This window comes from Niveispirillum fermenti (assembly GCF_048066175.1).
Taxonomy (GTDB): Bacteria; Pseudomonadota; Alphaproteobacteria; order Azospirillales; family Azospirillaceae; genus Niveispirillum; species Niveispirillum fermenti.
Map to the genome: position 1 here is coordinate 1 of NZ_JBLTXA010000033.1, position 44,497 is coordinate 44,497.

Genomic DNA, 44,497 nt, shown 5'->3' on the forward strand with positions numbered 1-44,497 from the left:
TCCGCTGGATCGTCCGCAGGCTGAGGCCCACTGCCTTGGCCATGGCCCGGCCCGTCCAGTGCGTGACCGCCCCCGGTGGTTCCGTACAGGTCAGCGCCACGATCCGCTGGACCTCCGCTGCCGAGACCGGCGCGCGGCCCGGCTTGCGGCTGGGTTCGCGCAGCAGGACATCCACGCCCTTCTCCGCAAACCGGCATTGCCAGCGCCAGACCGACGGGCGGCTGAGCCCAGTCTGCCGGGCAACCTCCTGAACCGGAAGCCGCTCGCCCGATAACAACACGATCCGAGCCCGCTGAACATGCTTCAGGGGCCGGTTGCGATCCCCGATGATCGCGCTCAACCGCGCACGATCCTCAGGGCTGATGATGACGCTCACTGTCTGGGACATAAACCCAGATTTTCACATCGACGACCCTTTGTGAATCCTTTGTCAGCATCAGTGCACTAGCCGCTTCCGGCATGGATGTCCCGCAAGATCACATCCGACATGTCGCACCCCTGGGATGGGAGCATATCGGCCTGACAGGCGACTATGTGTGGGGCGTTGACCCTCTGCCAAAGGAAGGGCTCCGACCGCTCAGGCGACCAACATCAATGCTGGTCGCGTAGTTCCCGATCCGTTCGCGCGAAGCGGACAATATGATCACTTTCGTGTCCGGACCCCATAATAATGCGACCGGCTGATCGACAGCAGTGCGCATTGCCGGACAACCGACAAGCCGGGATGGGATCGATCCACCATCTCACGCCTCCGACCGGCGCTCATCGACCGGAGGCCTTGCGCAAAAAGCTTGTCCCGGACCCGATCCGGGATCCCGCTCCACCACCAACTGCCCGATCTTGGCGTGCAGCCGGTCGATCTCGGCGGCATCAACGACTGGACTGGCCTCGGCTTTGCCGGAAAACGACGCGGCCATACCGTCGATAGCTTGTTTGCGCCAAGCGTTGATCATTGTCTGGTGAACACCGTGCTTCGACACAAGCTGCGCCATCGTCAACTCGCCCCGGATCGCCTCAAGTGCCACCTTCGCTGAATATCGCTTCCTCTGTCCCGCCATGTCGGTCGTCCTTCAATAAGGCCGAACCAAGCTTAGCAAACTGTCCGGTCACGGGGGACCAGCTCTCAATGGCGTGACCCCTTTACCGCCTAATTTATCCTCCCGTGACGGCCGGGGACGGACTCGACTGGCCTCGCTCATAGCCGGCGAGATAGAAAGTAACCGCAGCGACGACATTCAGTACTCCCATCACATAGATGGAAGGCAGGTAGCTGCCGTTCATGTCGTAATAGACACCGGCCGCGACCGGCGCGATTGCGCTGCCGACCGTCTGGACCAGCAGGGCAATGGCGGTCAGCATGGGAAACACGGCGTGATCCCAGTAGTGGCTGATTACAGCCATTGCGCCGACCTGCCCAGCACCGAAACCAATGCCCGCCGCAATCGCGAATGCAACGAGGGTGGCGTGGCCCGACACGTTGGCGAGAACCACGAAGCCCAGGGCAAAAATACAGAGCCCCAGTGCCACCGCGCGGCGCAGGGTGATCCTGGGCGCGATGAAGCCGAAGCCGAGGTTCCCGACTACCATGCCGATCTGCATCAGCGACATGGAGGAGGCGGATTCGAAAACCGAGAATCCCTTGCTTTGCAGATGCACCTGCGCATGGGCCGCGAGGAAAACCGAACCGGCGGTTGTTGCGACCATGACCAGTGTGACAACCCAGAACAGGGGCATGGCGAGTGCCTGCTTCAGCGTCTTGCCCGGATAGACGACCTTGCTGCCGCTTTCAACATCCATTTCGCCGGGGAACATGGGCTTATCGACATCCTGCCTGCGGGGCGGGTCGCGCACGAAAATCGCAGTCAGGACGATGTCCAGCGCGCCCATGACCAGGAAGACCCACCAGCCGAAACGCCAATCACCCGTCCGCTCAATTCCCTGTGAAATGAGCCCGATATACCCGAACGCCAGCAGGCCAACGATCGCATAGAGAAGGGAAATGGCCAGCGTGCGTCGATTGGGGAACCATGCCGCGACCGAGGTCTGGCAAGGGATGACGCCGCTGAACGCGCAGGTAATCCCCATCATCACACTGAAGGCAATCAAGGCCCCCGCAGGGCTGGTCACAAAATGGAGCAGGCTCGCCGACCCGACCGTCATGGCCGCGAAGCCGAACACCATCGTCTTCTTGATCCCGATGATCTCGGTCAGCTTGGCCGCCAACGGCATGAGCAAGGCTGTCGCGATCATGTTGACGACAATCAACAGGCCGAGATCAGCGGAGCTCCAATGCAGGCTTTTTGCCATTGCGGTGTTGACAACACTGCCGCCGAAGATGGGCAGCGACATGGCCGTGCTCATCAGCACGCCATAAACGATAAGAACGCCCCAATTGCGATCCTGCATCCCTAAACTCCACAGAAGCTGCATCGTCTGCAGACCGAGCATTCAGTATGCAGTGTGCAGTATTGGGTTGTTTGGTTTTTATTTTTGAGCAGCGAAAGCTGCTGTCAGCTTGGTCTTTATTTCGGCCTGCCATTCGGTCCGCAGGCGGAACGACGGGTCGGCCCGCACCAGCGCCTCGGTATCGGCGCGAATCTCGTCGACAGGCTTGTCGAAATTCAGGAAGGTCAGGTGCGGCTGGGTAATGTACCAGGGCGTATCACAATAGACTTCCTGGCGGTTTCCTTCCGGATCGCGGAAATAACATGACCAGGAATTCCCGTGAGTCACGGTCTCGATATCCTCCAGACTCAGCGCCTTGGCCTTGCGATAGATCTCGACGATCTGGTCGAGGCTGTCGGCCTTATAGGAAATCTGGTTCAGAAGGTGTTTCGAAACGACCCCCGGTTCGCGGCCGCCGATCAGCACGATCTGGTGGTGATCATCCGGGCTGCCGGTCATGAAGACAATCTGAAGATTATCCTCCACCGAGTAGTCAGATACGACAAGTCCAAACATGTCCTTGTAGAAACGCACCATTCCGTCCAGATCATAGACGTGAATGCCGAGGTGTTTGAACTGAACTGCCATCTTCCGGGCCCTCGATATTGCTGGGCAAGGGCCGGAGGCCCCTGCCCAGCATGTCAATACTCAGTTCAACGGCCCGGCGGCGGGCCGCCCGGACCACCGGGAGCGCCCGGCGGCGGCATCAAGGGACGCACAGTCTCCTCGACCTTGTCGCGCGACTGGTACATGTTGAACAACTTCTCGGCGATCTGGTCGGGATCGACCTCGGTGCCGCGCTTGATCATGCCCGCGACATAGATGGCGCCGACATAGACACCCTTCGGCTTCAGGGCGCCGTGAAGGTTGGTCACGTAGTTGCGCAGGCCGGAATGGGCGATGCCTACATTCGACAGGGGCGGGATCGGCGCCAGGGCGGAGCCACCGGCGATGAACAGCAGGGCGCCGTTACCAGCGGCGATCATGTCGGGCACGACCAGATTTGCCGTCTTGATGGCGCCGCCCACGACCAGTTCGAACGCTGGCTTGGTGTTCTCATAGGTAACGTCCAGCGCACCGCGATAGTTCTGCGGCCCGTAGGCGGGGCTGTATTCGACAACGTCGATGGAGCCAAACGCAGCCTTGATGACACCCAGGGCAGACTTGGACTGCGCCTCATCGGTGATGTCGGCCGTTGCCGTCACCACCGACGTCACGCCGGCTTCGGCCAACTGGGCCTTCAGCTTATCGAGATTTTCCTGACTGCGGGCAACAAGGCCGACATTGAAGCCTTCCTTGCCAAACTTGGTCGCAATGGCGAGACCCATGGTCCCACCCGCACCCATAATGGCGATGGTTTTAGCCATTTATAAGGTTCTCCCTGAAATGTGGCCGGCGTATCAGAACAAGGGCTTCGGGAACGGCGGATTTTCCGGGATCGGCGACATCACGTCCCAATGCTCGGCCAGTTTGCCGTTCTCGATGCGGAAAATATCGATGATCGTAGCCCCGAGGCTTTTGGGATCGAACTTGAAATGATGGAAGACAACAACGCGGTCACCTTCGGCGATCATCTGCTTGATCTCGGTGGAGACGTTGTCCAGGCCCCTCTTGAAGGCGGTGCGCATGGCTTCCTTGCCCGGCGGGACCATCTGGTTGTGCTGGATATAAGTGTCCGAGAGCAGCTCAAGGCCTTCATCGACCTTGTGTTCGATGAACACGGTCTGGAAGAACTTGCGAACGAGAGCCTTGTTGGCCTCGATATCGTGCTGAGACATGATTTTCCTTTCTGCAATCATGTGTAAGTAACGGTGAGTTACTCTGGATAGTCTCGTGGCTGCAGCGTGTAGCCCGCTTGGCCGTCGAAGGGATCGCCCAGAATGTCCACATTGGCCCGGTTGGAGATCTCCCCCAGACGTTCGCGGATCTTTTCGGGTGTCCAATCGCCTCCCGTCACGCCCTTGCTTCGCCAGAGCCCGACTTCGTAGACATTGGTGCCGTTCATGCCGAGGCATCGGCCGTTGAACGGAACGGCTTCATGGACCAGAAACGCCAGAGCCGGGGCGACATGGTCGGGCGAATGCGCCTGCAGGACCTGCTGGTCCGGCTTCGTTTTGTCATCGCTGAAGGTCAGCCAGGCGACGGTGGCCGCACTCGGCAGTATCGAGTTCACCTTGATCCCAAGCGCGTCGGCCTCTATGGCAAGATTGCGGGTGAACCCGAAGATCGCCGCTTTCGACGCGCCGTACACCGTGGAGTATTTGGCACCGATCACAGAGCCGGAAACAGTGTTGACGATCCGGCCCTTGCCAGCCGCGGCCATATGTGGCCAGACGGCGCGGCACATCCAGATGGTTCCCATCACGTGGGAGGAAACCATCTTTTCGATGTCTGTCGTTGTCAGTTTTTCGAACAACGTATATTCGAGCACGCCGGCATTGTTGACCAGCCCGTCTACACGGCCAAAAGCATCCAGGGCGGTCTGTACGACCGCCAGGGCACCTTCGCGGGTGGCGACGGTGTTGGTATCGGCCACGGCGATGCCCCCGGCCGCGCGAATTTCCGCAGCGACGGCTTCCGCGCGGGAGGCGGTGACGCTGCGGCCGTCCGGTCCGACGCCCAGATCGTTGACGACCACACTGGCGCCACGCGCGGCCAGACAATGGGCATAGGATCGACCGAGGCCGGGATTGCTCCCGGCGCCGGTGACAATGATGACCTGCCCGTCAAACCGGATCGCTGAATCGTTCATGGCGCTTACGCCACCTCTGCCTTGACGGGGTTCCGGAGCACCCCGATTTCCTCGATCTCCACCTCGATCGTGTCGCCATCCTTCATGAACAGCGGCGGGTTGCGCTTCGACCCCACGCCGCCGGGAGTGCCTGTGACGATCACGTCACCCGGCTCCAACTGGCTGAACATCGAGCAATAGGCGATCAGCTTGGGGATGGAATAGATCATGTCATGGCTGGTCGCGCGCTGGACCTCCATGCCATTCAGGCGCGTCACTAGGTTCAGCTTGGCATTGTCCGCGATCTCGCCGCGCGTGGCCATCCAGGGGCCGAAGGGGCCGCTGCCGACAAAATTCTTGCCGGGCGTCCACTGGCCGTCCTTCTTCTGATGCTCTCGCATGGAGCCATCGTTGTAGGGGGCGTAGCCTGCGATATACTCCCAGGCCCGGTCCTCGCTGATACGGCGGCCAGTCTTGCCGATGATGACGGCAATCTCGCCCTCCCAATCGACCCTGGTGGATTCCGGCGGAGCCAGGAAGGGCTGGAGATGGCCGACCTGGGAGTTGGCGAAACGGGCAAAGACGATTGGGGCCTCCGGCACGACCTTGCTTGTCTCCATCATATGGGTGCCGTAATTGATGCCGATGCAGAATATCTTGTCGGGGTTCGGGATAACGGGGAGATACTCGATCTCACCAAGGCCGTAATCCGCCGTCTTGCCAGCAATTGCCTTTTCCATTTCGGGCAGCGCACCGGCTGCCAAAACCGCCTTGAGATCCGGGTATTTGTTCCCTGTTGCACGCTTGAGGTCTACCACCCCGCTACCGACGACGGCACCGTAGGTTTCTTCGCCAGCGATCTTGAAGCTCAGCAGTTTCATTCTGTTTCCACACCTTGTTACGCTCCGGCAAGAGAGCAGCAGCCGATCCGGCGCGGCATCCTTCTGCGCAGAGCAATGTCATAAGTGATTAATAGCCCGAACTAGGCGGCTTATGGGGGGCGCTGTTCGGAGTGTCCGCGCAGTGACCCAGCTCGAATAACTCCGCGAGATTCATCCGTTATTGCGTACCCGGTACCGTCTAATTCACAGCCATCCGCATAGCCGGACCGGCTCGTTCGCGTTCACTTAGCGAACATCAAGGGACGTCACGATGACATCTGCCGGGATTGCGGACCTAGATACCCCTACCGAAAGGCGGGAATCTTCCTGGTTCGCGCTGGACATATCCAAAATCTACAGGAGACTTGTTCGTGGCGACGGCAACAAAAGCAGACCAGCAACCAAGCGCAGCGCCGCGGGTGCATAATCCCGGCGCAGGCCTTTCGCCGGAAGCGTTCATCGACAAGATCATCGCCTTGCGCCCCATGATCCGTGCGCAGCAGGAAGCTGCTGACGCCAATGGCGGCTACGTCAAGGAAGTGCACGAAGCCCTGCTCGATTTCGGCGGCTACTTCGCGCTCAATCCCAAGCGTTACAACGGCCACGAATTTGACGTGGCTACGTTCCTGCGGGCATCGATTGAAATGTCGCGTAGCGACCCCGGCTCAGGCTGGTGCTACACTTTCGCGACAGGTCATGTCCCGATGATTGCCGGCCACTATTCGCAAGAAGCGCAGGATGAGATTTTCACCCGCAATGGCGGGCTTGCTCTTGCCCCGTTGCGTGCGCCGACCGGCGGCACGATCCGTAAGGTGGACGGCGGATATATCTGTAAAGGGGCGTGGGACTGGGGTTCCGGCATGTCTTATGCCACCCACGTCATGCCGACCGCACGGCTTGTCACCACACGCATTGCCGAAGACAGCGCCGAGGGACCGCCGACTTTCCTCGTGCCCTTGATTCCGATTGAGGACATCACGGTGCTCTGGGACAGCTGGGGCAAGGGTAACAGCTTGGGCCTTAACGCCTCGGGTTCGCACACGTTCATCGTTGACGATGTGTTCGTGCCCGACCACATGTGCTCACCATTCCACACTTTCCAGCGTGCCGGTGAATCGCCGGAGGGTACCTATGGCACCCGCCTTCACGGCAATCCCCTCTACCTTGGCCTGACGACGTCCTACTTCACATCCACGATCGCGAGCGTGATGGTCGGGTGCGCCTGGGCTGCGCTTGACGAGTTCGAGCACGTCCTTCGCAACAAGCGGACTATCAATCCGCCGTTCAATTATCGCATGCATTCGGCTGACTATCAGCAGCCGTTCGGCGATGCGCTGATGTATGCCAAGGCTGCTGATGCCTGCATCATGGAATATGCTCGTCAGTATCAGAAGATGCTCAACGACTGGGAGAACGGCATTCCCCTGACCGCCGAGGCGGATTTTGCCGCCGGCGCCATGTGCACGAATGCCGCGCGTCTGGCGACCAAGGCGGTGGAAATTTCGTTCTACGCTGGCGGTTCTTCCAGCGCCATGAAAGGGGGGCGGTTGAATCGTTATTTCCGCGACATGGCTACCTACCGGACCCATCCGATTGCCCAGTACCACACGGCGGCAATCGGCTTTGCACAGGGGTATCTCGGCCTCCCAGTTCCTCAGCTTGAAGCGGTTGGCGGGAAGAGAGCGTAACAGGTTCGCATTGGGTTCGTTGCGCGATTCAAGGGCTTCCGCAAGAAGCCCTTGAATCGCAAATACTTTGAACTTTCAGGCCGTAATGATCGGGCTTGGTCCCCTGTTGCCGACGGCAGCGAAGCCCCCCTACCTTGGCGAAGGAATATCCTGCTGATCGGCATGTAAAGCCCGTGAGCATCCGGCGATGATGGCGACGTTCGGAGTGTGATCGGTTCAAACGGGGTCATTCGAACCGATCACACGACAAACCAAGAGCTAAGGGACTGTCCAGCACCCCTCTAGTTGTAAAGAGTTGCGGCACTCCGCTACCGTCGTACCAGTGTGCCGCAACTGACTTCAATACGAGACCTACGCACCGTTATGCACGATAGCCCCGCCAACGGAGATATCGGCTTGCCGCCCGTGTCGGCTTTATGCGGCCGAGATCAGATTTCCTTAAAGGAGACCATGCTGGGCGGAGCTTCGCATCCATCCATCACTTCCTCCAGGAAATGAAGGAACGCCGGAATTTCACCGAGTATATCCACATCCTCCCTGGCTTGATGGATGAACAGGTGCAGGAATGACCGGCCGTCCTCGCTCACCGATACCGAGTACGACGATCCAGGCCGAAGGCGTTGCTTCGCCAGTGGCAAGAATACCTTTATGTTCTCCAGGTTTCTCTGCGCGAACTCCGCTTTCACTCGATATTCTGCCTTAGAAACGAACATTTTGAATTTCTCTCCGTTCAAGAGGGGGGAAATCAAGAAACCTCAAGCATGCAGGCGCATGGATGGCACCTTGTGCAAAGGCCGGAGGCCTGCGCTCCTGCCGTGTATCGTAGCGGCGACGCCCCCAGGATATTGATCCATCACGTTTCGGAAGGTGTCGGATGCCGGGAACCCATGCCGAGACGTCCATGAGCGTGCCCCGATGGGTCATCGGCGGTCATGAGGCGGCGTCCACTAACTTCCGCAGTGCATCGGAAGGGTTGCGGTCTATGGCCCGAAGCCGGGTGCAGACCGTATCAAGGCCCAATGTGCGTGCATAATGCATGGGTCCGCCCGTATGGCGTGGCCAGTTATAGCCGTAAAGCCAGACCACATCGATATCGGACTCCCGCGCTGCGATCCCTTCCGCCAGGATCTTGGCCGCCTCGTCGATCATGGGGAGCAACATCCGGTCCAGGATGGCCTCGTCAGACCATTCGCGCGGCGCAATGCCCTTGTCAGCGGCAAAGCCGGCGATGATGTCTATCGCCTCCTGTGAGACCACCGGTTTGCGCTGCTCATCATAATCGTAGAACCCGGCGCCGGTTTTCTGGCCCCGCCGCCCTGCCTCGCACAGGCGCTCACGCACGGTTGACCCCGTCGAGGTCTCCCGTGTCCAGCCAAGATCCAACCCGGCAAGGTCTCCCATCCGGAAAGGCCCCATGCGGAATCCGAAGTTTTCGACCACCCGATCGACACGATCCGGCGTGACCCCTTTAAGAATGATCGCCTCGGCTTCGCGTCGGCGGATGGCGAGCATGCGGTTGCCGATAAAGCCATATGCGTTGCCGGCCACGACCGGCTTCTTGCCGATCCGCAAACCCACGTTGATGGCGGTTGCCAGCGCGTCGGGTGCTGTGATGCCTGTCCGCACGACCTCAAGCAACTTCATGATGTGCGCCGGCGAGAAGAAATGCATGCCTAACACATCCTGTGGCCGCGATGTGCTTGATGCGATCTGCAGCACGTCGAGATAAGAGGTGTTGCTGGCGAGAATGGTCCCTTCCTTCGTAGTCCGGTCCAGGCGAGAGAAAATGTCCCGCTTGACCGCCATCGTCTCATAGGCAGCCTCGATCACCAGGTCGGCGCGTCCGAGAGCGTCGATTTCATTGGCGGTGACGAGATGCCTCAGCGCCCTTGCAGCCTCCTCGTCGGACATGCGCTGCGTGGCCACATTTCTTTCGATGATGCTCGTGATTTCATCTACGGCGCGCTTAAGGGCCGCCGGATCACGCTCGACCAGTGTGACCGGGAAATCAGCGCACAGCAGGGCGGTTGCAATCCCCCTTCCCATGGTTCCCCCACCGATCACGCCGGTGGAAGCAATGGGGCGGGCCTGGACCTTCTCCAGCCCGGGGATTGTGACGGCATCTGCTTCTGCGCGGGCAATATATGCCTCGACCTCGTTGGACCGGTTCATGTTCAACAATCGGCTCGTTTTGTCGGGGAAAGCGGAAACCACTATGGCCAGTCCGTGGCACACCGTCCAGAACAGGGCAGGTCACATGCCGGACAGGTTGAATTCTGCCTCTGCCATCGAACCACGCTGGCATTAGCCTCCGGGTCCGGTCCCCGAGGAAGATATTTCCGGGCAATTGGACAAGAGCGACGATCCGATGGCTGAAGCCTTTATCTGTGACGCAATAAGGACACCGATCGGCCGGTTTGGCGGTAGCCTGGCCTCGATCCGCCCCGATGATCTGGCCGCCACCGTGCTGAAGACACTTGCCCGGAGAAACGGGAGTGTCGACTGGGAAGCCGTTGACGATGTGATCTTCGGCTGCGCCAATCAGGCCGGCGAGGACAACCGCAATGTCGCGCGCATGGCCAGCCTGCTGGCCGGCCTGCCGATCGGCATCAGCGGCACCACCGTAAACCGCCTTTGCGGTTCCGGGCTGGACGCCGTCGCCATCGCCGCGCGCGCCATCCGGTCCGGTGAGGCCGATCTGATGATTGCGGGCGGGGTGGAGAGCATGAGCCGCGCGCCCTTCGTTTTGCCAAAGGCCGAGAGCGCCTTCTCCCGCAACGCCGCCATCTATGACACGACGATCGGCTGGCGTTTTGTGAACCCGGCCATGAAGGCCGCCTATGGCGTCGATTCCATGCCGGAAACCGCTGAGAATGTGGCGCGAGAATTCGCGGTCTCGCGCCAGGACCAGGATGCCTTTGCCGCGCGCAGTCAGACCAAGGCCGCCGCCGCACAGGCGAACGGACGGCTGGGCCGGGAAATTGTCGGGGTCAGCATCCCCCAGCGCAAAGGCGACCCTATCATCGTCGATCAAGACGAGCATCCCCGCGCAACCTCCGCCGAAGCCCTGGCCAAGGTGAAACCCGTCGTCTGTGCGGACGGGACGGTCACCGCCGGCAATGCCAGCGGCGTCAATGACGGGGCCGCCGCCCTGATCGTTGCGTCAGAGGCGGCCATCCGCCGGTATGGATTGACGCCGCGCGCCCGTGTGGTGGGTGCTGCCAGCGCCGGTGTGCGGCCGGCTGTCATGGGGATCGGCCCCGTGGACGCGACGCGCAAGCTGCTCGCCAGAACGGGTCTGACGGTCGGCGCGCTTGACGTGATCGAACTGAACGAGGCTTTCGCCAGCCAGGCGCTGGCCGTGCTGCGGCAGTTGGGCATCGCGGATGAGGACCCGCGGGTGAACCCGAATGGCGGGGCCATCGCGCTGGGCCACCCGCTGGGCATGTCGGGCGCGCGTCTCGCCCTGACCTCAACCGAAGAACTGGTGCTGACCGGCGGGAAATACGCCCTGGCAACCATGTGCATCGGCGTGGGCCAGGGTATTGCCATGGTCCTGGAACGGGCCTGACGGACAATATCGCGTGTCAGGCCGGTGCGTGAAACGCGCCCTGAAAGCTACCGGGCGTCTTTAAGTCGGCCCATGTGATCGACGGTTCAGATGCAGCCATCTGAACCGGTCACAGTCTGGCTGTTGGAGGTTACCCATGAGTGTCGCGCGTCCCCTTGATATCGCCTATGTACGGCTGGCAGCGCCAGATCTGGCCGTGCAGGCCCGTTTCCTTACGGATTTTGGTCTTGTCGATCTGGGGTTGCACGGGGACGTGCAGCTCTTCGCGTCAGCCAACGAGGCGCCCTTTTGCTATATCGTGGAACAGGGGGAAGCAAAATTCCTCGGTTTCGGCCTGTGGGTTGAAAGCACAGAGGCGCTTGAAGCCCTGGCCGCCAGAGAGGGCCGGCGAGTTCAGTCGTTGGGCCTGCCGGGCGGGGGCAGCTACGTGCGGATGACCGATCCCGACGGTTTTGAAATCGACGCTGTCGCAGGCCAGAGTTTCAGGAGTGACGGGACCTCGGAATGCCCCGTCGATTGGAACGAGAACGGGTTGCGCCGGCGCGTCGACAGTTTCCGCCGGACGGAAAAAGGCCCTAGCCATGTGTTGCGCCTTGGCCATCTGGGCATGGCGGTTACCGATTTCCGCCGGTCGGAGGGCTGGTACAAGGATCGTTTCGGTCTTCTGACATCGGAGGAGTTTGAAACGGCACCGGGCAAACCGCTGGGCGCCTTCATGCGTCTCAATCGTGGCGAAACGCCCACGGACCATCACACCGTCGTGCTGATTGAGTCCCCCACGCCGCGGTTGCGCCATGTCGCCTTTGAGGTTGCCGGGCTCGATGACCTGATGGCCGGGCGCGAACATCTGGGGCAATGCGGCTACAGGCCCCACTGGGGTGTCGGCCGCCATATTTTCGGCAGTCAGATCTTCGATTACTGGCTCGACCCTTATGGCCGCGAGCATGAGCACTGGACCGACGGCGACCAGCTGACCGCCGCCATCTCCCCCAAACTCGTCCCCCTCTCCGACGTCATGGGCGTCCAGTGGGGCGCTGAGCGCCCAAGCCGGGACTAGGCGGTAAACTCTGTGGTGTAGGAGGTCCGCGCGCGTGGCCCGACAATCCCGCCATCAGGCGGCCGGCATCGGCCGCCTGATTAGGCCATTACCTCTCCGATGGCCGGCGCTTCCCCATCATGTCGCGGGACGCTATCGTCAGCGGGCCATGGCCCGCACCGCGTCAGTCGATAACCGGGGGCTGGCCCTCCCAGGCGCGCAGGAGCAGGCCGCGGAGGCGAGTTTCTTCCAGCGGGGCCGGATTCCAGTACTGGTTCCTGAAGGTCAGCTCCACGATACGATCAATGCCGTGCCGGGGCATGCCCAGGTCCTTCAGGGCGGTCGGCGCCCCCAGTGATCGCGCCAGTTCGTACAGGGCCAGCGGTGCATTGTCCGTGCCCATCGCGCGCCCGATCCGCATCAGCGCATCGCTCACGTACGGGGCGTTATAGGCCAGGGCGTGGGGTAGAATGATCGTGTGGGTCTGGGAATGGGGCAGATCGAATGCACCGCCCAGCGCATGACAGAGCTTGTGATGAATGGCCATGCCGACCGCACCCAACGTCGTGCCGCACAGCCAGGCGCCGTACAGCGCGTTCGACCGTGCTTCCTTATTGGCAGGATCGTTGATGAGCTGCGGCAGGCCGCTGGCCAGGGCGCGGATGCCTTCCTCGGCGATCAGCGAGATGATGGGATTGGCCTGCTTGGAATACAGCCCTTCCACGGCGTGGGCGATGGCATTGATGCCGGAGGTGGCCGACAGGGCAGGGGGCAGGCTGAGCGTCAGGTCGACATCATAGATGATGACCTCCGGCTGAATCCGGGGTGAAGACTGTGTTGTCTTCACGCCATTTTCGGTCTCCCCGAGAATCGGTGTGGCCTCCGAACCGGCATAGGTCGTGGGAATGGCAATCTGGTGCAGGTCGGTCCGCAGGGCGATGGCCTTGGCCAGCCCGATGGTGGAGCCCCCCCCCAGAGCGATCAGGCAGTCGGTCTGCCGCCTTGCCACGTCTTCCATCGCGCGGAGCGTGGTATCCACCGGGGTGTGCATGCGCGCACCGTGGAAGATGCTGCACTCGAACGCTGTCAGATATTCCGCCAGCTTCCGGCCGTCGCTTTCCTGCTCCGGCGTCGTAAGAATCATCGGCCTTTTCGCGCCGATCCTGGTCACTTCCTCCGCCACGGCGGTTTTGAGCAGGTCCGACCCGAATTGAACCCGGACGGGGTTAGCAGTATAGACGAAGGGCGTCACCGCGCTGCTCCATGATGCTGTTGCCACCTGCTGACCGGCCGATGGCCGGCGCCAGCCTGTGATGATTGGCGATTGTCATGTCTCACGGAGCAAGGGTGGTGTATCATGTGTCCGCCCTGCGTCGTCGCGGCACGATATGGCGGACAGTTTGGACCGCCTTCAGGCGAAGTGAACCCTGATACCTTCGTTCAGACGGGTTCCTCGGCGGGAAGGACAATCGCCGCATGGCAATCTTGAGTTTACTGTATCGTGGATTTCCGGTCTGGAAATTAGGAAGCGCGCTTCGGAATCGCTCACGGAGCTCTCGCTTTTCTGGCCATGACAGGATTATCCTGAAACAGAAGCAGGCTAGAATCCTGTGGTTCCTGGGGGAGGACGATCTTATGGATAATGTACGCACTATTTCGCGCGGAATTGACCTGCTCGAGTTCTTGAACCGGTCCGGCAAAGCAACGGGTGCACACATAGCGTCACAATTAGGGCTGTCGCGGCCGTCCACTTATCGTATCCTTGAAACGCTGACGGCGTGCGGCGTTGTTCGTTACTCCGAGAAGGACAACAAATACGCTTTGGACTGGTCCGCGCAGACTTTGGCCAGCGGGCTTACCGAGCGTAGCCGGGTATTGTGCGTGGCCACGCCCTACCTCTATGAGTTGCAGAAAAAGGTGCAATGGCCGACGGATCTGGCCATCCATGAAAATGGTGTGATGGTCGTCAAGGAATCGACCCATCCGATCAGTCCCTACTCCATCGAATCGGGTATTGTTGGAAGTCGACACCCCGTTCTCTGCGGCTCTTTAGGGCGCGCCTATATCAGTTTCTGTCCCAAAGGGGAACGGGACGCCATCCTCAAGAACTTCTTCTCACGCTGCACGGGTGGGTATGAGTATTTCAATTCGATGCAGCAGATCGAATGGATGATTGCAAAGACCCGGGCCGACGGCTTCGGTTCCCGGCAGCAGGATGTGAATGCCGAAACCTCCAGCATCGCCGTTCCCATCCGCTTCCTGGGACGGGTGCTGGCCTGCATGGATATCAGCTGGATCGCGTCCGCGATGAGCTTCGATGAAGCGGTGAAGAAATTCCATGCGCCGCTGGATGAGGCACGCCGCGCCGTGGAACGGCAACTGGCGGCCGAGACGATGCTCAATTAGGCCATCGCAAAGGCCGTAAAAAGAAATCCAGGGCAACGCATCGGCGATGCCCTGGATCGTGGTCGGAACTGAAAGTTGGGGACCGGGTGCTGGTCAGTCGAGCTAAGGGCGAGTCCTTACAGAAAAGGCCTTTGACCCTTGCTGTAAGGACTCGGGACTTTGCGCTCGACCTGGCCTATTGGCCAGCGCCGGCTGAAGGCGCGGAGGCCATCAAAGCGTCACGTCGAACCCAAGCGCGCCCTTGCCGGCCGAATGCGTCATCACCTGCCACTGGCTGGTGACATGGGTGCGATAGGTCGACGCATCCTTGTAGAAACGCAGCAGACGCGACCCAGTCCGGGCCGCCGTGGTGCCGGAGGTGGTGAACATCATCTGGATGGCGTCGCAGGCTATCTTGCCAGCCATCAGGGCGGTTTGACGCATGCGGGCATCGTCGATGCAGGTGAACGGCGTGCGGTCGCGCGCCCACGCATCACAGGCCGCCGTATAGCGCCGGGCCGTGCCGAGGAGGAGCAATTCCGCTGCGTCCACCATGCCCATCGCTTCGCCGTACCATTGCTGGAAGAAGTGGGATTCGGCGCGTGGCATCGGCGGCGGGAAATGGGTCTTCTGGCTCTCGATCAACCGCTTATATTCGTCAAGCGCACCCTTCGCCGCGCCGACCATCGGGGCCGCCAGTTCGCAGCCGAAATAGGTCATGATACGGCCGAGATAGAGCGAGTTGCCATGCAACTGATACCCGATCGTCCCGTCCTTACTCAGATCGCGGCGGGGCCAGTCGAACAGGGAAGTCCAGCGGTCGGGAATGAATTTGCCGGAGATTCGGACCGTATTCGATCCGGTCGCCTGCAGGCCCAGGACCTGATCCCCGCCCCAATCGTTCAGGACTTCGATCTGATCGCGGGGAATGATGAAGCCAATCGGAGCAATCGGCTGATTATCGTCAAACGCGTTGGCCGCGCCCATGAACCAGTTCGAATGCGGGACCCCGGAGGCATAGGCCCAGTCCCCCGTCAGGATATAGCCACCGTCGACCTTCTCGGCGCGACCGGAGGGAAGGGCGCGCTGCGGACAGATGAAATCCGCCTGATCGGCAAAGCCTTCTCGTTGGGCTTCTTCTGGGAAATAGGCGGCGAGATGCAGCGCGTGCCCGGCGGACAGGCCCATGCCCCACGCCGTGCCCGGATCGGCCCGGCCGATCTCGATGACGACGCTGAGGAATGTCTCGAGGTCCATCTCGAACCCCCCATAGATCTTGGGGGCGAGCATCCGATAAAACCCGGCTTGCTTGAACTTTTCATGCCGCTCGCGCGAACAGCCGCCATTGGCGTTGTTGGCCTCACACTCGCTGGAAAGCTCCTCCCGCATGGCCATGGCGCGGGCGATGATTTCCTTCGGAGTAACGGTTGAGCGATCTGCCTGTTCGTGAATGACGTTTGCCACGGGTATCTCTCAGGACTGGCGTGCCCCGAAGGCCTGGCTTTCGCCTTGATAAACAAGGAAAAAGCCGCCACCCAATGCTCGGGGACTGGCAGGATGGGTAGCGCGGGTTTATAGTTGATCGTTACCTCAGTCAGCGCCGTGCTGAACGGGTTTTCACGCCGCAGTCCACGTGATGTACCCAGTCCACGTGGTGTACGCGGTTCGCACGAATGTGAGCTTGTTTGCCGATGACGTATAAGCGCATTAGATCGCTCGAACGGGGTGTCGCAATCCTTCAGTACGTCAATACCATGGGGGAAGCGACGGCAGGCAAGATCGCTCAGGAAATCGATCTTCCGCGTCCGACCGTCTATCGTATTCTTGATACGCTTGTCGAAAGCGGCCTCCTGTATCGGAGTCCGTCTGCGCAAAAGGTCTACAGACTGACGGAGGCGGTTGGGAAGCTGATTACCGGCATCGAACGCGCCGATCCTGTGGCCACCGCCGCGCACAGCGTACTCAGCAATTCCTCGCTGGACGTGTCCTGGCCGGTTTTCCTGTGTACCTATTCCGAAAAGGGGATGGTCATCCGGGAAACCACGCGCGGTTCCAGCGTATTCTGGACGGATCTGGGCTGGGTCGGTGCTGCGGCCCCGATCTGGGAAGTGGCGCCGGGTTGGGCCTTTGCCGCCCATGCGTCGCCCGAACTGCAAGCCTTCCTGATTGAACAGGGCCCTCCGGATGTAAAAAGCCGCCTGGAAACGATACGCCAGCAGGGCTATGCCCTTGATCATGATGCCACCGGCCGTGTCAGCGGTGTTGCCGTTCCGGTCGGAAAAGGCGATACCCTGGTCGGCGCCCTGGCTACGGTATGGGAGGTGAGTGAGGCCCCCGAGGCGAACCCGGTGGATGGGTACCTCGCATCGTTGAGGTCCCTGCGCGACCAAATACTCGAAGAACTGGCCTCCGACATGGATTACAGCTCATCCCTTGATAGTCGCTGAGGCGGCGGTATGAACCGTCGGCGCATTTGGTGCCAGTGCTGGTCTCTGGCACCAAACCGGCTGATCAGGCCGCCTGCTGAACGACGTTCTCGAACGAGCAGCCGGTCTTTTCGATCACTTCCGCCAGGGTCACGCCGTCGGCCAACTCGACAAGGGTCAGGCGGTCGCGGGTTTCAGCGACCTTGAACACCGCAAGATCGGTGATGATCATGTCCACGCACCCCGTGCCTGTCAGGGGCAGCGTGCACTGTTCCAGGATTTTCGGCGCGCCGTCCTTGGCGGTGTGCTCCATGACCACAATCACGCGCTTCACGCCGGCGACCAGATCCATCGCCCCGCCCATGCCCTTGACCATGACACCCGGGATCATCCAGTTGGCAATATCACCCCCGCGCGACACCTGCATGGCGCCCAGCACGGCCGCGTCGATATGGCCGCCGCGGATCATGGCAAAGCTCTGTGCGCTGTCGAAAAAGGATGATGTCGGCAATTGGGTGATGGTCTGCTTCCCGGCATTGATCAGTTCGGGATCGACCTCATCGGGATAGGGGAACGGTCCCATGCCCAGCATACCGTTTTCGGACTGAAGCGTGATGCGGACCCCTTCGGCCAAGTGGTTAGCCACCAGAGTGGGGATGCCGATCCCGAGATTGACGTAATAGCCGTTGTGCAGTTCCCGGGCCGCGCGGGCGGCCATTTGATCGCGAGACCAAGACATCAGTTGTTCTCCTTTCGGGCGCGCGTCGTCAGCTTCTCAATCCTGTTTTCGCTGACCGTGCTCTTTACGATGCGGTCGACATAAATGCCGGGAACATGCACGGCATCGGGATCCAGCGTACCGTCGGGCACGATCTCTGACACCTCCACGACCGTGACCTTGCCTGCAGCGGCCATGGGCGCATTAAAATTGCGCGCGGTCTTGCGAAAGATCAGATTGCCTTCGCTGTCGGCCTTCCAGGCCTTGATGATGGACAGGTCGGCACGCAGCCAACGTTCCCGGACATAGAGCTTTCCCTCGAATTCTTCGACGGGCTTGCCGTCGGCAACAACAGTGCCGACCCCGGTGGGCGTATAGAAGGCGGGAATGCCCGCTCCGCCCGCACGAATGCGTTCGGCCAGCGTTCCCTGCGGCGTCAGTTCAAGCTCAAGCTCGCCCGACAGGAACTGCTGCTCGAACAGCTTGTTCTCCCCCACATAGGAGGAGATCATTTTGCGGATCTGGCGGCTCTGCAGCAGCATCCACAGGCCAAACCCGTCGGCCCCGGCATTGTTGGAGATGACCGTCAGGCTCTTCACCCCCGATGCACGGATCACGGGGATCAGGCTTTCCGGATTGCCGACCAGACCGAAGCCACCGGACATGATCGTCATGCCGTCGAACAGGAGGCCTTCGAGGGCCGCTTCCGGCGAAGGATAAATCTTGGATGTCATCGGATACCTGTCAACTTTACGCTGTCTGGCGCACTCAATTGCCGGCACGCGCCCGCCTTGTCCTTCGTCCGTTCCCGAGCGTCTGACTGGTGTACGGGCAGGGGAAGTCGCAGAGGCTAACGTCCCTGGAACCGGATGCCCATTTCGGCAAAAATGGTGCGCGCCTCGTTGAAGGCGGTGTTGGCGACCGGAACGCCGGCATAAAGGCCGGTCTGCAGGCTCGCTTCCTTGATGTCCTGGACGGTGAGGGAGCCGCGCTCGATGCCCAGTCTGGTGTGGAAGCGGAATTCCTCCCAGCGGCCCAGGGCGGAAGTCAGGGCCAGGACAAGCAGGCGGCGTGTCCGGTAGTCGAGGCCCTTGCGCCCCCAGATCGTGTGCCAGGCGACCTCGGTCGCATAATCCTGATAGTCGCAGATCCAGGCATCACGCGCGGCCAGCGATTGGTCGACCCAGGTATCGCCAAGCACGCTGCGCCGTACCCGTTCGCCGTTACGGGCAGGATCAAGCCCGGTGCCATCCGGCTGTATCCGGTCATGCAGCCGGCCGATGATGGTCGCCAGCTCACCCGGAGCCTCCACTGCTGGCAGGCAGCACGCGGTGGATTTTACCACCGACAGGCCGATGCGCCCGTCCCAGGGAGCAGGGTCCGCACCATCCCCCGCAAGGACGATGGCCCCCGGCACCGAGCAGTCGGCAAGCAGCCGCCCGGCATCCGTGGCCGCGTGCAGAGCGGCAGCCTGGCGATAGCCGTCACGCGTCGTCGACTGCATCGAAAGCCGGAGCGGATCAACCCAGGTGTCCAGACGTTCCTGCTGCTGAAGGGGGAAGGCGGTCCTGAAGAACCCGTCGACCAGATTACCCACCGTCGAGCCGGGGGCCAGATGGCTGCGTTGGGCCCACAGGCCGCTGTCGAAATCGTCCAGCCCAAGTGCCGCGACAACGCCGCTGATCCTGTCCGGCCGGGTGCCCGCCATTTCCAGCCCGACCAGAGCGCCCAACGCCTGACCGCAGACCAGCGCCCGATCGATGCCAGCATGATCCAGCACCGACAGAATATCCCCGGCCAGTTCGGCCAAGGTGCCGCCTGGCAAGGGCGGGTCGGAAACGCCGTGTCCGGGCAGGTCGACCCGGATCACGCGGAAATGATCCTGGAAGAAGGGTATCACCCGGTCCCAGATCGTATGATCGAACAGGGCCGGATGAAGCAGGACCAGCGCCGGGCGGGAAGACGCCCCATCCTGTCTCCAGTAGAGACGTCCTCTCTGTGTGACTGCGAACGGCATATACCCTTCTCCCCCTGTCCCGGACCTATTTGGCCAGCGCGTTACCAGTAACGATCTTGAGCACACGCTCGACATCGTCCGGCTGCTGGCTGCCTTGCCACGCGATATGGTGATCGGAACGGATCAGGATTGCCGTTTCCGGGTAGACGCCGCGCAGCGTGGCGATATCGTCCGGGTTGGTGGGGGCGAACACCTTTAGAGGAATGCCGCGGCGGGCGGCGATTTCCTGCCAGGGGGCGGTGTCGAACTCACCCAGCACCATCAGGGTCAGGCCCCATCCGACATGGTCGTAAAGTGCGCTGCCATCGGCCAGGAAGCGATGCGGGGCGCGGTTGCCCGGCCGGGCGGCTTCCTTGAACTCCCGGAACAGCGGCTTGAAGGCCGGCTTGCCGTCGCGGACGATGATGGTGGAGGCCGAGTAGGTGTAACCCAGCTGCCCGCCGATCGACTTGAACTGCTGCGTCTTTTTATCGACGATCAGCCGAGACACCTCGGCGCGCACCGCATCACCTTCGGGGCCGTGCTTTTCGATGCCTTCCAGAACCAGGGAGTGCGCCTGCATCTCCTGGTTTTCCTCCGCGCCCTTCTGACAGAAAAGCACGGCCTCGCGCCGTTCGACCGTATAGCTGGGCAGAAGCTGATCGCCGCCCCAGCCCTCAATAGCCGCCTGCAGCTTCCAGCCCAGGTCGGCCGCATCGCCGATACCGAGATTCATGCCGAAACCGCCCTGGGGCGAAACCATATGCGCGGCATCGCCGATCAGGAAGGTGCGGCCGAAATCGAAACGCGGTGCCGTCAGCGAATGCAGGCTGAAGCTGCCGCCGCTGATGGGCTCCACATCGATCTCTTCGCCGACGGCGCCCAGCAGCAGTTTTTTGACGTCGTTCCAGTTGTCGCCATCGAAACCTTTCGGCATCGGGCACGAATAATAAAGGAACTCGGTGGCGTCTTCGTTCTGAGGGATCAGCAGGTCATCCGCCCGATCGTCATTGTAGAAATAGACCATCGAGGCGATCGGGCCGGCCTTCCACACCTTCTTGAGGTTGGGCGACCGGATAAACCATGAAAAGGCCCGGCCCAGATTGGGGCGGCCTTCCATGCGCACATTCAATGCCAGCCGGCGCAGCGGGCTGGCGGAACCGGTGGCGATCACCAGATATTGCCCGCGCACCGTTTTTTCGCCGCCAGGGCCGCGGATATAGGCTGTGACACCCGTCTCGTCCTGGAACAGATTCGTGACTTCGCTTTCATGCAGACGCGTAATCAGGGGCAGTTCCCGTGCACGCTGGAACAGCGTGGCCTCAATCGTGCGGTTGGGCGCCCATTCACCGGTTTCCGAAGCGATTTTCAGGGCATCGGTCGTTTCATAGGTCTTCGGAAAATGATGAACGAGGTGGCCGTTAAGCCGAGTCACGAATGTCACGTCGCGCTGGACCTCCGGTCCCACGCAATCATTCTGCCGCAACCGGTCCGCAATACCCCACCGCCGGAAGTGTTCCATCGAGCGGATGTTGGTCATATTGGCCTTGGCCGGAATAACCTCTCCATCGCGCCGTGTTTCGATGAGCACGCAAGCAATGTTGCGAAGCGCGAGATCGATGGCCAGGGCAGTCCCGACCGGGCCACCGCCAGCAATTATCACAGGGAATTCGTGAGCTAAGTCCGTCATTTCAGCATCCTTTCTCGCACCCAAGCTCTAATACGAGACGGGCGAAATGGACGGGCAAACCTCAAACTGTCCGCAGTGTGACCCGCGTACGCAGAGCGAACAGGGGCGGTATCGGGCTGGCGCGCTGCGTCCTTTGATCCAAAGGCTCATGTACCAAACAGTGGATTTTCGGGGAGGCCATCCGATGCAAGTGCGCCGGGTTGTTACGGGATTATCTGCCGAAGGGCGGAGCAAGGTGGTCGCGGACGGTCCAGTGCCGAGATCGCATGATTTCAAAGCCATACCGGGCTTCAGCAATGTCACCGTGTGGTCCACAAAGGCTGGCGCCTCCTTGCGAGACGCCGCCGTCGACCGGACCGTCGAACTGTCGACATTGCTTGCCGAACCGTCCGGCACGACCTTTTTTATCGTGCAGTTTCCCCCGGACGCCGTCTGGGGGGGCGTCGATCCAGCGGCCGCCGACGAAGAGACCGCCCGCGTCCTGCCGGGTTTGGCCGACACGTTCGACCCGCAGCGCCCGGGCTTCCATGCGACGCCGTCCATCGATCATGTCATCGTCCTGGACGGCGAGCTTTGGCTTCAGCTGGAAGAGGGGCCGGAAACACTGCTTCGCCGTGGCGATGTCGTGATCCAGAACGGCACCTGGCACGCCTGGCATAACCGCACGGACCAGCCCGCCGTGATCGCGGCCATTTCGTTGGGTGTCGCGCCGGAATGAACGGATCCATGCTGGCAATCACCCTGTCCGCGGACTGGGAGCCTAGAGAAGGTGCGCTCCTGACGAGCGACGAACTCGCGGGGCGTTTTGCGGGCGATGCACGGCAGGCGTGGCGCAACCCCCATTTCGAGTTGGGACAGCGGCCCATGCCTCGCATCACCGCGCCAGACGATGTCATCGTGAAGGTGCATCGGGCCGGCATCGCACGATCCAACTGTAAGATGGGGGACAGTGACGCGGAGGGGTATGTTCTGTTGCCGTATATGATGCGGCTGCCTCTGATCCCTGGCCATGAAATTGCCGGTGAGATTGTCGAAACTGGCCCGGCCGTGCGCCATCTGCAGGTGGGTGACCCGGTGGCCGTGCAGGCCCTGCAGCCGTGCGGCTCCTGCCGTGCGTGTCTCCTGGGCCGGCCGAATCAGTGTCTTGACACCGGTTTTTCCGGCCTCACCTCCGATGGCGGCATGGCGCAGTATTTTGTGACCGCCGCCCGGTTCGCCCATTCCCTGGTGCCGGTTGCAGAACGGGCAGGTTTCGACAGGGCAATGGACGTGGGGGCGGTGTGTGAGCCCGCCGCGATGGCCTATGTCGGCATGTTCCGTCAGACCGGCGGATTTCTGCCCGGGGAGACAGTTGCGGTTTTCGGATGCGGACCCATCGGTCTGTCCTGTGTCAGCCTGGCCCGCTGTGCGGGGGCGGCAAAGATCATCGCCTTTGACCGCACGCCGAAACGGCTGCGCCATGCCTTGGCCCTAGGTGCCGACATGGCGGTCGATATCCGTGAACTGGCGGATCACGAGAATGGCATCTCCGATGTGCTGCTGAACTTCTCCGGCGGCGTGGGCATCGACTTCTTTGTGGAGGCCACCGGTGATGCCCGGGGCCTGTTTCCCCAGTTCGAAAAGGCGCTGGCCATCGGCGCCAAGGTCGTTTCTCTGGGGGTGGAACGCAAGCCGATGCCGATCAGCCTTTTCGCCTATCAGGGGGCGGGGGCTTGGCTGACCGGGACCATGGGGCATATTGGCGGCTTCGAACCGCTGATCGCCCTTCATGCCAGCGCGCGCATAGACCTGAGCGCCATCATTGATGCGCGTTTCGATCTGAGCGAGGGGCTGCAGGCGCTTCGGGTCGCGTCGCGCTTCGAAGAAGCAAAAGTCGTTCTGCTTCCGCATGCCGAGCCTGCGGGGGGAACCGTTTCCGGTGGTGCGGTCTGAAACAGGCGTTCACCGCTTTTGGTGCGTCTGTCGCCGAACGGGATGGGCGGTCAGGTCTGGGCCGCTGTCTCTCAATCATGCCACCCACAAACACACTGAAAGCCTGGAGGCAGGGCCGCCGGCCACCGTGACGTGCCTTCAAGTTTTCGCCAGCACCCGTGCCATTAAGATGGTTTGGGCATTGCACCTTTACATGAATATGTGCACTAGCCGGACACTGCTTCCAGTGCAGTTCGAACCGCCGGAAAACTGCCTAAACTGAACCTGCAACACGACGTCAGACTAACGGGCTGCACCAATCGGTCGACAACGAATTTCCATAATAGGAAAGGCCGGCCGCCCGTGTTGGCAGTGCATGCCAAGCACATGAAAATCATGAAGGGGGAGGAATACCGGATGCGAGCTTATAAAGCGTCTTTGCTCGCCAGTGCCCTGGCGATGTCCCTGGCTGCGACAGTTCCGGGTCATGCGCAGCGGGCCGACGGCGATTTTGAACTCGAGGAAATCATTGTGACAGCGCAGAAGGCGCCCCGCGCTCTCAGCAAGGCCGCGGCGGCGATCTCCGCCGTCGCGGGCGATGATTTGGCGCAGTCCGGTGTCACCAATGCGATCGACCTCGGTTCCACGGTCACGGGCGTAACCGTTGCCTCGCAAGGTACGGCCACCAACTTGGCCATCCGCGGCGTCGGCTCCAGCCAGTTCGCCCCCCTTGGCGGTTCGGCCGTGGGCTTCATCCAGGACGGCGTGGCCATCGAGGGTAATATCGGCCTGACCAGCGGTTTCTATGACCTGGAGCGCGTTGAAGTGATGAAGGGGCCGCAGGGCACCCTCTACGGCCTCAACGCCACGGCCGGCGTCATTTCCGTGGTCAGCGCCAAGCCGAAGGTTGGCGAGACGTCCGGCGCCGTCGACGGTGAATATGGCAATTATAATGGCTACAACCTGTCCGGCCATATGAACGTGCCCTTGGGCGACAATGTGGCCGCCCGCCTGTCCGGCACCCTGAATCGCCATGACGGCTATGTGGCGGACACCTTTAATGACGCCAAGGAAGGCGGCCTCCGTGGCCAAGTGCTGATGGAGCAGGAACGCTGGTCGCTGCTGCTGGCCGGCGACTATTATCATGAAGGTGGCGTGGGCAATACCCAGACGCCCGTGCCGCTCTCCACCGGCCGCGGCACCAAGGGCGGTGATCCGTTCGACGTGAACTATTACGAAGCGGTGGCCGGTGATGCCCATCGCGACGACGAGTACTGGGGCGTGCGGGCGGAGCTGAACGCGGATCTGGGTTTTGCGAACCTGACCGTCGTGCCTGGCTATCGCGTCATCAACACCGACGACATCCAGTATATCAACGCCTTCCGCGCGGACCTGATCAACAAGTCGTCGCAGACCAGCATCGAAGCGCGTCTTGACGGCGATGCCGGTTCTGTCCGATGGCTGCTGGGCGGCTATGCCTTCTGGGGCAAGCGCACCTATGATGGCTTCTTCTACAGCACCGGCTATGGGCCGAACCCGTTCGGGCCGCCCGCACCGCTGCAGAACAGCTTCATGGAAGGTGACTCGATCAGCGCGAACAGCGTGTTCTCGAAGACGCCCAAGGATTCCCAGGCGGTCTTCGGTCAGCTGACCTGGTCGGTTCAGGATGATGTGCGTCTGGTCGGCGGGCTGCGTTACTCGCATGACGGCCGCGAGGCCAAGCCCAATACCAGCTCCGTCCTGAAGACGACGCTGCCGTCCGTCCCGCCGCCGCTGGCCTCCTTCATTCCCATCTCGCAACTTCAGGGCATCGCGATTGCGCCTGGCCGCTCGCTTTCGCTGGAATCGCTTCTGGCCAAGGATCCGGCGAACCTGTTCATCGAAACCGTCTCGATCTCGCGCGAGGCTGATTTCGACAATGTCGATTTCAAGGTCGGCGTCGAATATGACCTGACGGACCGCACTCTGCTCTATGCCAACGTGACCAGCGGTTACAAATCGGGCGGCATCAACGCCTATGCCTTCGGCAATGGGGGTCTGAGCTATAAGCAGGAAACGCTGACCGCTTATGAAGCGGGTGTGCGTTCGCGCTTCGACGATGTCCGCCTGCACCTGAACGGTTTCTACTGGAGCTACAAGGACCATCAGGAAGGTGCGATCTACAATATTCCCGGCGTGGGTACCCAGCTCGTGATCGAGAATATTCCGTCGGGCCATCTATATGGTGCGGATATGGAGCTTGAATGGCAGCCGACGCCCAATGACAATTTCAACCTGTCGGTTTCCTGGCTGGAATCCGATACCGGTGCCTTCTCCATCGGTGGCGTGGTTCAGCCCAAGGGCCATGAATATGCGTCTGCCCCGCATTGGACGATCAATGGCAGCTACCAGCACACGTTCCCGATCGGGACCTATGAGCTGATCGCCCGTGGTGAAGGCCATTATCAGTCGACCTCCAATCTGGAGATCAACTTCCTGCCGGAATCCGTGCAGGAGGCCTATTTCACCGGCAATTTGAGCCTGACGCTTCAGCCGGAAACGGCTGACTGGTACGTATCGGCCTTTGTCCGCAACGTCACCGACAAGGCCTATCTGACGGGTGCGGTGAAGGCGCCGGGTCTGGCGCCGGATTACTGGGGCAATCTGGGAGCCCCACGCACCTACGGTGTTCGTACCGGTTTCAAGTTCTAAGGCGTAATGCAGTAGCGGCCGCAGGCACGCCTGCGGCCAGTTTGCAGATTATCCGGCAGGACAAAAGAAAGGCCGCTTCTGCGGTTGGTTCAGGCGAATATCAGCCTGGATCGATCGCAGAAGCGGCTTATTTTGGTGCGCTCAACAGCCCATCCGTAAGGCGGCAGGGACGATCCCGCCGCCCAGGATGGATACTACGCCGCCGGCGTTTCGATACGGGCGACCTGTCCAAATTTCCCCTGAAGGAAGATGAGCGGAGAGGCGACACGGTCGCTGGCCAGCGCCATCGCCTCGACCTGGCCCAGCACCAGATAATGGTCGCCGGCCTCCTGGACGCCATGGATCGAACAATCGATCCAGGCCACCGCCCCATCAAGCATGGGCTGGCCGTTCTCCGATGCGCGGTGGACGACCCCGGCGAACTTGTCTCGTTCGCGGGAAGCGAACTTGCGGCAGAGCCATTCCTGGTCGTCGGCCAGAATATTCACGCAGAAGCGTCCGGTCGCCGCGATCTCCGACCAGCTTACCGATTTCCGATCGGGGAAGAAGCCGATCAGCAGCGGATCGAGCGAAACCGATGTGAAGGTGCCCACCGTCATCCCGATCGCCTCGCCTCGCATGGTCGTGGCGGTGATGACGCAGACGCCGGTTGGATAATGGCTCAGGATCGAGCGGAACTTCTGGGGATCGAGAGACATCGCCTTGTCCTTACACAATGGCACGAGCGGCAGAGTGAGACGCTCGCAATAATGCTTGGCGCTGAATGCGTCCGAGCGATCATCTCATGATCGTGAATACTGGGTACGCCACCATGAGTAATTTCATGGCGTCCGCAGGGTGAGCGTACCAGGACTGGACGTTCGAGCCCACGGCCGTAGTATAGCGGCAATGTACATTCTGACCGGTTTGCAGCGCGCTGAAAGGTTGAGATGATGGAAGAACAGGCCGCAATCATGCCGCCAGATGGCTGGCAACTCCGGGCGCAGGCACCGGCGATGGGTACGGTGCTTGGCAGGCTGGACGAGGTGCCCGAGGGCGGAAGCAGGGAATATGTCTTCGGCCAGGGACTGAACGCCTTTCGGATGTTCGTGGTCCGTCATGACGGCCGGTGTTTCGGCTATCTCAATCTCTGTCCGCACTATTCACTGCCGCTGAATGTGCGCGCGGACGAGTTTCTGTCACGCGACGGCGCGCGGATCATGTGTCGCCGGCATCTGGCGGTGTTCACGATCGAAGACGGTCTGTGCATCGACGGCGCCTGTACGGGCAGCAGTCTGGAAACGGTGCCGGTGACGGTCGATCAGGCCGGTATGCTGGTGATAGGTTGAGCCATGCCCTATTTCATTTTCCGGGGTTACGATGTCCCCGAAACATCGGCGCAGATCCGGACGGCGATCCGCCCGGACCACCGGCTCTATATCCGTGAAACGCACCATGGGGTGCGTGCTGTCGCCGGCGGCATGGTCGTCGATGAGAGTGGCGCCGAGGCCATGGGAACGCTGCTGATCCTGGACGCACCCGACCGTGACGCGGCGCTGCGCTATCTGGAAGGTGATCCCTATCACGGTGCGGGACTGTTCGCCCGGTTCGAACTGGACCGCTGGGACTGGGGGCTGGGCGCCCCGCCGGTGGAGTGATCCGCAAGGTCCGGGCTCGCCTTCGGATCGACCTGACCTGCTTTTATTCAATGAAGAAGGGGCTGAAAATACGGACCATCGGTCAGTACTTCCAGCCCCTGTCAAAGACTGAATTGATAAATCAGCGCCTATAGAATGGCGGGATCTGGGCATCGACATTGACCCAGACCGATTTCGGCTGAGTATATTCCTGCATGGCTTCGAAGCCCATTTCACGCCCATAGCCCGAAACGCCGACCCCGCCGAAGGGCGAAGCCGGGTGCACCCGCTTATAACAATTAATCCAGACCATGCCGGCATGAATGCCGTCGGCAAATCGATGCGCGCGGGTCAGGTTCTGGGTCCACAGGCCGGAACCGAGGCCATACTCCGTCGAATTGGCGATAGCCAGCGCTTCGGCATCGTCCTTGAAGGTGGTCACGGTCACGAAGGGACCGAATACCTCTTCACGCTGCACCCGGTCGCCGGGCCTTGCGCGGACAATGGTCGGCTCGATGAAATAGCCGGCCTGGAGTTCCGGTGCCGACGGGACACGGCCGCCCGACAGAATTTCGCCGCCCTGATCCTTGGCGATCTGGACATATGACAGCACGCGCTGGTGATGGACGCGGGAGGTCAGCGGACCAATCTCGGTTTCGGTGTCCAGCGGGTTGCCCAGCCGGATCGAACGGGCCAGACCGATGAAACGGTCGAGGAACTCATCCGCAATCTTTTCATGCAGGATCAGGCGCGAACCGGCGATGCAGGCCTGGCCCTGATTGTGGAAGATGCCGAAGGCCGAGCCATTCACCGCGGCCGGGATCACCGCATCCTCAAACACGATGTTGGGCCCCTTGCCACCCAGTTCGAGCTGCACCTTCTTGAGATTGCCCGCCGAAGATTTGACGATTTCCCGACCGATATTGGTCGATCCGGTAAAGGAAATCTTGCCGATCCCGGGATGGTCGGCAATCCGCTGGCCCGCCGTATTGCCGTAGCCGGTGACGATGTTGACCACGCCGCGCGGGAAGCCGACCTTTTCCATCAGCTCCACGACGCGCAAGGTCGACAGCGGCGTAATCTCGCTGGGCTTCATGACGACGGTGTTGCCGGCCGCTAGGGCAGGCCCCAGCTTCCAGCTGACAAACATCAGGGGGAAGTTCCAGGGCACGATCTGTCCGACCACGCCGATCGGTTCACGCTTCACATAGTTCAGGAAGCCGGCGTCCACGGGGATCACGGACCCTTCCAGCTTGTCGGCAATGCCGCCGAAATAGCGGAAGCAGAGAACCGTACGGGGAACGTCAAGCCCAAGGCAGTCGCGCACCGGATGGCCGGTGTTGGTGGCTTCCAGGCGGGCGAGATAGTCGGCATCCGCTTCGATCGCATCGGCCAGTTTCAGCAGCAGCCGGCCGCGTTCATGCGCCGGCAGGCGCGCCCAGCCGGGGGCCGCCGCCTGGGCCGCCGCCACCGCGCGGTCGACATCCTCGGCACGGCCTTCGGCAATCCTCGTAATCACCGAGCCATCGAACGGGTTGATGACGTCAATCTCCCCCCCGGCGAGGGCATCGACCCATGAGCCATCAATGTAGAGGCGGGTGTTGAGGCCGGCGGGATCGATGGGAGCGAGCGTTGGCATTGGATTTCCCGGTTCTTCAGAAGACAGGAAGGGCAGGGGCCTTTTGAAAGCTCCTGCCCTTTAGAGTTCACAGTATAAGCCCTTGTTTTACCACGTGACCGACACGGTGGGGGCCTCGCCGCGGGCGATCATTTCGGGGATCTTCGGCGAACCGTTCTCCCAGACCAGCAGCATCGCCCGCTTTTTCGCAAAACCTTTGTGGCGGATATCCGCCGGCATGCACGACACGTCACCGGCACGGGTCAGCACCGTGGCGCGCGGCTTGGCGCTTTCCTTGTCCTTGATCTCCCAATCGATCTCATCGGACAGGGTGATGAACCATTCGCAGCGATCATTGCCATGATCGACCGGAAGCGAGAACTCCTCCGTGGTCGGGCAGAACAGGCTTTCACCCAGCACCGAGCAGACGGACGGGTTCCAGGTCACGTCCGAACGGGACAGATAGTCGAACAGATTGTAAGCCCAGACCTGGCCTTCAAAACCCGGCTCGGCTTCGATAACCGGCTTGGACTGGTCGACATCCGGGAACATCCGGTTGGCGGGGAAGCCGTTTTCATCCGTGCGCAGCGGGGTGTCGCCCGGCAGGCCGACCATACGCTTGGCCGAAACGCGCGTGCGGGTGATGGCCGGTTCATTGTTGCCGTTCTTCGAACCCCAGGGCGCATTGGTCTCCATGGGCGAGGCGAACGGATCGAAGCCTTCGTTGGTCCAGTCGGCCAGAACGGCCTTGAACAGCGGCATCAGCACGTCGCTAGGGAAGCGCTCTTCATGATCGCGGCCGGCATCGTGATAGGCGTCGTTGTAGCGGCCCGCGAACAGGGTCACTTCACCATAGTGATTAACGGTGCCGACAACGTCGTCGAAATTGACGGTGCCATAGAAGAAACCCCACGCCACGTCACGCATCAGGGCGCGTAGGAAGGCATCGACCGGCATCGTGTGTGCGCCCTTGGGCCACGTGATCCGGGCGAAATATTCATCGCGCGCGAAGGTGAAGCTGCCGGCCTTGAAGGAACGATAGCCGGTGGTGTTGTCGATCGCCCCGATCTCGGTGTGGGTGACGAGCTGCGTGCTCGCAGGGCTAGCGGTCGTTGCGGCTGCTGACATAGCTATGGCCTCCGGTTTCAGTTAGGAGTTCTGGCAGATTTCTGCCCACTTCTGCACGGTTTCGGGCCCTTCGACCGTCTGGATCATCAGGCAGGCTTGGCTGACGGACTTGAAGCGATAGGCCGATCCCCGGGGCAGCAGGCCCTGGTGGCCGCGCGACAGGACAAGGCGGCCCATCTTCCGGCCAGCCGGGTCCGCCGGGAGCTTCCGCGCGCCCTGGCTGTCAGCCGGCGCGAACTCCGTGGGATTGTCCAGCTTTACCAACTCGACCTCGACGGTCCCATCCATGTCCAGGACGAACTCATCGTGCGCGGCCGTGTACCAGGGAGAAACACCTTCGGCGCGTGCGACCTCAATGACGTACTCGAGATTCTTGGCGACGGCGACCCTCTCATACGGTGCCGACTTGTTGGCAACCTCGAAGATATTCGAAAAAACGTAGTTCTTCGGATTATCGTCGATGGGGATGACCTTGCCCTTCTCGTAGTCCGCGAGGGAGCCGAACTTGGTTCTGTATTTCATGGTGAGATCCCAGTCAGTCTTGTGAGCAGAACTGTCCCTGTCAGTACCCAGAAAATCACCGGGGCTGTAAATTGCCATTGGATGCCCGTCCGCCGGGCGTACCATTGACGAGCGGGCCCTATGGCCGCAGTTGTGTCACGCCGACAGCGGACACAGTTCTCCCGTGACGACAGTTACGTAATCGTCAGGTGCTGCGGGTCATTGCGACCCGCGTGATCAATGACCGAATTCGTCCGCGTTCGGCTTGCGGCGCTCGGCAAACGATTTGGACAGTTCTTTGGACTCCGCTGTCTTGAGATAGAGCGGGAGCAGCAGGTCGTGCGTCGTGCGTGACAGGCCGCTGACACCGCTATGGCGGGCGTTGAACGCCCCCTTGATGGCCGCCAGGGCGAAGGAACCGCGATCGGCCACCTCCAGCGCGAATTGGCGCGTTGCGCTTTCCAGTTCCTCGTCGGGCACGACCTTGTTGATGAGGCCCAGTTCAAGGGCGTCGTCGGCTGTCATCTTGGGATTGCGCATCCAGATTTCCTTGGCCTTTTTCTTGCCCACAAGGTCCTCCAGATACCAGGTGCCATAACCGGCGTCGAAACTGCCCATCATCGGGCCGACCTGCCGGAAAACGGCGCTTTTCTTGGCGATGGTCATGTCGCAGACCATCTGCAGCACATTGCCGCCGCCAACGGCAAAGCCATTGACCATCGCGATCACCGGCTTTTGCAGCCTGTCGATGCTTTCATACATTTCCAGCGTCGGCAGTACGCCGGCATAGAGCTGGGTATCTTCCATGCCTTCCTTGCGGCCGCCGATGCAGAAGAACTTGTCCCCCGCACCGGTCAGAATGATCACCCGCGTCCGGGTCTCGCGGCGGATGGCGTTGATGCAGTCGCGAAGCTCGTGGCACATGGTCTCGGTGAACATGTTGCCATCGTGCGGCCGATTGAGCGTGATCTTGCCGATCGGACCATCTTCTTCGTAGAGGATTTCTGAATAGCTCATGATCTTGTCCTAGAATTGGCTGACGGGCTTAACGGCCGCCGCTCAGGAAATGGGCAATGCGCGCGCGCGTGTCGGGCAGATCGAAAAGCCGCCTGTCGGCCTCCAGCTCCTCGGCGAACCCGTCACGGGACGGGGTGAGGGCGGTCTGGATCAGGCGTTTGGCCTCGTGCAGCGAACCGGTGGAAAGGGCGGTGATGCGCTCGGCCAGCTGGGCGGCTTCTGCGGCCAGCCGCTCGCGCGGAACCGACCACTGGACCAGTCCCAGCTTCAGGGCTTCCTGACCGTTCACGACTTCGCCGGAAAGGATCAGGCGGGCCGCAACGCCCTTGCCGCAGAGCCAGGTGAGGCGCTGGCTGCCGCCACCCCCTGGGATCAGGCCGAGCTTTGCTTCGGGAAGGCCCAGTTTCGCCTCGTCGGCCGCGATGCGCAGGTCGCAGGCCAGCGCTAGTTCCAGCCCGCCGCCCAGGGCGGGGCCGCCCAGTTCGACCAGAACGACCTGCGGCAAGGCCTCCAGCCGGGCATAGGCGCGCTGGATTTCACCGACATCGCGGACCATGGCGGCGGCGGCGGCAGGCCGTTTGGTCAGCGCCTCGATATGGGCGATGTCCATCCCGGCGCAGAAAATCTTGTGGGCCGAACGGATATGCACAACCGCGATGTCCAGCCGCGTTTCCAGCGTATCGATGATGGCGTTGAAACGGCTCAGCCATTCATCATTGATCGCGTTGACGGGCGGCCGGTCCAGGGTCAGGACGAACCGGGCCCCAATGGTCTCTGTGTGAAACATGGTCAGGTTTCCTTCTGGGCGAACGCACGACCGATGAGCTGGCGGTGGATCTGATTGGTGCCTTCCCAGATCTGATTGATCTTGGCGTCGCGCATCAGCCGCTCGACTTCATATTCCTGGCAATAGCCATAGCCGCCATGAAGCTGCACGGCGGCGTCCGTGACCTTCATGGCTACGTCTGACGCGCGCATCTTTGCCATTGAGCTTTCGGTGGCAAAATCGGTGGCGCCGCCGTCGATCAGCGCGGCCAGACGCCAGAGGAAGGCGTCGGTCATGGCAATGTCTGTTGCCAGGTCCGCAATCATGAACTGGATCGCCTGATTGTCTATGATGCGGCGGCCGGACTGTTTGCGCTCGTTCACATATTTCACGGCTTTGGCAAAGGCGGCCTTGGCGATGCCCAGGGAGTGGGCCGCGATGCTGGGGCGTGACTTGTTCAGCGAGGCGAACAGGATCGGCAGGCCGGATCCCGGCTCCCCGATCAGGTTGGCGCGCGGAACACGGCATCCGGAAAAGGACAGTGTGGCGGTCGAAGAGCCGCGATGGCCCATCTTGTGCTCCACACCCAAGACGTCGAAACCCGGCGTCCCTTTCTCCAGGATCAGAACGGAGATGGCCTTGCGCGGATTGTCGATGCCCGCCCATTTGCCGAACAGCAGGTAAAGGTCGGCCCTGTCGCCATTGGAGATGAAGATTTTTCCGCCATCGACGATGATGTCGTCACCGTCCGGCGTGAAACGGGTGCGCATGCCGGTGGCGTCCGATCCCGCGTCAGGCTCCGTGATCGCCAGGGCCGCCAAGCCGCCCTCGGCAATCCGTGGCAACAGCCGGCGCTTCTGCTCCTCCGACCCGAAGTCGATCAGGGGCTTCATGGCGTGGAAATTGGTGGCCCAGGTGATACCCGTTGCCGCACAGGCACCGGAGATGATCTGCAGACAGGCCAGATAGGCGGTAAAGCTCAACGGGGCGCCGCCATAGGCCTCGGGCACGAACATGGCGTTGAGACCGAGTTCGTTGATGGCGGCCATGCTTTCCACCGGAAAGCTGGCTTCACGGTCATAGCGCGCCGCGTTGGGGCCGATGGTTTCGGTGGTAACGCGCTCCACGGCCTCGATGAGCATACGCTCTTCATCCGAGAAGGGCAGCGAACCGGTAATGCGTTCCAGGATGTTGTTCATCAGATTATCGATTTGCTGCGAAGGGAATTGATCCGCGCCTCGTCCAGACCCGCCAGGTCGCGCAGGACAGCGTCCGTGTGGGCACCAAGCATGGGCGGTGCTGAACGCGGCGACGGGGGCTGGCCGTCAATCGCAATGCCAAGCCCGACCTGCGGAACCCGCGTTCCGTCCATTTCCATCCGGTAGAAAAAGCCCCGGCGGGCCAGTTCAGGATCGGCGGCGATTTCGTCGATGCGGTTGATCGGCCCACAGGGGATGCCCTTGGCTTCGAACAGCGCAAGCCATTCGTTCCTGCTTTTGGTCAGCAGCAGTTCCTGGATGTGGACGACAATTTCCGGCCGCAGGGCGTGCCGTTTGGCGTTCGATGAAAAACGGGGGTCCTGCGCATATTCCGGCTCTCCAACCGCATCCCAGAAACGCTGCCAGATACGGTCATTGCCCAGCCCCAGCGTCAGGGGCAGGTCGGCCGTGTCGAACGACTGGTAGACGGCGATGACGCTGTCCTTGGCACCCGTGCGCCGGGGCACTTCCCCGCTGCCCAGATAGGTCATGATGCGGGGGTTGAGGAAGCGGGTCATGCTTTCGACCATGGAAATGTCGATCACATGGCCTTTTCCGCTCCGTTGGCGCTCAAACAGGGCGGCAATGATCGCCATCGCAGCGTCCATACCCGACAGCATGTCGGCGGCCGGTGCCCCCACCTTCTGCGGCGGGGACTCCGCCTCGCCGGTAATGTCCATGATCCCGCTGTAACCTTCGGCTATGAGATCGTAGCTGGGCTTTTCCGCCCGCGCGCCTTCAAGGCCGAAACCGGTGATCGAGCAGAAAACAAGGTCGGGGCGAAGGGCGGACAGCGTGGCGTGGTTCACCTTAAGCTTGCGCTGCACGCGCGGCACAAGGTTGGCGACTACGACATCGCATTGCCGCACCAGCTCATGAAGGGCGGCAAGGCCTTCGGGTGCGGAATAGTCGAGCGTCACGCTCTGCTTGTTGCGGTTGACGCTGAGATACCAGAGCGAATGTCCATCAAGGAAGGGAGGGCCCCAGGCCCGTGTGTCGTCACCCGTGCCCGGACGTTCCACCTTGATCACATCAGCGCCAAGGTCAGACAGCAGCAAGGTGGCATAGGGGCCAGCGATTGAGGTTGTCAGGTCAAGGACACGTACCCCGTCCAGCAAGCGCCCGCCGGTGCCGGCGGGAGCGGGATGAAGTGAGTCCACTGGCAGCTTCATCAAGGACTCCTTGGTTCGATGTAAGCGATAGCGTTTACGAAAGCGTATCCGAGGTCGCAATCGATCCAGGCGGGGTGCCTGCCAAGTGTACCTTTCGCCTTGGGGCACAGGGCGGACATACCTTGTGCGGCAATTGATCGGTTGGCCGTCATCCAGGAAACCTCCCGCCCAGTCAGGGAAAGTTTCAAAGGGAGCGCAGCCTTGGGATTCAATCATTGCGCGGTTGCCGGCGCCGGAACCATGGGAACTGGCATTGCCATTACCATTGCCCGGAGCGGGATCAGGACAACCTTGTTCGATCTGGACGCCGGCGCACTTCAGCGCGCCCGGGCGCAGATTTCCGGCTTCATTGCCGGCTCGGTCAAGAAGGGGCGTCTTTCCCCGGAGGCGGGTGCGCAGGCCCTTGCCTTGATGCAATATACCAGCTCGCTGGCCGACCTGATCGACGTGGATGTCGTAGTGGAGGCCGTGTTTGAGGATATCACCGTCAAGCATGGCCTGTGGCTGAAGCTGAACGAGGTCTGCAAACCCGAAGCAATTTTCCTCAGTAACACCTCGACCCTGTCGATCACCGAACTGGCGGCCGGATCGGGCCGGCCGGACCGGGTGGCCGGGGCGCATTATTGCCTTCCCGCACAGGTGATGAAGCTGGTCGAATGTTCGAGGGCGATCCAGACTTCGGATGAGACCTGGGCCCGCGCGCTGGAGTTCGTGGCGGCAACGGGGCAAACCGTCGTTGAAACCCGCGACCGGCCGGGCTTCATTCTCAATTATTTCTGCATCCCCTATCACAATGACGTGATCCGCCTGATCGAGGCGGAGGTGGCCGAACCGGCCGAGATCGACCGCGCCATGAAGGCGGCGATGGGCTTTGCCATGGGGCCGTGCGAGCTGCTCGACATGATCGGGCTCGATACCCAGGTACGATTGAGCGAGGCGATGCAGGGGGTGACGAACGATCCGCGCGCGGCGGCACCGCCCCTGTTGCGGCGCATGGTGGCCGCCGGCCTGCTGGGGCGCAAGTCCGGCAAGGGCTTTTACGATTACAGCAACAACAGCCTTTACGGCGCTTGAAAAGGGGGCTGGCACATGGCTCTGACTGTTGAGTTCCGCTTTTCCGGTCCCAGCCGTTCCTTCCCCGATGGCAGTATGGCCAAGCAATCGGATGAGGCGGGCGCGCGAGTTCTGATCCTGGCGGGGGAGCAGGCCCGGCTTACAGACGATCATGCGTCCTTTGCGGCGGCACTGGTTGAGCTGGGCAATGAATGTCTGGCCGCCCGCGTGGCAGAGGCGCCAGGTCATGTTTTCGGTTTTGCGCGGTTCCGCCTTGGCGACGCGCCGCCGACCGATCTGGTGGAACTGGTGAAGGGGGAGGGCGCCGATCCTGCCGCCCTGGCGCTGGCCCGGCAGGCGCTGGAGGAACTGGGGCTGCAGGTCAGCGTCTGCGCCGACCGGATCGGGCGGATCGTGAACCGTCTGATCCGTCCGCAGTTCAATCTTGCCTTTGCCGCCCTGGATGAAGGGCTGGCCAGCCGCGATGGCCTTGAATCCTGCGTGCGCAGCGGCCTTGGTTATCGCAAGGGGTTGATGGACGCGGTCGAAGCCGGTGGTCTTGAAGACCATTTCGACGTGTGCACGGCCCTGTTCCAGGCCTATGGCCGCCCGCTATATGCCCCGGCCCGGCAGGCGATTGCGGCCCATCAACGCAAGCGCGGTGCATGATGGGCTGGATATCGGGCAAGAATGTCCTTGTTACCGGTGCCTCCTCAGGCATCGGTAAACATTTTGCCAAGGCGCTTTGCGCGCGCGGGGCGACGGTCATCGCCGCGGCACGACGGATGTCGGCCCTGGAAGAGCTGGCCGCCGAGGCCAGCGGTCCCGGCCGAATTCTGTCGCTGGCGCTTGATGTCACGGACGTCGCCGGCATCGACGCGGCCGTGGCCGAGGCCGAGCGCCAAGCCGGCCCGCTGGATGTCCTGGTGAACAATGCCGGTATCGCACCGGTGCGCCGGGCGCTGGAAACCAGTGTCGATGAGTTCGACGCCATGTTCGCCACCAATGTGCGTGGGTCCTTCTTTGTGGCCCAGGCGGTGGCTCGCCGCATGGTAGCCGCGGGACGGCAGGGCCGCATTGTGAATACGGCATCGGTTGCCGGCATGGTGGTGATGCCGCAGCTGACGGCCTATGGGATGACCAAAGCCGCCGTGATCCACATGACCCGCTGCCTTGCCGTGGAATGGGCGCGGCAGGGCATCTCTGTCAATGCGATCTGCCCCGGCTATGTCGAAACCGAACTGAATGCCGATTTTCTGGCCAGCGAGGCCGGGCAGAAGGTGATTGCCAGCCTGCCCCGGCGGCGCGCCGCGACGGTGGCTGATTTGGAGGCGCTGCTGCTGATGCTGGTCGATGGCGACGCCGCGCGCTGCATTTCCGGTGCTGCCATCCCCGTCGATGACGCCTACTCGCTGATGTAACCAAAGGAAAAGCATCATGGCCGCGTCCAACAAGATCATCATCTCCTGCGCGGTGACGGGATCCGTTCACACGCCCAGCATGTCCCCCTATCTGCCGCTGACCCCGCGCCAGATCATCGAAGAGTCGGTGGCGGCGGCCGAGGCGGGGGCGGCGGTGCTGCATCTGCATGCGCGCGATCCGGAGACGGGAGCGCCGACGGCCAAGGCGGATGTCTTCAAGGAGTTCCTACCCTCGATCAAACAGAACTGCGAGGCCGTCATCAATATCACAACGGGCGGCAGCCTGGGGATGACCATGGATGAGCGGCTGGAAGCGGCGCATTGGGCGCAGCCGGAGCTTTGCTCGCTCAATATGGGGTCGATGAATTTCGGCCTGTTCCCGGCGGCCGAAAAAATCCCGGAATTCAAACATTCCTGGGAGAAGCCGTTCCTTGAACGGACCAAGGATAACATCATGAGCAACACGTTCGGTCAGATCGAACGTGTGATTCGCGAACTGGGCGACGGGTACGGCACCCGGTTCGAGTTTGAATGCTATGATATTGGCCATCTGCATACGCTGCGCTGGTTCGTTGACCAGGGCATGCTGAAGCCGCCTTTCTTCATCCAGGGTATTTTCGGCATTTTAGGTGGGCTGGCGGCCAAGCCTGATCATGTCGTCTATATGCGGCGTCTGGCGCAGGACCTGTTCGGCGATAATCACCTGTTCTCGGCCCTGGGTGCCGGACGGCACCAGACCGCGATCTTAACGCTCTGCGCCCTGCTGGGCGGCAATGTGCGTGTCGGTCTTGAAGACAGCCTTTATCTCGGCCGCGGCGCGCTGGCCAAAAGCAATGCCGAACAGGTGCTCAAGATCCGCCGCATCTTGGAAGAATTGGGCTTCGAGATCGCCACCCCGCAGGAGGCGCGGGCCATCCTGTCGCTCAAAGGCGGCGACCGCGTCGGGTTCTGACCGGATCGAAGTGGAGCCCCCTAATGCCCTATTTTGCCTTTCGCGGCTATGATGCGCCTGGGTCCGATGCCATTCGCCAGCGCGAGCGTCCGGCGCATCGAACCTATCTGGTCACAGAGAAGTTCGGTGTCCATGCGGTCGCCGGGGGAATGCTGGTCTCCGACCATGGCGACCGGACCATCGGATCAATGGTGATCCTGCAGGCCCCCGACCGCGCCGCGCTGCTGCGGTTCCTGGAAGATGAACCCTTCATGGCCGCGGGCCTGTTCGAAAGGGTGGAGATCGAGCGCTGGGACTGGGGCCTGGGTGCCCCCGTCTCCCAGGTGCCCTGACCGGTGGGGACCCAATTCATTCCGGGAAAGGCCGTCCACAGCATCGGTCCATGTCCTCTGCCCGGTTCGCTGGCTGGATAGGTCCACCCACGTAATGAACGCCGGCTCTGGCCTGCCTCTGGAACCCGCAGGCGACCCGCCTTTCGTCTCGGGCATCGTCCAGCCGGAGCTGGTCAGCCCGATTGGGTGATAAAGACAAATCACAACATCTGTGGGGGGCTTTGATGATCCAGTTCGATGAAAAGCAAGTGACGCAGGGTGTGCTTGACCGTTTCGCCGGCACAAGGGATGCCCGGCTGCGCGAAGTTCTCGGGGCGGCGACAATCCATTTGCATAATTTCATTCGTGAGGTCCGGCCGACCGAGAAGGAATGGGCAACGGCCATTCAGTTCCTGACCGACGTTGGTCAATGGTGCGATGATATCCGGCAGGAGTACATTCTTCTGTCTGACGTGCTGGGCGTGTCGATGCTGGTCGACGCCCTGGCCCACGATCATACAGAGACGTCGACGGACTCCACCCTGCTGGGCCCGTTCTATGTGGAAGGGGCGGTGGAATTCCCGCAATTGGCCAATCTTGCCGAAGGCAGGGCCGGCACGCCGCTCTTCTCCGAACTGACGGTCCGCAATTCGGCGGGTGAGCCGATTGCAAATGCGGAAGTGGATGTCTGGCATTCTGACGCCGAAGGTCTTTACGACGTTCAGCATGCGGAATTCGGGGGGAAGCCCTCGATGCGGGGTAAGTTCCACACCGATGAGCAGGGGCGCCTTCGTTACTGGTCCATTATGCCGTCGGCGTATCCGATCCCGCATGACGGGCCGGTCGGCCGGCTCCTCAAGGCCACGGGCCGGTCGCCCTGGCGCCCCGCGCATGTGCATTTCAAGATTTCAGCGCCAGGATACGCCTCTCTGGTGACCCAGCTTTACCAAACTGGCGGAATGTATCTGGATTCGGACGCTGTTCTGGGCGTCAAGCATTCGCTCGTTGTCGACTTCCCCCAGCACGGGCCAGGCGCGGCACCGGACGGAAGGCAGATGGATGGCAACTGGTACACGCTAAACTTCGACTTCACACTGTCCAGGGCATAGTTGCCCAGACGGGCTGGCTATAGGGCTGAATGGGCAAGTCCCGCGTGAGAAAAAAGCACACGGCGGGTGCCAACGCTGTTGTCGTTTTACGGCCGGCCCGCCGACGAACTAAGACAAGCGAAATGATCAAGATGGACACCTCCGAAAACCGCCGATTTCTGCTATGACGTAGCACGCAGCCTTAAGCGGGGTTGGTCTACAAGGAATGTTTCAACAGAATTGAAATGTCAGTGTTGGGGCGGGCCGGTTTTGCCTTGGCCGCCGCATGTTTGTCAGCCGCCCCAGGCCGACCGGGCGGCTTGCGTCCGCGCTTTTTGTAGTGGTTGCGTTCGCTGATGCTCTTGACCGTCGGCGTCGGCATTGCATCCTGCATCTGCTTCACATAAGCTAGGGTCCAGACTCAATCAGGTCCAGTACGCCACGATGGTTGCAATGGCGAGAGTGGAGAGGAAATTTCTGGCGAGCTTGTCGTACCGGGTGGCGACGCGCCTGAAGTCCTTGAGGCGGCAGAAGACGGCCTCGACCATCCACCGGAATTTGTACCTGACCTTGTCGAAGCGGATCGGCTTCTTGCGTGACTTTCTGCCGGGAATGACGGGCTTCGCGCCCTTTTCCTTGATCTTGGCCCGTAATTTGTCGCTGTCATAGCCCTTGTCGGCCAGGACGTAGCGGCAGTCATCGACCTCAGCCAGCAGGGTCTCGGCCATGGTGATGTCGGAAACGTTCCCGGCGGTCACATGGAGGGCCACCGGTCGGCCGAGCGTGTCGGTCAGGGCATGGACTTTTGTGGTCTGACCGCCTCTGGAAATGCCAATGGCTTGCGCCTTGGCCCCCCTTTTCCGCCGTGGGCACACCGATGTGCCTTCACGTAGCTGCCATCCATGGCCACGCTGGTCGTGATCCATTGCCCGGCGGCCAGCGCCTGCAATATCCGGTGCCAGTGCTTGCGACCGGACCAGCGATTGAAGCGATTATACACCGTGGTCGGTGGGCCATATTCCGGCGGACAGTCCTTCCAGCGGCAGCCGCTCTTGAGTACATGAATAATCCCGCTGATGATCCGACGGTCATCAACACGCGGTGCACCAACGGTATGGCGGGGAAGGTGTGGCTCAATCGCTGCCCACGCTTCATCCGAAAGCCAGAAAATCTCCCGCATTCAATCCTCCAACGTTAAACACGCCTTGGAATCACATTCTCACAGAAATTTCAATACACTGTTGCGGTTCTGACCCTAGGACCTCCGACAACCGCTTGTTCTCCACGATCTCGGCCTGCGTCACCCGATGGTTCTTGTCAAAAATCATGTAGGGCAGGGCACGACCCTGCCAGCGAAACTCCAGCCGACCATCGGCAAAGGCGTAACTTCAGCCGGGCGGGCCGCAATCCACCGCTCTGCCGGGATCGCCGAGGCCCGGGGCTTGCGGCCCTTCTGACGACGGCGGTGCCGCCGGGCCACAGCAAGCAGGGCATACAGCTTCGCTTCCCGGCCCTCGGCGCTGTAGATATGCCGGTAGATGCTCTCATGCGATATCTGGCCGACCGGCTGCGGATCGATCTTAAGCCGACCGGAAACTTGCTGCGGCGACCAGCCCGAATGCAGCTTCGCCACCACATGGGGTCGCGACACGAAAGTAAGTTTTATGTACCGCTCGTGAGAACAAACCAGGATCGGTAGATCAATGGCGTTCCTGGAATGGATTTGGCAGGTGCTTAGCACTCATTAAGCCTTGCCTGGACCGCTCCACCCAGCGCGCTTTAACGTATCGATCAAGGTGCTGCGAGCGATACCGAAGGTTCGGCACACGGCGGCCTTGCTGGCTCCTCCATTCAAGGCGGCCATGACCGCCTCCAGTTTTTCGGGCTGTAGCGTCGCGGGTCGGCCGCCGCGTCGTCCCCGCCTGCGGGCCGCTGCCAGTCCGGCCTGAACACGTTCGCGGGTTAGGGCGCGTTCATATTGCGCCAGCGCGCCGAATAGATGGAACAGCAGTTCCCCGTGCGGGGTGTTGGTGTCCATACCTTCCGTCAGAGACTTGAACGCGATGCCCCCGTCACGCAGGCCGGTGATGATGTCGAGCAGGTGGGGCAGCGAGCGGCCGAGGCGGTCCAGCTTCCACACAACCAGCGTGTCACCCGAGGTCAGGAAGGACAGGCACTGTTTCAAGCCGGGCCGGTCGTCCCGCGCGCCAGAGGCCTTGTCCTCGAAAAGGTGCCGGGGATCGACCCCGGCGGCGACCAGGGCGTCACGCTGGAGCGCGGTCGTCTGCCGGTCTCCATCGGACGATACCCGCATGTAACCCACCAACATGTGCGGAAAACCCCATATCAGTCATTTCCGCATAACCTATCATTCCGACATGGTTTGTCGCACAGAATTCGATGGGTGGCGAGATGGGTCTCGATTGGCCCCACACCCCTGTCGGAAAACAAGTGTTTCCCGACAGGGCCTTGCCCATTCCTCCCGTCCCTCCTACACCCTGGTGGGGATAATGGGGGATGCCATGGCGAGACGACGGCTGTTGTTGCCGGCGGAATGGGACCGGTTGCTGGGCGTGCCCGATGATGAACGGGCTCTCGTCCAGCATTACACGCTGGACCTTGATGATCTCACCCTGATTGCCCGCAAGCGCACGCCGCACCGTCGGCTGGGCGTTGCCATGATGCTCTGTTACCTGCGGCATCCCGGCCGCATCCTCGACGCCCATGAAGAGCCGCCCGCTCCGCTGACCGCGTTCATCGCCAGCCAGGTCGACGCCCAGCCCAGAGACTTCGCGACCTACCGGTCGCGTGATCCCAGCCGCCGCCAGGACATCGTGGACCTGCTGGAACTGACAGGACACCGGCCCTTCGACCGAGGGCTGTTCAGGGAACTGACGGCATGGCTGCTGTCCATGGCCCAAGTGAACCGTGACCCTTTAGCCCTGGCTACCATCCTGGTGGAGGAACTACGCCGGCGGCGCGTGCTTCTGCCGCCGGCCGCCGTGCTGGAACTGATCCTGCATCAGGCCCGTGCTCGCGCCGAGCAGCTTCTGCACCGCATCCTTCTGGAGGGGATGCCGCCGGCTGACATGTCGCGCCTCGACGCGCTGCTGGATCCGCACGAGGACACCGGGTTGAGCCTGCTGGCCTGGCTGCGGCAAGCATCGATGTCGCCGGCGCCGCGCAACCTGTTGGCCATCATCGACCGGCTGGCAAAGGTCAGGGCGATGGGTATCCCGGCCGCCTTGCCCGCCCGCATTCCCGGTATTGCCTTCGAGCGGATGGCCACAGAGGCCAACCGGATGACGGTGCAGCACCTGCGGGACCTGTCGGCCCAACGGCGCCGCGCGCTGTTGGCCGCCGCCGGCATCCGGATGGGGACGGACCTCACCGACGCCGCCCTGGTGATGTTCGACAAGCTGATGGTCATGCTTAGCCGCCGGGCGGAGAACAGGGCGGACGAAAAGATCCTGCGTTCCGTCCGCGATACCCATGCCCATCTGCGCACCCTGGTCACGGCCTGCCGCAGCCTGATCAACGCCCGGGAGGCCGGTGCCGACCCCATGGTCGCCCTGGAGAAGGAGGTCGGCTGGTTCCGTTTCATGGCCAGCGTTGCCGGTATCGAATCCTTGGCCGATCCCGGCACCGGCAATGCCCGCACCGAACTGCTGTCCCGTTATGCCAGCATCCGTTCCTTTCTGCCGGTCTTCCTCTCCGCCTTCCGCTTCGAAGGCGGTCCCGGCGTTTCCTCCCTGCTGCGTGCCGTCGCCCTGGTCCGCGACCTGTTCGCCACCGGCAAGCGCAGCCTGCCCGACAAGGTGCCGACAGGATTCATCCGCAGATCCTGGCGGCCCTTCGTCATGCCGGGCGGTGCCATCGACCGCAAAGCCTTCGAGATATGTGTCCTGTCAGAGCTGCGTGACCGGCTGCGCGCCGGCGATGTCTGGGTGGAGGGCAGCCGCCAGTTCCGCGATTTCGAGAGCTGTCTGATGCCCAAGCCGACCTTCGAGGCCCTGCGCGCCGACGGTGCCTTGCCCTTGCCGGTCACCGGCGATGCCGTCATCTATCTGCCCACCCGCCATCAGGCCCTGGCGCAGCGCCTGCGCGATGTCGGCAGCTTGACAGCGGCAGGGGAGTTGCAGGATGTCGACCTGTCCACCGGCGAATTGCGGATCACGCCCCTGCGTGACCAGACACCCGAGGGTGCCCACGAACTGGCCCGCGCCGCCTATGATGCCCTGCCGCGCGTCAAGATCACTGACCTACTGATGGAGGTCGATGGCTGGATCGGCTTCAGTGACTGCTTCACCCATCAGCGTTCCGGTCGGCCGACCGATGACCGCGCCTCCCTGCTGACCGTCATCCTGGCCGATGGCATCAATCTCGGTCTGGCGCGCATGGCCGATGCCTGTCGCGGCGTCTCCAT

42 protein-coding genes and 2 pseudogenes are annotated in these 44,497 nt (G+C 61.7%); 17 read left to right on the forward strand and 27 right to left on the reverse strand.

Translation table 11 applies throughout. From position 1 onward, the window contains the following. The 8 genes and pseudogenes from ACM9LZ_RS21335 to ACM9LZ_RS21370 form a co-directional block, all read right to left on the reverse strand. On the reverse strand, nt 1–388 hold a 388-nt coding region (locus tag ACM9LZ_RS21335; protein ID WP_416621550.1), incomplete at its 3' end, for a helix-turn-helix domain-containing protein. A 273-nt stretch (nt 389–661) separates the two neighbouring features. Continuing rightward, a pseudogene (locus ACM9LZ_RS21340) lies at nt 662–1,058 on the reverse strand (IS3 family transposase); the annotation flags it as partial. Nucleotides 1,059–1,152: 94 nt separating this feature from the next. Continuing rightward, entirely contained in the window at nt 1,153–2,406 is a 1,254-nt protein-coding gene (locus ACM9LZ_RS21345; protein WP_416621551.1) for an MFS transporter, read from the reverse strand. Between the two features lie 78 nt (nt 2,407–2,484). Then, nucleotides 2,485–3,033 (reverse strand): VOC family protein, encoded by a 549-nt coding sequence (locus tag ACM9LZ_RS21350; protein ID WP_416621552.1) that lies wholly within the window; start codon nt 3,031–3,033, stop codon nt 2,485–2,487. Nucleotides 3,034–3,098: 65 nt separating this feature from the next. Further along, the gene (locus ACM9LZ_RS21355; RefSeq protein ID WP_416621553.1) at nt 3,099–3,812 is read right to left on the reverse strand and encodes an SDR family NAD(P)-dependent oxidoreductase; all 714 of its coding nucleotides are present in this window, start codon (nt 3,810–3,812) and stop codon (nt 3,099–3,101) included. A 33-nt stretch (nt 3,813–3,845) separates the two neighbouring features. Then, nucleotides 3,846–4,223 carry a nuclear transport factor 2 family protein gene (locus ACM9LZ_RS21360; RefSeq protein WP_416621554.1) on the reverse strand — a complete coding sequence of 126 codons (378 nt, stop codon included), beginning with the start codon at nt 4,221–4,223 and terminating at the stop codon, nt 3,846–3,848. Nucleotides 4,224–4,261: 38 nt separating this feature from the next. Beyond that, a complete protein-coding gene (locus ACM9LZ_RS21365; protein ID WP_416621555.1) occupies nt 4,262–5,197 on the reverse strand; it encodes an SDR family NAD(P)-dependent oxidoreductase in 936 nt (311 codons plus the stop codon). A 5-nt stretch (nt 5,198–5,202) separates the two neighbouring features. Next, nucleotides 5,203–6,057, reverse strand: a complete 855-nt coding sequence (locus ACM9LZ_RS21370) for a fumarylacetoacetate hydrolase family protein (RefSeq protein ID WP_416621556.1) — start codon at nt 6,055–6,057, stop codon at nt 5,203–5,205. A gap of 371 nt (nt 6,058–6,428) precedes the next feature. Here ACM9LZ_RS21370 and ACM9LZ_RS21375 point away from each other — a divergent pair, with 371 nt between their 5' ends. Beyond that, the gene (locus tag ACM9LZ_RS21375; RefSeq protein ID WP_416621557.1) at nt 6,429–7,745 is read left to right on the forward strand and encodes an acyl-CoA dehydrogenase family protein; all 1,317 of its coding nucleotides are present in this window, start codon (nt 6,429–6,431) and stop codon (nt 7,743–7,745) included. A gap of 428 nt (nt 7,746–8,173) precedes the next feature. Here the strand turns inward: ACM9LZ_RS21375 and ACM9LZ_RS21380 are convergent, their stop codons facing one another. Both ACM9LZ_RS21380 and ACM9LZ_RS21385 read right to left on the reverse strand, forming a co-directional pair. Then, the gene (locus ACM9LZ_RS21380; protein ID WP_416621558.1) at nt 8,174–8,458 is read right to left on the reverse strand and encodes a hypothetical protein; all 285 of its coding nucleotides are present in this window, start codon (nt 8,456–8,458) and stop codon (nt 8,174–8,176) included. A 217-nt stretch (nt 8,459–8,675) separates the two neighbouring features. Then, nucleotides 8,676–9,917 (reverse strand): 3-hydroxyacyl-CoA dehydrogenase, encoded by a 1,242-nt coding sequence (locus tag ACM9LZ_RS21385; protein WP_416621590.1) that lies wholly within the window; start codon nt 9,915–9,917, stop codon nt 8,676–8,678. A 196-nt stretch (nt 9,918–10,113) separates the two neighbouring features. Here ACM9LZ_RS21385 and pcaF point away from each other — a divergent pair, with 196 nt between their 5' ends. Further along, complete coding sequence (gene pcaF, locus ACM9LZ_RS21390) at nt 10,114–11,316, forward strand: 3-oxoadipyl-CoA thiolase (protein ID WP_416621559.1); 1,203 nt, start codon at nt 10,114–10,116, stop codon at nt 11,314–11,316. Nucleotides 11,317–11,452: 136 nt separating this feature from the next. Continuing rightward, nucleotides 11,453–12,373, forward strand: coding sequence for a VOC family protein (locus tag ACM9LZ_RS21395; protein WP_416621560.1), 921 nt, complete (start codon nt 11,453–11,455; stop codon nt 12,371–12,373). A gap of 163 nt (nt 12,374–12,536) precedes the next feature. Here ACM9LZ_RS21395 and ACM9LZ_RS21400 read toward each other — a convergent pair whose 3' ends face one another. Next, complete coding sequence (locus ACM9LZ_RS21400) at nt 12,537–13,604, reverse strand: maleylacetate reductase (RefSeq protein WP_416621561.1); 1,068 nt, start codon at nt 13,602–13,604, stop codon at nt 12,537–12,539. A gap of 383 nt (nt 13,605–13,987) precedes the next feature. Here ACM9LZ_RS21400 and ACM9LZ_RS21405 point away from each other — a divergent pair, with 383 nt between their 5' ends. After that, the gene (locus ACM9LZ_RS21405) at nt 13,988–14,758 is read left to right on the forward strand and encodes an IclR family transcriptional regulator domain-containing protein (RefSeq protein WP_416621562.1); all 771 of its coding nucleotides are present in this window, start codon (nt 13,988–13,990) and stop codon (nt 14,756–14,758) included. A gap of 210 nt (nt 14,759–14,968) precedes the next feature. Here ACM9LZ_RS21405 and ACM9LZ_RS21410 read toward each other — a convergent pair whose 3' ends face one another. Then, nucleotides 14,969–16,201 carry an acyl-CoA dehydrogenase family protein gene (locus ACM9LZ_RS21410; RefSeq protein WP_416621563.1) on the reverse strand — a complete coding sequence of 411 codons (1,233 nt, stop codon included), beginning with the start codon at nt 16,199–16,201 and terminating at the stop codon, nt 14,969–14,971. Between the two features lie 227 nt (nt 16,202–16,428). Here ACM9LZ_RS21410 and ACM9LZ_RS21415 point away from each other — a divergent pair, with 227 nt between their 5' ends. Beyond that, a complete protein-coding gene (locus tag ACM9LZ_RS21415; RefSeq protein WP_416621564.1) occupies nt 16,429–17,184 on the forward strand; it encodes a helix-turn-helix domain-containing protein in 756 nt (251 codons plus the stop codon). Nucleotides 17,185–17,248: 64 nt separating this feature from the next. Here ACM9LZ_RS21415 and ACM9LZ_RS21420 read toward each other — a convergent pair whose 3' ends face one another. From ACM9LZ_RS21420 to ACM9LZ_RS21435, 4 genes are all read right to left on the reverse strand, one after another. After that, nucleotides 17,249–17,902 carry a CoA transferase subunit B gene (locus ACM9LZ_RS21420; protein WP_416621565.1) on the reverse strand — a complete coding sequence of 218 codons (654 nt, stop codon included), beginning with the start codon at nt 17,900–17,902 and terminating at the stop codon, nt 17,249–17,251. After that, nucleotides 17,902–18,663 carry a CoA transferase subunit A gene (locus ACM9LZ_RS21425; RefSeq protein ID WP_465123040.1) on the reverse strand — a complete coding sequence of 254 codons (762 nt, stop codon included), beginning with the start codon at nt 18,661–18,663 and terminating at the stop codon, nt 17,902–17,904. The genes ACM9LZ_RS21420 and ACM9LZ_RS21425 overlap by 1 nt, the downstream gene beginning before the upstream one ends. A 68-nt stretch (nt 18,664–18,731) precedes the next feature. After that, nucleotides 18,732–19,898, reverse strand: a complete 1,167-nt coding sequence (locus ACM9LZ_RS21430; RefSeq protein WP_416621566.1) for an alpha/beta fold hydrolase — start codon at nt 19,896–19,898, stop codon at nt 18,732–18,734. Between the two features lie 25 nt (nt 19,899–19,923). Beyond that, nucleotides 19,924–21,567: an FAD-dependent monooxygenase gene (locus ACM9LZ_RS21435; protein ID WP_416621567.1), complete on the reverse strand. Its 1,644-nt coding sequence runs from the start codon at nt 21,565–21,567 to the stop codon at nt 19,924–19,926. Nucleotides 21,568–21,751: 184 nt separating this feature from the next. On the opposite strand from ACM9LZ_RS21435, the gene ACM9LZ_RS21440 reads away from it, so the two are divergent. The 3 genes from ACM9LZ_RS21440 to ACM9LZ_RS21450 all read left to right on the forward strand — a co-directional run bounded on the left by ACM9LZ_RS21440 (nt 21,752) and on the right by ACM9LZ_RS21450 (nt 26,169). Then, complete coding sequence (locus ACM9LZ_RS21440; protein WP_416621568.1) at nt 21,752–22,285, forward strand: cupin domain-containing protein; 534 nt, start codon at nt 21,752–21,754, stop codon at nt 22,283–22,285. Between the two features lie 8 nt (nt 22,286–22,293). Then, entirely contained in the window at nt 22,294–23,499 is a 1,206-nt protein-coding gene (locus ACM9LZ_RS21445) for an alcohol dehydrogenase catalytic domain-containing protein (RefSeq protein WP_416621569.1), read from the forward strand. A 510-nt stretch (nt 23,500–24,009) separates the two neighbouring features. Then, nucleotides 24,010–26,169: a TonB-dependent receptor gene (locus tag ACM9LZ_RS21450; protein WP_416621570.1), complete on the forward strand. Its 2,160-nt coding sequence runs from the start codon at nt 24,010–24,012 to the stop codon at nt 26,167–26,169. A gap of 194 nt (nt 26,170–26,363) precedes the next feature. On the opposite strand, the gene ACM9LZ_RS21455 is transcribed toward ACM9LZ_RS21450, so the two are convergent. Continuing rightward, nucleotides 26,364–26,867, reverse strand: coding sequence for a flavin reductase family protein (locus ACM9LZ_RS21455; protein ID WP_416621571.1), 504 nt, complete (start codon nt 26,865–26,867; stop codon nt 26,364–26,366). Nucleotides 26,868–27,098: 231 nt separating this feature from the next. Here ACM9LZ_RS21455 and ACM9LZ_RS21460 point away from each other — a divergent pair, with 231 nt between their 5' ends. Both ACM9LZ_RS21460 and ACM9LZ_RS21465 read left to right on the forward strand, forming a co-directional pair. After that, nucleotides 27,099–27,497 carry a Rieske (2Fe-2S) protein gene (locus ACM9LZ_RS21460; RefSeq protein ID WP_416621572.1) on the forward strand — a complete coding sequence of 133 codons (399 nt, stop codon included), beginning with the start codon at nt 27,099–27,101 and terminating at the stop codon, nt 27,495–27,497. 3 nt (nt 27,498–27,500) lie between these two features. Then, nucleotides 27,501–27,806 (forward strand): YciI family protein, encoded by a 306-nt coding sequence (locus ACM9LZ_RS21465; RefSeq protein WP_416621573.1) that lies wholly within the window; start codon nt 27,501–27,503, stop codon nt 27,804–27,806. A 121-nt stretch (nt 27,807–27,927) separates the two neighbouring features. Here ACM9LZ_RS21465 and ACM9LZ_RS21470 read toward each other — a convergent pair whose 3' ends face one another. The 7 genes from ACM9LZ_RS21470 to ACM9LZ_RS21500 form a co-directional block, all read right to left on the reverse strand. Beyond that, on the reverse strand, nt 27,928–29,424 hold the full coding sequence (locus tag ACM9LZ_RS21470) for an aldehyde dehydrogenase family protein (protein ID WP_416621574.1): 1,497 nt from the start codon (nt 29,422–29,424) through the stop codon (nt 27,928–27,930). An 87-nt stretch (nt 29,425–29,511) separates the two neighbouring features. Next, nucleotides 29,512–30,531 (reverse strand): hydroxyquinol 1,2-dioxygenase, encoded by a 1,020-nt coding sequence (locus ACM9LZ_RS21475; RefSeq protein ID WP_416621575.1) that lies wholly within the window; start codon nt 30,529–30,531, stop codon nt 29,512–29,514. A 21-nt stretch (nt 30,532–30,552) separates the two neighbouring features. Further along, the gene (locus ACM9LZ_RS21480) at nt 30,553–31,131 is read right to left on the reverse strand and encodes a cupin domain-containing protein (RefSeq protein ID WP_416621576.1); all 579 of its coding nucleotides are present in this window, start codon (nt 31,129–31,131) and stop codon (nt 30,553–30,555) included. Nucleotides 31,132–31,269: 138 nt separating this feature from the next. Then, on the reverse strand, nt 31,270–32,049 hold the full coding sequence (locus tag ACM9LZ_RS21485) for an enoyl-CoA hydratase-related protein (RefSeq protein ID WP_416621577.1): 780 nt from the start codon (nt 32,047–32,049) through the stop codon (nt 31,270–31,272). A gap of 28 nt (nt 32,050–32,077) precedes the next feature. Next, nucleotides 32,078–32,836 (reverse strand): enoyl-CoA hydratase/isomerase family protein, encoded by a 759-nt coding sequence (locus tag ACM9LZ_RS21490; protein WP_416621578.1) that lies wholly within the window; start codon nt 32,834–32,836, stop codon nt 32,078–32,080. Between the two features lie 2 nt (nt 32,837–32,838). Then, entirely contained in the window at nt 32,839–34,014 is a 1,176-nt protein-coding gene (locus ACM9LZ_RS21495) for an acyl-CoA dehydrogenase family protein (protein WP_416621579.1), read from the reverse strand. Then, a complete protein-coding gene (locus ACM9LZ_RS21500) occupies nt 34,014–35,462 on the reverse strand; it encodes a CaiB/BaiF CoA transferase family protein (protein ID WP_416621580.1) in 1,449 nt (482 codons plus the stop codon). The genes ACM9LZ_RS21495 and ACM9LZ_RS21500 overlap by 1 nt, the downstream gene beginning before the upstream one ends. Between ACM9LZ_RS21500 and ACM9LZ_RS21505 the strand changes: the two genes are divergently transcribed. The 6 genes from ACM9LZ_RS21505 (at nt 35,448) to ACM9LZ_RS21530 (ending at nt 40,092) form a co-directional block, all read left to right on the forward strand. Then, nucleotides 35,448–36,320, forward strand: coding sequence for a 3-hydroxyacyl-CoA dehydrogenase family protein (locus ACM9LZ_RS21505; protein ID WP_416621581.1), 873 nt, complete (start codon nt 35,448–35,450; stop codon nt 36,318–36,320). The genes ACM9LZ_RS21500 and ACM9LZ_RS21505 overlap by 15 nt on opposite strands. Nucleotides 36,321–36,335: 15 nt before the next feature. Then, nucleotides 36,336–36,968, forward strand: coding sequence for a 3-hydroxyacyl-CoA dehydrogenase family protein (locus ACM9LZ_RS21510; RefSeq protein WP_416621582.1), 633 nt, complete (start codon nt 36,336–36,338; stop codon nt 36,966–36,968). Then, entirely contained in the window at nt 36,965–37,720 is a 756-nt protein-coding gene (locus ACM9LZ_RS21515; protein WP_416621583.1) for an SDR family NAD(P)-dependent oxidoreductase, read from the forward strand. The genes ACM9LZ_RS21510 and ACM9LZ_RS21515 overlap by 4 nt, the downstream gene beginning before the upstream one ends. 16 nt (nt 37,721–37,736) lie before the next feature. Continuing rightward, nucleotides 37,737–38,672: a 3,5-dioxohexanoate:acetyl-CoA acetone transferase gene (kce, locus tag ACM9LZ_RS21520; protein ID WP_416621584.1), complete on the forward strand. Its 936-nt coding sequence runs from the start codon at nt 37,737–37,739 to the stop codon at nt 38,670–38,672. A gap of 23 nt (nt 38,673–38,695) precedes the next feature. Further along, nucleotides 38,696–39,004 carry a YciI family protein gene (locus ACM9LZ_RS21525; RefSeq protein WP_416621585.1) on the forward strand — a complete coding sequence of 103 codons (309 nt, stop codon included), beginning with the start codon at nt 38,696–38,698 and terminating at the stop codon, nt 39,002–39,004. A 224-nt stretch (nt 39,005–39,228) separates the two neighbouring features. Further along, nucleotides 39,229–40,092, forward strand: coding sequence for a dioxygenase family protein (locus tag ACM9LZ_RS21530; protein ID WP_416621586.1), 864 nt, complete (start codon nt 39,229–39,231; stop codon nt 40,090–40,092). A gap of 404 nt (nt 40,093–40,496) precedes the next feature. Here the strand turns inward: ACM9LZ_RS21530 and ACM9LZ_RS21535 are convergent. The 3 genes and pseudogenes from ACM9LZ_RS21535 to ACM9LZ_RS21545 form a co-directional block, all read right to left on the reverse strand. After that, a protein-coding gene (locus ACM9LZ_RS21535) for an IS5 family transposase (protein ID WP_416621587.1) occupies nt 40,497–41,251 on the reverse strand; the annotation gives its coding sequence in 2 pieces (ribosomal slippage) (nt 40,497–40,921 and nt 40,921–41,251; 756 coding nt in all). Nucleotides 41,252–41,455: 204 nt separating this feature from the next. Further along, a pseudogene (locus tag ACM9LZ_RS21540) lies at nt 41,456–41,743 on the reverse strand (IS30-like element ISAzs27 family transposase); the annotation flags it as partial. Nucleotides 41,744–41,815: 72 nt separating this feature from the next. Then, a complete protein-coding gene (locus ACM9LZ_RS21545; RefSeq protein ID WP_465123041.1) occupies nt 41,816–42,385 on the reverse strand; it encodes a recombinase family protein in 570 nt (189 codons plus the stop codon). A gap of 208 nt (nt 42,386–42,593) precedes the next feature. Here ACM9LZ_RS21545 and ACM9LZ_RS21550 point away from each other — a divergent pair. Beyond that, the coding region (locus tag ACM9LZ_RS21550; protein WP_416621589.1) for a Tn3 family transposase at nt 42,594–44,497 on the forward strand (1,904 nt) is incomplete at its 3' end.

Excerpts from the sequence above, each read along its gene's own strand:
- ACM9LZ_RS21345 (WP_416621551.1), bottom strand. The coding sequence starts at position 2,406 with ATGCAGGATCGCAATTGGGGCGTTCTTATCGTTTATGGCGTGCTGATG.
- ACM9LZ_RS21350 (WP_416621552.1), bottom strand. The coding sequence starts at position 3,033 with ATGGCAGTTCAGTTCAAACACCTCGGCATTCACGTCTATGATCTGGAC.
- ACM9LZ_RS21355 (WP_416621553.1), bottom strand. The coding sequence starts at position 3,812 with ATGGCTAAAACCATCGCCATTATGGGTGCGGGTGGGACCATGGGTCTC.
- ACM9LZ_RS21360 (WP_416621554.1), bottom strand. The coding sequence starts at position 4,223 with ATGTCTCAGCACGATATCGAGGCCAACAAGGCTCTCGTTCGCAAGTTC.
- ACM9LZ_RS21365 (WP_416621555.1), bottom strand. The coding sequence starts at position 5,197 with ATGAACGATTCAGCGATCCGGTTTGACGGGCAGGTCATCATTGTCACC.
- ACM9LZ_RS21370 (WP_416621556.1), bottom strand. The coding sequence starts at position 6,057 with ATGAAACTGCTGAGCTTCAAGATCGCTGGCGAAGAAACCTACGGTGCC.
- ACM9LZ_RS21380 (WP_416621558.1), bottom strand. The coding sequence starts at position 8,458 with ATGTTCGTTTCTAAGGCAGAATATCGAGTGAAAGCGGAGTTCGCGCAG.
- ACM9LZ_RS21385 (WP_416621590.1), bottom strand. The coding sequence starts at position 9,917 with ATGAACCGGTCCAACGAGGTCGAGGCATATATTGCCCGCGCAGAAGCA.
- pcaF (WP_416621559.1), top strand. The coding sequence starts at position 10,114 with ATGGCTGAAGCCTTTATCTGTGACGCAATAAGGACACCGATCGGCCGG.
- ACM9LZ_RS21395 (WP_416621560.1), top strand. The coding sequence starts at position 11,453 with ATGAGTGTCGCGCGTCCCCTTGATATCGCCTATGTACGGCTGGCAGCG.
- ACM9LZ_RS21405 (WP_416621562.1), top strand. The coding sequence starts at position 13,988 with ATGGATAATGTACGCACTATTTCGCGCGGAATTGACCTGCTCGAGTTC.
- ACM9LZ_RS21415 (WP_416621564.1), top strand. The coding sequence starts at position 16,429 with ATGACGTATAAGCGCATTAGATCGCTCGAACGGGGTGTCGCAATCCTT.
- ACM9LZ_RS21420 (WP_416621565.1), bottom strand. The coding sequence starts at position 17,902 with ATGTCTTGGTCTCGCGATCAAATGGCCGCCCGCGCGGCCCGGGAACTG.
- ACM9LZ_RS21430 (WP_416621566.1), bottom strand. The coding sequence starts at position 19,898 with ATGCCGTTCGCAGTCACACAGAGAGGACGTCTCTACTGGAGACAGGAT.
- ACM9LZ_RS21435 (WP_416621567.1), bottom strand. The coding sequence starts at position 21,567 with ATGACGGACTTAGCTCACGAATTCCCTGTGATAATTGCTGGCGGTGGC.
- ACM9LZ_RS21440 (WP_416621568.1), top strand. The coding sequence starts at position 21,752 with ATGCAAGTGCGCCGGGTTGTTACGGGATTATCTGCCGAAGGGCGGAGC.
- ACM9LZ_RS21445 (WP_416621569.1), top strand. The coding sequence starts at position 22,294 with ATGCTGGCAATCACCCTGTCCGCGGACTGGGAGCCTAGAGAAGGTGCG.
- ACM9LZ_RS21455 (WP_416621571.1), bottom strand. The coding sequence starts at position 26,867 with ATGTCTCTCGATCCCCAGAAGTTCCGCTCGATCCTGAGCCATTATCCA.
- ACM9LZ_RS21460 (WP_416621572.1), top strand. The coding sequence starts at position 27,099 with ATGATGGAAGAACAGGCCGCAATCATGCCGCCAGATGGCTGGCAACTC.
- ACM9LZ_RS21465 (WP_416621573.1), top strand. The coding sequence starts at position 27,501 with ATGCCCTATTTCATTTTCCGGGGTTACGATGTCCCCGAAACATCGGCG.
- ACM9LZ_RS21470 (WP_416621574.1), bottom strand. The coding sequence starts at position 29,424 with ATGCCAACGCTCGCTCCCATCGATCCCGCCGGCCTCAACACCCGCCTC.
- ACM9LZ_RS21475 (WP_416621575.1), bottom strand. The coding sequence starts at position 30,531 with ATGTCAGCAGCCGCAACGACCGCTAGCCCTGCGAGCACGCAGCTCGTC.
- ACM9LZ_RS21480 (WP_416621576.1), bottom strand. The coding sequence starts at position 31,131 with ATGGCAATTTACAGCCCCGGTGATTTTCTGGGTACTGACAGGGACAGT.
- ACM9LZ_RS21485 (WP_416621577.1), bottom strand. The coding sequence starts at position 32,049 with ATGAGCTATTCAGAAATCCTCTACGAAGAAGATGGTCCGATCGGCAAG.
- ACM9LZ_RS21490 (WP_416621578.1), bottom strand. The coding sequence starts at position 32,836 with ATGTTTCACACAGAGACCATTGGGGCCCGGTTCGTCCTGACCCTGGAC.
- ACM9LZ_RS21495 (WP_416621579.1), bottom strand. The coding sequence starts at position 34,014 with ATGAACAACATCCTGGAACGCATTACCGGTTCGCTGCCCTTCTCGGAT.
- ACM9LZ_RS21500 (WP_416621580.1), bottom strand. The coding sequence starts at position 35,462 with ATGATTGAATCCCAAGGCTGCGCTCCCTTTGAAACTTTCCCTGACTGG.
- ACM9LZ_RS21510 (WP_416621582.1), top strand. The coding sequence starts at position 36,336 with ATGGCTCTGACTGTTGAGTTCCGCTTTTCCGGTCCCAGCCGTTCCTTC.
- ACM9LZ_RS21515 (WP_416621583.1), top strand. The coding sequence starts at position 36,965 with ATGATGGGCTGGATATCGGGCAAGAATGTCCTTGTTACCGGTGCCTCC.
- kce (WP_416621584.1), top strand. The coding sequence starts at position 37,737 with ATGGCCGCGTCCAACAAGATCATCATCTCCTGCGCGGTGACGGGATCC.
- ACM9LZ_RS21525 (WP_416621585.1), top strand. The coding sequence starts at position 38,696 with ATGCCCTATTTTGCCTTTCGCGGCTATGATGCGCCTGGGTCCGATGCC.
- ACM9LZ_RS21530 (WP_416621586.1), top strand. The coding sequence starts at position 39,229 with ATGATCCAGTTCGATGAAAAGCAAGTGACGCAGGGTGTGCTTGACCGT.
- ACM9LZ_RS21545 (WP_465123041.1), bottom strand. The coding sequence starts at position 42,385 with ATGCGGGTATCGTCCGATGGAGACCGGCAGACGACCGCGCTCCAGCGT.